Origin of the sequence: Fusicatenibacter saccharivorans (assembly GCF_015557635.1) — a bacterium.
Classification (GTDB): domain Bacteria; phylum Bacillota; class Clostridia; order Lachnospirales; family Lachnospiraceae; genus Fusicatenibacter; species Fusicatenibacter saccharivorans.
This window is the reverse complement of record NZ_JADNOP010000020.1, coordinates 1-57,671: the sequence shown is the minus strand read 5'-3', so window position 1 is coordinate 57,671 and position 57,671 is coordinate 1. Positions and strand designations below refer to the sequence as shown.

Below are 57,671 nucleotides of genomic sequence, written 5' to 3'. Positions count from 1 at the left end.
CCTGCTCCACAAAAAACCTCTCTTCCGATTTTCCCCACAAAAACCGATCCGAATCCAGTCTTTTTCTTAATGCCACCTCCGGCACAAACCCACTGATCCCATTCGCCAGCTTCACCCTGCAATACCCATTCTCCGTCTCCTCCATTTTCTCCACAAAACACCCCCGTCCCAGCGTCTCCAACATCCGCGCCTGCACCCGCGCTCCTCTCATCACATCCGCAAACCCGCGTGTCACCACATACGTATTCCCTGCCTTTTCCCTCTCCTCCATCCACTCCCTGCTTTTCTCCTCAATCAAATTCCTCTCCATCCACCCTCGATACCCATAATGCGTCCAAACCTCAATCCACTCCCCCTCATCTTCCCACATCACGCTCCATCCAAAAAACACCTCATCCACCACATCAACCCCATTCTCCTCATACAAAAACGCCCGCTTCACTTTAATGATCCCATACTTCATTTCACATACCACCTTCCATTTTCTATATACTATGCACCCATCACAACACTCTCACGCCGATCCGCCCCCGGCGGATCCAGACCTACTTCGTTTCAGCTCCACACAACCAGACCTCACTGGAATTTGCGCCTGCGGTGTGGCGGGCATAGAAAAAGAGGGCAGAAACTGTGAGCCCGGAACAGGTGCAGGAAAATGGGATGGTTCCCGTTTCCCCGTGCCTATTCTGAGCCACAGTTCCGCCCTCTTTTTCTCGCCCGCCGCACCGCAGATGCGAAGCCGCTCGAGGCCGTCCGTCTTATCTCACCGCCCCGATCAGCGAATTAATATCGTCAACCTTATGCCTTCTCATATACTCTTCGATACCGCGAACCGTTTCAACAGTCGCATACGGATTAAAGAAATTCGCCGTCCCAATCGAAACCGCCGTAGCCCCCGCCAGAATAAACTCCAGCGCATCCTCCGCCGACGCAATACCGCCCATACCAATAATCGGCACTTTCACTGCCTGCGCCACCTGATACACCATCCGCACCGCAATCGGCTTCACCGCCGGCCCCGACATACCGCCAGTCTTATTCGCAATCGCAAACTTCTGCCGTTCAATATCAATCTTCATCCCAGTAAGCGTATTGATCAGCGACAGCACATCCGCCCCGCCGGCTTCCGCAGCCCGCGCCATCTCCGTAATATCCGTCACATTCGGGCTCAATTTCATAATAATCGGCTGCTTCGCATATTTTTTAACTTCTCTGGTGATCGCCTCCACCGCCTTCGGATCCTGTCCAAACGCAATACCGCCCTCCTTCACATTCGGGCACGAAATATTAATCTCCAGCAGATCCACCGGCTCCGAAGTCAATCGCTCCACAACCTCACAGTAATCCTCCGTCGTCCGTCCACACACATTCACCACAATCTTCGTGTCAAACTGTTTCAAAAACGGAATATCCCTCTCACAGAACACATCAATACCAGGATTCTGCAGTCCGATCGCATTCAGCATTCCGCCGTAAACCTCCGCAATACGCGGCGTCGGATTCCCCGGCCACGGCACATTCGCAACACCCTTTGTCACAACCGCGCCAAGCTCCTTCAAATCCACAAACTCACTGTACTCCGCGCCGGAGCCAAACGTACCAGATGCCGTCATAACCGGATTCTTCAGTTCCACACCCGCCAGATTCACACTTGTCTTCATCGCTTTTTCTCCTCCTCGCGTCACTTACAGCTCAATTTCCGTACTTAAAAAGACCGGTCCGTCCTTGCAGATCCGCTTGTTGTGCACATGTGAATGACCATCCACCTCAGTCGACTGGCAGACACACGCAAGACATGCGCCAACGCCGCACGCCATCTTCTCTTCCATCGAAATCCAGCATGGAATTCCCTTTTCCAGACCGTACGCCTTAATCGCACGCAGCATCGGAGCCGGACCGCAGGCAAAAATTACATCTGCTTCCAGATGATCCTCGCGCACCGCATCCATCACATTGCCCTTCACACCGGCACTTCCGTCCTCCGTTGCAATATGAAGATCGCCTGCCGCAGCAAACTCCTCATTTAAGAACAACTCATCGCGGTAACCACAGCAGATGATCGTGTCCGTTCCAAGATCCTTCGCCGTCTGCAGCATCGGCGGAACACCGATACCGCCGCCCATCAGCATCACACGTTTTCCCTTACCTTCCTCGATCGGGAATCCATTTCCAAGCGGCCCTAAAATATCAACCTCATCCCCCGCTTTCAGATGTGAAAACTCCTCCGTTCCTGCACCTGCCACACGGTAGACAATCCGAAGTCTTCCTCCCTCCCGGTCGATCTCACAAAGAGAAATCGGACGCGGCAGAAGACGGCTGCCGTCTTTCGAAAACAGAGAAATAAACTGGCCGGCCTTCGCCTCTTTCGCAATCACTTTCGTGGAAATCCACATGCTGTAAATTCCTTTTGCAATGCACTCCTGACTTTCCACAGTACAGCATTCCTTGATTTTCATAAGCTGAACACTCCTTTTATTTTCTTGAATCGGCGAAAAGCCCAAAATATCCTCCGGCGGACATAACATCTACCCGGCAGACCTTCTGAGCTTTTCACCCTGTATTCTTATTTTGCAGCAGCAAGCGCCCCGCTGATATCCTCAACCATATCCTTTACAGCTGCTCTCGAAGCATCCGCAAAGTTCTCAGTGCCAAACTCGGCATATTTTTCCTGTTTGTAAGCAGCGATAATACCTCTCGAAGAGTTTACGATTGCACCCAGTCCGTCCTCATTGAAGAAGTGAACGAGGTCTTTTCCTTTTCCGCCCTGTGCACCGTAGCCCGGTACCAGGATATAGGATTTCGGCATTACCTTACGCAGCACCTTGCCCATCTCCGGGTACGTAGCGCCGACAACAGCTCCCACATAGCTGTAATCATCGCCCATGTGCTCCTCGCCCCACGCGGCAACCTGCTCGCCGACCCACTCATACAGCGGACGTCCGTCGATGATGCGGTCCTGGAACTCGCCGCTGGACGGGTTCGAGGTTTTTACCAGAACAAAGATACCTTTTTTCTCCTCTTTGCAGACCTTGATGAACGGTTTTACGCCGTCAGATCCAAGATACGGATTGACAGTTGCAAAATCCTCATGGAATCCGGCATAGGATTTGCTTCCCACCTGCACGTGGCCGAGGTGGCCGACTGCATACGCCTCAGAAGTAGAACCGATATCGCCTCGTTTGATATCGCCGATGACAATGAGACCTTTTTCCTGGCAGTAGGAAACGGTCTTCTCATACGCTGCCATTCCCGGAACGCCGAACTGCTCATACATGGCAACCTGCGGTTTTACAGCCGGAATCAGATCGTATGTTGCGTCGACAATCGCTTTATTGAACTGCCAAACGGCCTCTGCAGCTCCTTCGAGTGTCTCTCCGTACTCGGCAAATGCCTTTTTCTGTACGTGCTCCGGCACATAGTTCAGCATCGGGTCCAGACCTACGACGATCGGTGCATTTGTTTTTTTAATGTTTGCAATCAGTTTGTTAATCATCTGCTTACTCTCCCTCTTCTTTCTTTTCTTATAGAAATTACTCAGCTTCGTATACAATCTTGCCGCCGCATACGGTAGCCATAACTTTTCCTTTGACTTTCTTGCCGCCGAACGGAGTGTTTTTGCCCTTGGAAACAAACTCCTTCGGATCGATCACATACTCTGCTTCCGGATCGATGACAACCACATCGGCGTCCATGCCAGGTGCAAGAGAACCTTTCTTGTCCAGGTGCAGGATTTTTGCCGGATTGTAGCTCATCTTCTCCGCCATCTGCATCGGGGTGATGATCTCGGTATCCACAAGTTCGGTGATGGTAAGAGCCACGCTCGTCTCCAGTCCGACGATGCCGAACGGAGCTTTCTTGAAGGACTCCTGTTTCTCGGTCAGCGCATGCGGTGCATGATCGGTGCTGATGACATCGAAGACATCGTCTTTCAGACCCTGGCGCAGTGCCTCGAGATCCTCTTTCGTACGGAGCGGCGGATTCATCTTGTAGTTGGTGTCGCCCTTTACAATGTCGTCGCTGCAGAGGGTAAAGTGATGCGGGCAGACCTCGGCGGAAATCGAAACGCCGGCCTTTCTCGCCTCACGCACCATATCCACGCTCTCTTTGGTCGAGCAGTGGCACAGATGCAGGTGTGCACCTGTCTCTACGGCAAGTACGATATCTCTTGCAACAATCGTGTTCTCTACGGAGTTTGTGATGCCCGGCAGATGCCACTCTCTCGAGTTTGCATCCTCATTCATGCAGCCGCCGTTTACGAGGTTCTTGTCCTCGCAGTGAGCCAGCACCGGAATGTTTTTCTCTGCGGCAATCTCCATGGCCTCTTTGTAGAGCAGCGCGTTCATAACGGATTTTCCGTCCTCGCTGATCGCCGGGATGCCGGCTTTTACCATGCCCTCGATATCGGCGAGCTCTTCACCCTTCTGTCCTACTGTGATGGCGCCTGCCTGCAGTACATTAATCGGAGAAAAACGGTCTGCTTTGATCGTTACATAGTTGACGCGGTCCGGGCTGTCGATGACCGGTTTTGTATTCGGCATCGCTACCAGCGTTGTCACGCCTCCTTTTGCTGCTGCTTTCGAACCGCTTTCAATATCTTCTTTATATGTCTGCCCCGGGTCGCGGAGATGTACATGCATATCGATGATGCCAGGCATTACATAGCAGCCTTTTGCATCTATTACCTGCGCATCTTTTACGCGGATTCCTTTTTCAACCCGTGTAATAACGCCGTTTTCGATCAGAACATCACTGATTTCGTCTTTTTGGGTGGCCGGATCGATGACCTGTCCATTTTTGATTAAGATACTCATCTTACGTTCTCTGATCCTTTCTTTTCTTCTGGCCGTCGTCCGACCATTTATTCCTTTTTATAATACACGAAATCTTTCCTGAAATAAAGAGTTTTTTCTTGACTTTTTTGATTTGCAAGATTATAATAGTCTCAATCGAGAAGATGTTGAGATGTAATACGTGGTCACTAGCTATTAGAGATTATATTAGCATTCACCTTCAATATAATCTGTAATAGCTAGTGAATTTTTTTACCAAAAGTTCACTCGCTTATGGGGGAACATATGCATTCCCACATCATGCTTATTTTTTAATTTTATGGAGGTAACTCACAATGAACAAGGGAACAGTGAAATGGTTTAACGCAGAGAAGGGCTATGGCTTCATCACAGGCGAAGACGGAAACGATGTATTCGTACATTTCTCCGCTATCCAGGGTGAAGGATTCAAAACTCTTGACGAAGGTCAGGCGGTTACTTACGATCTTACCGAGGGTGCTCGCGGAATGCAGGCTTCCAACGTTGTTAAATGCTAATTAACCATAAGCGAAAGGCCGGGGGATGTATGTCCTCCGGTTTTTTAATTTACGCGGGCAACGAGCCAAAGTCCATGCCTGCACGAGACCTTGGCGACTGCCGCGATAACTTGAGAAACTCGCGGAGCGTGTTTCTCATAGTTTTTTCTAAATCTCTATAACAAAAGCGCTTATCACCCCGGGATTTTCCCGTCTGTGGTAAGCGCTTTTACTTTCTTTAACAATTCTGCTTATTCCGCTGTACTTTCGCTGATGGAATCTGCTGTGCTGTCACTTGCCGTATCTGCTGTGCTGTCCGAAGATGTATCGGAAGCATCAGAGCTGTCGCTGGTGTCATCTGCACTGCTGTCGCTGGATGTGTTGGTCTCGCTCAGATAATTCTGAATATCCGTCACGTTCATCGTTGTGGTTTCTTTCGTGCGGTTCGCCTTTTTCTCTGCTACCGAGTTCTGGTAAACAGCAACGGAGAACCAGCCGATCAGGGTAGCCAGAACAACGACGAAAGCGGTAACTTCCAGTCTCGTGATCCATCTTTCACGTCTCATGATTTTCTCACGGTTCGCTTTTTCCTTTTTATAGCGGTCAACTTTTTCCTGACTCATGGTTCTACTTCTCCTTTGATTTCTAAAAAGTGCTCGGCGGCACTTTCAAACATGTTGAAAATTATACTACATTTTCAACAAAAAGGGAAGAGAAAAGTTATAATGCAATGATAATTCCGCCGTCATTTGCATACATACTGCTGACGCCCTGGGTATCGAGTACGAAGACATCCTGTACCGCAAGGCGCTCCAGAAGGGCTTCTTTTACCATCTCGGCGCGCTCCGGGCAGTTGCAGTGGGAAACGGCGAGGGTCTTTGTCTCTACATGCTGTGCGTCATTCACAACGGCATCAACCATCTTCATCAGCGCTTTGTTGATGCCGCGCGCCTGGTCGAGCTGAACGATATCGCCCTCCGGTGTGGCTCCCATAACCGGTTTGATCTTAAGCGCGGATGCAACAAGTGCTTTTGTTTTGGAAAGGCGGCCGTTTTTCCGCAACGTTTCGAGATTTTCCAGCACAAAATAGGTATGCTGTGTGCTGATGTAGAGTTCTACTGTCTCAACTACACGTTCAAAGCTCATACCGGCTTCTTCACACTCCACGATTTTTTTCACAATCAGTGTCTCACCGATGGATGCACTTCTGGAATTAAACACATGAATTTTCAGGTCCTCATCTTCTTCCTGTGCCAGGTTGGCTCCAAGCACTGCACTGTTATAGGATCCGCTGAGCTGTGCGGAAAGCGTTACCGCATAGCAGTGCTTTGCCCCGTTCAGAAATGCCGTGCGGAAATACTCCGGAGACGGGCATGCGGATTTTGGGCATTCCGGGCACTCCGCCACTTTTCTTAGGAATGACTTCTGATCAAATGTTTCGTCATCCAGAATGGATTCACCACCGACTTCCAGGGTCAGCGGTGCAATTTCAATATTTCCTCTTTTTTTCATATCTGCTGTCAGTTCACAGCAGCTGTCTGCAACAATGTGAAAACTCATATATTTTGTCCCTCCAAACTTGATTCCGCTTTTTCTCACTGCGGACGTTTCGTATTTCCAATCACCGCTCTTTTTCAAACCTTCCTGAACTAGGGACGAATTCGACACAGTGAATTTTTTGATATTTTGTCATGTAGTTTTGATAACTACATTTTATCATAACATACTTAGTGCTCCATTGCAAAAAGTTTTTTCCCAATAAAAGTTTTTCCGTTAAAAGTTTTTTCCTTTTCTTGTCGCACTCCCCTTTTTGCGGTATACTACGGTCATACGGCTTTTTTGTTTATGGATATTTTTCCATTGCTTATTTTCAGGAGGTGGTACGTATGGAATGGACTTTTTCGGATTCGGTCCGGCTTTCCCTGCTTTCGTTTTCGGAAGCTTCCAAAGCCTGCGCGGCGCTGCCCGGATTTTCTCTTTTCCGGCGCAGTCTGCAGCCGGAGCGCATCGAATACTGCCGCGCAGAGCTGCTGCCTGACTGCCTGGTCGGATCGCTTGCCGTCCCGGACAAGACGCATCCGCTTCACCTTGCATTCTCGCTTGCGTTTTATCTCGACCGGGGGCAGCTTATTCTGGCAGCCGACGAACAGACACTTCCGGCTTTGCAGAGCCTCCTCTTCCCGGAAGAACCGCTCGATACTTCCGATGTCTTCCACCTGTTTTTCTCGTTTCTGGAATCGCTGATCCAGGAGGATATGCTCTATCTGCAGAATTTTGAGAAGCGCCTCGCGACAATCGAGGAGTCTCTTCTCGACACTCTGCCAAAAGAGCTGCAGCGGACCCTGATCACAATCCGTCGGGAGCTGCTCGTGTTCCATGCCTATTACCAGCAGCTTCTCGACATGTGCGAAATACTCTCCGAGGACGAAAATCACTTTCTTCCCCCGGAATGCGCCCGTCAGTTTTCGCGCCTTGGAAACCGCGTGGACCGTTTGTACGACCACACCCAGATGCTGCGGGAGTACGCCCTGCAGATCCGCGAGATGCAGCAGGCGCAGATCGACCTGCGTCAGAACGATACGATGCGGATTCTGACGGTCGTCTCGACGATCTTTTTCCCGCTTTCCCTGATCGCCGGCTGGTACGGCATGAATTTTACGCATATGCCTGAGCTTTCTGCCCCGTATGCGTACTTCATCCTGATCGGCGTCTGTATTCTCATTGTTGCTGTTGAAATTTGGTATTTTAAAAAGAAAGGCTGGTTTTAACTACGGATGATTATCCTGCAGATTACACAGTTAAAGAATTTTATGAACACCCTGCTCCGTCTCGAGACATTTGACCGCTTTCCAGTCTCCGAGGCGTCGATCACAACGTTTACGACGTTCTCCATCGACGGCAGTCTTCACACGGACTTTTTCGATCCCGATGACGCGCAGCTCTTAAAAGAAAAAGGGCGGACGCGGCTTCTCTGGAAAGATGTGAAATCGTTCTGCTATTCCGTCATCAAAGGAAAACGGACACCCCTGCAGTTCAAATTTGTGTTTCAGCTTCCGCAGGCGGCGTGCGAAAAAATGATCGCGGACCATGCGCTGCCGCTGGAAATAGAGAACGTGTTTGGATGCTTTCTGAATTTTCAGTATAAGGACGGAAAACTCTTACTTACCACCGGAACTTCCCTCAAAATCTTTACGATGGACAAGTCGCTCGACCGCGTCTTCGATGAGGAAGTCCGCCAGTTTCTGCTGAAAAATGAAATTGCATTTGAAGAACAGATATAAAGACAAAATACTTATTTAGAAAGGTTCTCTTTTTATGAATCAGATTATTATGTGGATCATGGCAGTCGGCGCGGTACTCGGCGGCGTCGACCGGATCGCTGGCAATCGCTTCGGACTTGGAAAACGGTTTGAGGAGGGCTTTACGCTGCTTGGACCGACGGCACTTTCCATGTCGGGCATCATCTGCCTCACCCCGCTGCTCTCCCGCTTTCTCCGTTTCGCCCTCGTTCCCATCTGGAACTTTTTTGGGCTGGATGCGGGACTTCTCGCCGGCATTCTCGCCATTGACATGGGCGGCTACCAGCTCGCCGGGGAGCTTTCGGCATCGCAGGAGATGGTGCGCTACGCAGGACTTGTGATTGCGGCGACGCTTGGCTGTACCATCACCTTTACGATTCCGGTCGGCATGGGAATGCTGAAAAGCGGCGACCGCCTCTTTTTCTCCCGCGGCATGCTGATCGGCACGGGCACGCTTCCCGTCACGATGATCGTCGGCGGACTGCTCTCAGGGCTCTCTTTTCTGCAGATCGTACTTCAGTCGCTCCCGGTGCTCCTCTTCTGCTTTCTGCTGATGTTCGGCATCTGGCGTTTTCCGGAGCAGACCGTGCGCGCGTTCACGGTATTTGCAGATGTGATCCGGCTTCTGACGACGATCGGCCTCATCGCGGGCGCGTTCTGCTATATGACCGGCTTTTCGCTGCTCCCGGACCTTGCGCCGCTGGAGGACGCGATGGCGGTCGTCTCGTCCATCGGCATTGTACTGCTCGGCAGCCTTCCGACGGCGGAGCTTTTACAGCGGGTGCTCAAAAAGCCGCTCTCTTTTATTGGAAGAAAAACCGGCATGAACGACAGCAGTGCCGCCGGCCTTCTGATGGGCATTGTCAGCCCTGTTCCGGCGATTACAATGATGGAAAAAATGGACGAGCGCGGAAAGATTGTAAACACAGCTTTCCTCGTCTCCGCCGCATCGACCATCGCCGCACATATGGGATTTACGTTCGGCACCGATCCTGATTTTGTCGTGCCGCTTCTCGTTGCAAAGCTCGCCGGAGGCATCGCCGCCGTCTGTGCCGCACTGTTTTTCACGAAGAAATCTGCTTATAGCAAGACCAGAAAATAACGCAAAAAAGGCAGTGCTGCAGGGCGCGAATTACAAGGAACGGATTTGAAGGCGTACCGGGGTACGACGAAAATCCGTGACGCAGTAATTCACGTTCTGCAGTGCTGGATTTTTTGCATTATTTTCTGGAATTGCTATAATTGTTTGAGACCATACATAGCAACGCAATAAGACCTGCGCCGTTTGAAAGCGCAGGTCTTATTGAATTTCTTACTTATTTTCTATTTCTTATTTCACCATATCCTCTTTGATAATTCCATGCTCTTTTAAGAGATCTCCAACTACATTTCCATCTACCAGTTTCAGCAGAGGTTTTTTCAGCAGGTTGAGCGGTCCAGGAAGCTCGATTTCCAGCGGGGATTTTCCATCCATCAGTTTCACGGAGCTGTCCAGCAGGTCGCGGATATCGTAAACGCTGCCCCATACTTCCGGCACGCCGCGGTCTACGCCGAGGAGTCCGTAAACAGCTTCCATTGCGGTACGAACGGAATACTCTGTCGTGAAGATGGTATCTCTTGGTGTCTCAGCGAACTGTCCAAGGAATGCGAAGTTGACGCAGCCATCCGGGATGACATCCGGGCGGTCGCCCTTTCTTCTTGGCATAAAGAATGCGGTGATGTACGGCATCATGGTCGGTACGCAGACAGCGCTGTTCTCTGCCAGCTCCGGAATCTGGTCAACCGGCACGCCGAGGTGGTACAGCCACTCTTCGGTGATCTCTTTACCAGTGCACTCTTTCATCGGTTTCTTCACATAGTCGCCAGGTACGTCGGTGAACAGGCTGTAAACCCATACGCATACCTTATCTTTATCCTGCTCTTTGAACTGTCCCTGACGGTTGATGGTCCAGCTTAAAAGCCACTTGGAATCCTGGCAGCTTACGATACCGCCGGTAACAACCTTTCCGGTTCTCGGATCACGTTTGCAGATATTGGTGATATACGGAATGATCTTATTGTCGAGAGTGGTAATTGTTGCGGATTCCCAGTTTGTCTTTGCAATATCGGAGCAGAATTTCTCCGGATGTCCAAAGGACGGATCCTGTTTTGCAATGTTTTTCCACAGGCTCCAGCAGCCGCTCGTGCGGACCTCTGCATCACCGTTCGGTGCATGGTTCTGATCGCCGTAGATCGTGCCTTCGGTACAGCTTCCGTTGGTAACGAAGACGAGGTCATTCTCGGTGAGAACGATGCCTTTCTCGACGCCGTTTACTTTGCACTCGATGGCTTTTGCTACTTTCTTTCCATCGTTGATTTCAAAGATAACGTTGGTTACTTCGGTATTGAACTGGAAGTCTACGCCGGCATCCTCGAGGTATTTCTTCATCGGAAGAATCAGGGATTCATACTGGTTGTACTTCGTGAATTTCAGTGCGGAGAAGTCCGGCAGTCCGCCGATGTGGTGAATGAACCGCTGGAAGTACAGCTTCATCTCCAGTGCACTGTGCCAGTTTTCGAATGCGAACATCGTTCTCCAGTACAGCCAGAAGGTGGAATTGAAGACTTCATCATCGAAAACATCCTCGATCGTCTTGTCGTACAGATCCTCGTCTCTTGTCATGAAGAGTTTCATGATCTCCATGCAGCCTTTCTGGCTCAGGTTGAACTTGCCGTCGGTATGGGCATCCTCGCCGCGGTTCTTCGTTGCACGGCACAGGGAGTAGTTCGGGTCTTTTTTGTTCAGCCAGTAATACTCGTCGAGAACGGATACGCCAGGTGTCTCAATTGACGGGATGCTGTGGAACAGATCCCACAGGCACTCGAAGTGGTTTTCCATCTCACGGCCGCCTCTCATGATGTAGCCGCGGGTCGGATCGTAGATACCGTCGCAGGCACCGCCGGCGATGTCCATGGCTTCCAGAATGTGGATGTGATCGCCTTTCATCTGGCCGTCTCTTACGAGGAAGCACGCTGCTGCGAGGGCTGCGAGGCCGCTTCCTACGAGGTATGCGCTCTTCTCATCGACGCCTTCCGGTTTTTCCGGTCTTGCGAAGGCTTCGTAGTTTCCGTTGGTGTAATAAATGCCTTTGCTGTTTTTCTTATCTTTTCCGCGCTCGGTGTTGCGGTAATCATTCTTTGGTTCTGATGTTACAGTGGTTGTCTCCGCTGCTTTTTTTGCTCCACTCTTGTTTTTTGCCCGCAGCACTGCTGCTCCAGCTCCGATGACTGCTGCTGATGCGATTCCGAATTTTAATCCTTTTTTTGACATAGACGTTCATCCTTTCTTTTCTAAATACGACTGCCGGAATGTTTTTTCGAATTTCCGGTTCGTATAGGTTATGCTGCTTTCTTTGTTTTACAAGTTTCTATTTGTGTTGCCATTGTCTGTTGACAATTTGAATCTTACTTCATTTTTCCCCGCTTTTCCATTTACAAAACAGGGCGGATGATTAAATTTTTATCATCCGCCCTGTTTTGTAAAGTGTAACTATATTTTATTTCTTTTTTCAAAATTTCGGATGGAATTGACGACATTTCCTTCCATCGTGCGGTGCATTTTTTCCGCAATCATATGGTAATCCCCTTTCATTCCGTCTTTGATCCAGTCGAGCATGACACCGGTAAAGCTATACTTATAGAAATCTGCGATAAAACTCTGATCCGCCTCGGAGATGCCGGTTCCCTTTGCTTTTTCCTGTACGACACCGTACAGCAGATCGTGCGTCAGATGAAAGAGATATGTTTCGATCTGCTCCCGGCTTACAGAGTGATAGACATTCATAATAAATGGTTTATTCTCGAGCACTGCCTCAAAAATCTGCTGCAGGCCTTCCTGCCATGTCTCATACGTTTTCTTCCCCTGCAGCGCCTGCGTCGCATCCTCCAGGCACGACCATTCGACAAGATCGTAGATATCCTTAAAATGATAATAAAACGCCATCCGGCTGATGCCGCAGTCTGTCGTCAGATCGTTGATCGTAATTTTGTCCAGCGGCTTTTTCAAAAGCAGCTTTTTTAATGACGCTTCCAGCGCCGCCTTTGTCGCATTTGTCATGTATTTCCTCCATTTTTCTTTTATGTACCCTCGGAATCTTTCTGTTCGAAACGCTTCTATACTTTTTCATTGTAGCATATCCATTCTCCAGAAACAACTGCGCAGCCCTTCTGATCAGACTTTACAAAAAGTTTAGAAAGTACCGTAATACCAGTAAATTCAATACTTTCCGTCGTTCTGTTAGCACTCTTTTTTCTCGAGTGCTAATTTCCCCTTGACTTTTCCCTGTGCCAGTATTACTATAACTATCAGAGCAGTAAAAAAGCTGCAGACATCTAAAAAAGCATGATATTCCCGCTTTGCTGGATCAAAATATTTTTATAAGAAAAGGAGTGTGTTTCTCATGAGTGCGAAACATGGAAATCTTTCAATCAACAGCGACAATATTTTCCCGATTATCAAAAAATGGATGTATTCCGACCACGATATCTTTGTCCGTGAGCTCGTTTCCAACGGCTGCGATGCCATCACCAAACTAAAAAAACTGGACGGCATGGGTGAATATACTCTGCCGGATGACTACAAAGCAGCCATTCAGGTGATTGTAAACCCGGATGAGAAAACCTTAAAATTCATCGATAACGGTATCGGTATGACCGCAGACGAAGTCGAAGAATATATTACCCAGATCGCCTTCTCCGGCGCTACCGAATTCCTGGAGAAATACAAAGACAAAACGAATTCAGATCAGATGATCGGCCACTTCGGTCTTGGTTTCTACTCTGCTTTCATGGTAGCAGATGAAGTTCACATCGATTCTCTTTCCTATAAAGAAGGATCCACCCCGGTACACTGGACCTGTGACGGAAGCACCGAGTACGATATGTCCGAGGGCAGCAAGACAACTGTTGGTACCGAAATCACTCTGTTCCTGAACGAGGACTGCCTGGAATTCGCAAACGAATACCGTGTCCGCGAAGTTCTGGAAAAATACTGCTCCTTCATGCCGGTTGAAATTTTCCTGTCCAAAGCAAATGCGCCGCAGGAATACGAGACCATCGATGAAAGCGAATTAAAAGACGACGACGTTGTCGTAGAGCACATCCACGAGGACGCAAAATACGAAGAGAAAGAAAAAGAAGACGGAACGAAAGAGCAGGTTGAAGTTTCCCCGGCCAAAGAGAAAGTAAAAATCAACAAACGCCCGGTTTCCATCAGCGATATCCACCCGCTGTGGACCAAACATCCAAACGAGTGCAGCGATGAGGATTATAAAGAATTCTACCGCAAAGTCTTCAACGACTACCGCGAGCCGCTGTTCTGGATCCACCTGAACATGGACTATCCGTTCAACCTCAAAGGTATCCTCTACTTCCCGCGTATCAACACCGAGTACGATTCCATCGAGGGAACCATCAAGCTGTACAACAACCAGGTATTTATTGCCGACAACATCAAAGAAGTCATTCCGGAATACCTGATGCTCTTAAAAGGCGTCATCGACTGCCCGGATCTGCCGCTGAACGTATCCCGAAGCGCACTGCAGAACGACGGATTTGTCAAAAAGATCTCCGAGTACATCTCCAAGAAATTCGCTGACAAGCTCTCCGGCATGTGCAAAACCGACCGTGAGAATTACGAGAAATACTGGGATGATATCAACCCATTCATCAAATACGGATGCATCAAGGACGAGAAATTCTCCAAGAAGATGATGGACTATATTCTGTTCAAGAACATCGACGGAAAATATCTGACTCTTGAGGACTGCATCAACGAGAATAAGAAAGAAGAAGCTCCTGCAGAGAACACCGAGGAGAAGGCTGAAACTACGGAGAATACCGAAAATACGGAAAACGCTGACGAGAAGAAAGAGCCGGAAAAAACGACTGTTTACTACGTCACCGACGAAGTTCAGCAGAGCCAGTACATCAACATGTTCCGCAGCCAGGGCATGGATGCTGTCATCCTGAAACACAACATCGACTCCGCTTTCATCACCCATGCAGAGCGTTACAACGAGCATGTAACCTTCCAGCGCATCGATGCAGATCTGACCAACGATATGAAAGACGAGTCCGGTGAGGATCTGACCGACGCTACAAATACTCTGACCGATCTCTTCCGCAAAGTCCTCGACAAGAAAGATCTGACCGTCAAAGTTGAGAACCTGAAAGACGAAAATGTATCCTCCATGGTAACGCTTTCCGAGGAGAGCCGCCGGATGCAGGATATGATGAAGATGTATGGCATGACCGGCATGGATCCGTCCATGTTCGGCGGACAGGAAACCCTGATCCTGAATGCAAAACATCCGCTCGTTCAGTACATTCTGAAGAATGGCGAGAACAACAACACATCCCTGTTCTGCGAGCAGCTGTATGATCTGGCAATGATCAGCCACAAACCGCTCTCTCCGGACGAGATGACAAAATTCGTAAGCAGAAGCAATCAGATTATGATGCTCCTTGCAAAATGATAAAGCACAGGCACAGCAAAACGCACCTCTTATAAAACACGCCGGATTTCTGGAATTTACCAGATGTCCGGCGTGTTTTTTCCTGCTTTTTTACTTTACGATTTCTGATCCAGATGGTAGAATAATTCTATTCGCCCTATTGAAAAATAAGGAAAATCACACGAAAGGTCTGGTATTTATTTCTATGAAAAAAGGAAAGCCATCCGCCCTGCTCCCGATCGCCGTTTTTCTGGTGTTTTATCTGGGGCTCGGCATTTATTCCGAGTATATTTTAAAAATTCCGATGGGCTTCTACAACATCCCCATCGTCGTCGCGTTTCTGGCAGCGATCCTCGTCGCCTGTCTGCAGAACCGCAGTGTCCCGTTTGAAGAAAAGCTCGCCCTCATGGGACAGGGCATCGGGGACAAAAACATCATCACAATGCTGCTGATCTTCCTCGCCGCAGGCACGTTTGTCGGCGTTGTCGGAAGGAGCAGTGCAGAGAGCGTTGCCTATTTCATGCTCTCCTGGATTCCGGCAAAGTATGCCGTCGCTGTGCTCTTTGTCGTTGCCTGCTTCGTCTCCACGGCCATGGGAACCTCCGTCGGAACGATCACGCTTCTCGTGCCGATCGCCTCTGCTGTTGCCGAGACCTCCGGCTTTTCGCTGGCGCTCTGCGTCGCCTCCGTCATGGGCGGATCCATGTTCGGCGACAACCTCTCTTTCATCTCCGACACGACAATCGCCGCCTGCAACGGACAGGGCTGCGAGATGAAAGACAAGTTCCGCGAAAACTTCTGGATCGCTCTCCCGGCTGCTCTTGCCGCGCTGGCGCTGATCCTTGTAATCTCCTTCCGACAGGCGCCGGGCACACCGATCGTCCACGAATACCATCTGCTGCAGACGGTTCCGTACCTGCTCGTGCTGATCGGCGGCATCGCGGGCATTCAGGTGTTTGTCGTACTCCTTATCGGTATTGCTTCCGGTGCCGTTATCATGCTCGGTACGGGACAGACGACGCTCTGGGATATGCTCTCCAGCATGGGAAGCGGCACTTCGGGTATGTTTGAGACATGTATGGTTGCGATTCTTGTCGCTGCGATGTGCGCGCTGATTCGGGAAAACGGCGGCTTTACTGTCCTGCTTCGTGCCATTCACAAAATCTTCCGCGGAAAAAAGGGCGGCCAGCTCGGTGTCGGCATTCTCGTCGCGCTGCTCGACATTGCGACCGCAAACAACACCGTCGCGATCGTCATGGCAAACCCGATCGCAAAGCAGATGTCCGAGGACTACGGCATCACCCCACGGAAAACGGCATCGCTCCTCGATACCTTCTCCTGCATCTCACAGGACATCCTGCCGTACGGCGCGCAGATGCTCGTGGCGATTTCCGCGGTGCATGAACTGGGATATGAGCTCTCCGCCTTTGAAATCATGGCAAACCTCTTCTATCCGGGCATGCTGCTTGTCAGTTCGCTGATCTTTATCTTCGTTCTGCCGGATCGGAAAAATGTCGAAAGCAATGCTTAAAAAGTTCCGTATCGGATCAACTCAAAAAATTATGTTAAAATGCCCACCGATTTCACTTTTTCGTTTGATCGGCGGGCATTTTTTTGCTTTTTTTTGCAAAAATTGCCAAAATTGCAGTAACATTTACGGTTGAAATTCTTTTATGCGGGTAGTATAATCGGGGTCGTGACATTGAGAAGTAATGATGTTATGTGGGTTATGGGGAGAAAGGACAACAGACAAAGTGAAATTATTAAGACAGTTCCTTGTAATTATGGCGGTTTCGTTCGTCGGAGAAATCCTGCACGCCGTGCTGCCGCTTCCGATTCCGGCAAGTATCTACGGCCTTGTGCTGATGCTGGCGCTTCTGATGACGGGGGCATTAAAACTTGATGCCGTCGAGGACGCAGGCAAGTTTATGATTGAGATCATGCCGGTCATGTTCATTCCGGCGGGCGTCGGCCTGATGGAATCCTGGGGTGAATTAAAAGCCGTTCTCGTTCCGGTTCTCGTGATTACGCTCGTCAGCACCATCGTCGTTATGGTTGTGTCCGGACGCGTGACACAGGCGGTCATCCGGCTGGAAAGGAAACACAAAGGAGGGGACGCAAAATGACAAATATGCTCTGTGAATCTGCATTTTTCGGCGTTGTCATCAGCCTTCTGGCGTATGAGCTCGGCATGCTGTTAAAGAAAAAATTTGGGCTTCCGCTTTTCAATCCGCTGCTAATTTCCATTGCAGTCGTCATTGTATTCCTTGCTGTTTTCGATATCGATTATCAGAATTATAATGACGGTGCAAAATACTTGAGCTATCTGCTGACTCCTGCAACGGTCTGCCTTGCGATTCCGCTGTATGAGCAGATGGAGGCATTGAAAAAGAATATCAAAGCCATCCTCGCCGGTATTCTCTCCGGCGTGCTGACGAGCCTTACCGTGGTTCTCGCGCTGGCGCTGATCTTCAATCTGAATCATAAAATGTATGTAACACTGCTGCCGAAATCCATCACAACGGCCATCGGCATGGGTGTTTCGGAAGAGCTCGGCGGTGCGGTGACGATCACGGTTGCCGTTATCATCATCACGGGTGTGCTGGGAAATATGCTGGCGGAGACGCTCTGCAAGCTGTTTCACATTGAGGAACCGATTGCAAAGGGCATCAGTATCGGATCGGCCTCCCATGCGATCGGTACGGCGAAGGCCATGGAGATGGGCGATGTCGAGGGCGCGATGAGCAGCCTTTCGATTGCAGTTGCAGGTATTCTGACTGTGGTCGGAGCGTCGATTTATGCGATGTTTATCTAAAAACGAACACTGATAAAAAACAGAAAAAATCCGGGAATGGAAAGCAATGTAAAACTTTCCGTTCCCGGATTTTCTATCCCTGAAATTCTATAATTAAAAATTAAAATTCCGACTGCAGAAACTCTTCAATAAAAAGAAGCGCAGTAGCACTCCGGCCCTTCCGGGTCAATGCAGATATGCTCGAGCGTTCCGCTGTGCATCGAAAGCCCCATCGTCAGATCCTGCACAATCTGCTGCTTCGCCGTCTGGCGGTGCTCATAGATGTACTGATACACACTTTTCTTATTAATCTTTTTTAACGTAATTGTGGTAATACTCTTTTCGTTCACGCAAAAACGTCCTCTCTTTTACCGCTCCATCACATTGATCGACTCGATGCCGACGCTTCCGCCGCGCACGACCTCGATCTTGCCGAATTCCTCTTTCATCAGCTTCACAACCGCATCGTTTTTCGTCGCTGTCTGGACAAACTCGAGCAGCAGGCTGTCTTTTCCGTAGTCGATGACCTTCGCCTTGAACGTCTCAGCGATCTGGAACAGCTCGACTTTGTCAGCTGCGCTGCAGTTGAATACCTTGATATACAGAATCTCTTTCATGCGCACAAACACGTCGGTAAAGTCAATGACTTTGATGACCTCGACCATGCGGTTCAGCTGTTTTTTGATCTGCTCAAACGTCTCATCGTCACTGACCGTGGCGATCGTCATACGCGATACGGTCGGGTCCTCGGTCGTTCCGACGGTCAGGCTGTCCAAGTTATAGCTTTTTGCGGAAAAAAGCCCGGAAATCTTGGAAAGGACACCAACCTGGTTTTCTACGTACAGTGAAATCCATCTTTTTTTCATTCCCTTATTCATCGCGCTCTCCTCCTAACAGTCCATAATCATATCTTCGAGCGTTCCGCCCGGCTTGATCATCGGGTAAACCATCTCCTCCGGATCGATGATAAATTCGATGATCGTCGGAGTCTTGGTGTTTTTCTTCGCCTCTTCAAACGCGGCCGCGATATCCTCTTTCTTCATGACACGGATGCCTTTTGCGCCGTAACTCTCAGCCAATTTGATAAAATTCGGCGTGTATTCCGGGTACTCTTCTCCGTCTGTTCTGCGGGAAAGTGCACCGGCGCGCAGATTTGTCATGCTGTACCGTTTGCCGTAAAACAGCTTCTGCCACTGGCGTACCATGCCGAGGTATTCATTATTGAAGATACACAGGATGACCGGCAGCTCCTCGAGAACGGCAGTCGCCAGCTCCTGAATATTCATCTGCATACCGCCGTCACCGGAAATCGCGATGACCGGTTTGTCCGGGTTGCCGATTTTTGCTCCGATCGCGCCCGGAAGGCCGTATCCCATCGTTCCAAGGCCGCCGGACATGATGATCTGGCGGTTTTCGGTAATGTCGACGTACTGACTTGTCAGCATCTGGTGCTGTCCGACGTCGGTGACGATGATCGCATCGTCAAACTTCTCGTTGATCGCGTTGAAAATATCGAGCGGTCCCATCACGCCGTTCTGGCGCATCGTCAGCGGATGCTCGTTCTTCCAGGCATCGATCTGGGCAAGCCATTTCGATGTGGAGCATGGCTCTACGTACTCTGCCATCTTCGTGATCGCCTCTTTTGCATCGGCTACGATCGGGATATCGACATGGATGTTTCGAGAGATCGAAGCGGTGTCTATGTCGATGTGGACGATCTGCGCGTGCGGGGCAAATTCATGCAGCTTTCCGGTGATACGGTCATTGAAACGTGTTCCGATCGAGAACAGCAGATCGCACTCGCTGACTGCCATATTCGCCGCATACGCGCCGTGCATGCCAAGGTTTCCGATGAACAGCGGATGTTTCGTGGAGATCGCGCCGCGTCCCATAACGGTTGTGACAACCGGCACCTGTGTTTTCTCGACCACTTCGCGGAACACTTCCTGCGCATGTGCGATGTTGACGCCGCCGCCGGCAAGGAACAGCGGGCGTTTTGCTTTCGAAAGCATCTTTAACGCACGTTTTAACTGACCAATGTGAACGCTGGTGTTCGGTTTGTAGCCGCGGATGTTGACGTTTTTCGGATACTCTGCGCTGCCGAACTCTGCCATGACATCTTTTGGAAGGTCAATGAGAACCGGTCCCGGTTTTCCGGTGCGGGCAATGTAGAAGGCTTCTTTGATGATGCGTCCGAGATCTTCACGGTTTCTTACCGTCACGCCGTATTTCGTGATGCTGCGGGTGATGCCGACAATATCAACCTCCTGGAATGCATCGTTTCCGATGAGGTGGCGGGCTACCTGTCCGGTGAAGCAGACAAGCGGAACGCTGTCGTAGTTTGCCGTTGCAAGACCGGTGACCAGGTTGGTTGCACCAGGGCCGCTGGTAACGAGGCATACGCCGACTTTTCCTGTCGTTCTCGCATAGGCATCCGCCTCATGCACCAGCGCCTGCTCGTGGCGCGGCAGAACGATTTTGATTTCATCCTGTTTGTAAAGCTCATCGCTGATATCAATGGTGCAGGCTCCCGGATAACCGAAGAGATACTCGACACCCTCCTCCTTCAGAGCCTTTACCAGAAGTTTGTTTCCTGTAATCTGTTTCATATGAAAACCTCCTGTTCTAAATTTGCTGCATAAAAAATCCCCGAACATAAAACACCTTTTCTGTGCCTTACGTTCAGGGAGAATGTTTCCATCCACGGTACCACCTGAATTCCAGAAGAATACACTTCTGCTCATTCCGTACAGGATTTAACTTTTTTCATCCGATACGGCATCCCGGTAACGTGGGAACTACGTTGGAGCCTACTTGGAAAACATTGCTGTCCGCTTTTTCTGTTCAGTCCACTGCTCGAGGGCTACTTCCGCAGGCACGCTCACGGAGATTCTCACCAGCCATCTCCTCTCTTTGCTTTGCGCCGCCAGGTACTCCTCCCTGTCACTGCATTTTAGGTTTTGTTTTTTCTTAAATTACTGTCTATTATAGTCAGAAATGCCGCTCGTTGTCAATCGTTTCGCGCCCTTTTCTTGACTTTTCGCCCTGCGCGTGCTTTACTTAATCAGGTTTGTCTAATTAAAATAAGGAGTTTATACCCATGATGATTACATACACACAGGAAGAACTCTCTTCCATTGTCCACGCATTTGCTTTCCCGGGAACGATTACAGACTGGACGCCGCACGGGAACGGCCATATCAACGATACGTTTCTGGTGCGCTCCACCGAAAACGGCGTCCTCCGCAAATCGATTCTGCAGCGCATGAACCGCACCGTTTTCCACAATCCAACGGAGCTGATGCAGAATATTGCACAGGTAACATCATTTCTGCGGAAAAAAATCACAGCCGCAGGAGGAGATCCATTCCGCGAGACGCTGAACCTGATTCCGACGACAGACGATGCCTGGTTTTTCGTCGATGAGCGCGGAGAATTCTGGCGCGCATTTCTCTTTATTTCCGATGCGTCCTGCTATGATGCCGTGACAGATCCAAAGCTGTTTTACGAGACCGGTAATGCTTTCGGCCGCTTCCAGCAGATGCTCTCCGATTTTCCGTCCGCCTCTCTTTTCGAGACGATCCCGGATTTCCACAACACACCGCTCCGCTACCAGGCGCTTTTACAGGCGGCACAGGCGGATCCGAAAGGACGGCTGAAAAACGTTTCGGATGAGATGGCGTTTTTCCTCGACCACGCAGACGATTACGGCGTAGCCGAGCGCATGAAGGCCTCGGGCGAGCTGCCGCTCCGCGTAACGCACAACGATACGAAGCTGAACAACATTATGATTGATGACAAAACCGGCGAGGGCATCTGCGTCATCGACCTAGACACCATTATGCCGGGACTGTCGATCTTTGACTTCGGCGATTCCATCCGCTTCGGCGCGAATACGGCCGCTGAGGACGAACAGGATGTCTCGAAGGTGTCTCTTTCCCTTCCTCTCTTTGAGAGCTATACAAAGGGCTTTCTCGCAGGCTGCGCAGGCTCTTTGACCCGCGCGGAAGTCGAAATGCTGCCGATGGGTGCAAAATTAATGACCCTCGAATGCGGCATCCGTTTTCTCGCCGATTACCTGATGGGCGATACCTACTTCAAAACCGCTTACCCGGAGCACAACCTCGTACGGGCGCGGACACAGATCGCGCTTGTAGCGGATATGGAGGAGAAATGGGGCGAGATGGAGAACATCGTCGCACGGGCTTCGTTTTCCCACTAAGCACCCGCATAAATTCACAGCATCAAAAAGACACAGCTGGAAGTATCTTTCTGCCTCCTGCTGTGTCTTTTTTGTTAATATGTTTTATATTATGCTCTCGGAACGCTGACAATCCGCAGACCGTATTTCTTCAGCATCTCACCGCCCTGTACTTTCTCGCCGGTCAGGATATCTTCTTTTCCGTCGAAGACTGCCGGAAGCGGAATCTCCTCATCTTTGAAGTTGATGATAAAGTACAGATCCTCTCCGTCTGCCTGGCGTTTTGTGATCTCGAGTGCTGTTGCTTCTCCAATCACCGGCTGGATGGCTGCGCTGTCTGCTGCCATAGCAAGAACTTTTGCAAGGCCGCTCTCAGAAAGGTCGGTTCCGACATAATATACGGTTCCTTTTCCGAACTGATTTTTTGCAACAGCAGTCATGCCTGCATAGAAATCGCTCTCATACTGTGCGATTTCTTCAGCTCCTTCGAGGTGCATCAGGTCACATACAAGACGGCACTCTTCCTCGGTTCCGTCTGCGAAACGGATCTTGTTTCTCTGCTCCGGTGCAAGAGCGTCGATCTCTTCTACCCATACGCCTGCCATTTTTCTGAGCGGTCCCGGGTATCCGCCGAGATGAACGTTGTCCGACTGTCCGACGATACCGCTCATGTAGGTGGTGATGAGGGTTCCGCCTGCCTGTACATAAGCCTCCAGGCTCTCTGCCACACCGTCTTTTACCATGTAGAGAACCGGTGCTGCAACGAGGTCATATTTGGAGAAGTCCGCGTCGATCGGGATCATATCGACAGCGATGTTCTTGTTATAGAAGTAATTGTACATCTGCTCGATCTGGTCTACGTAACGTAAATCGCGGTTCGGTCCGCTGGTGTACTCCAGTGCCCAGTAGTTTTCCCAGTCGAAGATGATGCCGACTTTTGCGTGGTTCTCGGAGCCCATCACACGGCTTCCGATTTTCTCCAGTTCTTTTCCGAGCTGGGTTACCTCACGGAAGACACGGGTATCTGCGGTTCCTGCGTGTGCGATAACAGCACCATGGAATTTCTCGCATCCGCCGACGCTTCTTCTCAGCTGGAAGAACTGAATCGTGTCTGCGCCGTGTGCAACGGTCTGATAGCTCTGTGCGCGCATCTGGCCCGGTTTCTTTAAGGAGTTGTACGGCTGCCAGTTCTGCTGGCTCGGAGTCTGCTCCATCAGCATGAACGGTGCGTCTTTGAGGCCGCGCATCAGGTCGTGGGTCATAGCTACGTGGCTCCATGGTGTATTGTAGCTCGGGTAGTTGTCCCAGGATACGATATCCATTTCTTTTGCCCACTTGAAGTAGTCGAGGCCTTTGTACGTTCCCATCAGGTTTGTGGTGATCGGGGTTTCTTTGTCGTATTTGCGGATCGCGTCACGCTCCATTTTGTAGTTGTTCAGCATGCCGTCGGAGTTGAAACGCATGTAGTCGAGGGACATTCCTGCAAATGCAGTGCCGCTTCCCCATGGCATTCCGTCTCCCAGATCGTTCGGCGGTACAATCTCGTCCCAGTCGTAGATGGTATGGCCCCAGAACTCCATGTTCCATGCCTTGTTGACTTCATCGAGTGTTTTGTATTTGTCTTTCAGCCATACGCGGAACGCTTTTGCACAGTTCTCGCAGTAGCACTCGCCGCCGTACTCATTGCTGATGTGCCAGCAGACGATGTTTTTGTTGTCGCCGTAACGCTCTGCCAGTTTTTCTGCCAGGCGTTTTGCATATTTCTGGAAAACCGGGCTGTTCGGGCAGGCATTGTGGCGATGACCGAATTTGTGATGGCGTCCTTCGAAATCGGTTCTTGCCACTTCCGGATAACGGTGTACCATCCATGCCGGGAGTGCGCCGGTGGATGTTGCCATGACGATCTGAACGTCCTCTTTTGTCAGGGTGTCTACGATCTCATCGAGCTCTGTAAAGTCGTACTCATTCTCGGACGGCTGGATTTTTGCCCAGGAAAATACGTTGATCGTGGTGCTGTTGATGCCGGCCTGATGGAAAAGTTTCATATCCTCATCCCAGATCTCTTTTGGCCACTGGTTTGGGTTGTAGTCTCCTCCGTATAACATTTTTTTGAATTTTGGCTGCATTTTTTTGATTCCTCCTGTGTTTGGATATCTCGTTTTGATGGCTCTATTATATACTGGTCTTTGTGAGAAAAGTATGATATGCTTGTCTAAAAAGTATCAATTTTCGAAACTCATTCCGGAATCTTATTTTAGACTTTTCTTTCAGAAAGGAACTGACTGTTATGCCTATTTTCTTTAAACCATCCGCCTCCGATTTTTCCCTCTCCGCTGACAGCATCGGCAACCGCTGGCTGCAGGAGCCCGTTGTGCGCCCGAACGGATTCCCCTTATATCACTGGATCCAGACGGAACGCGGCGAAGGGCTGCTGACCCTCGAAGGCCAGAAACTTTTGCTGAAACCAGGTGACGGTGTTCTGATTGCTCCGCATGTGCCGCATGAATACCGCGAAAACGACGGCAGCGGGATGTGGTTTACATCCTTTCTGACCTTTGACGGAAAGATCTCCGATGATCTCTATAAAATCTGTGCCGTCTCGCCGTATCTTTTCGTTCCGGCCTCAGAGGGCGCGTGGTTTCAGGAATGGATTGACCGCATAATCGACTCACATTTTCTGAAAAATGACATCGACGATGCTACGCTCTCCGTCGGATGCTTTGAGTTCCTGACACGCCTTTCCCAGCTCCGCACCGGCCTTTCCCGGACGGAGCACCCTCTGTATCTCCAGTATGTCCGCCCGGCAATGCAGGAAATCGAAAGTCATCTTTCCGACCCGCTCAATGTGGATGATCTCGCGGAACAGCTCCATATCACGCCGCAGTATCTGACACGCCTGTTCCAGCGTTTTGTCGGCAGCTCTGTCCGCTCGTACATCAGCGTTCTGCGCATCAGCCGCGCCAAGGAGCTTCTCATCAGCCGTCCCTACACTACGCTCGACGGCATCGCCGCCCTCTGCGGCTACCGCGATGTCAGCTACTTTATCTCGGTTTTCCGCCAGCAGACCGGGACAACGCCGAAGCAGTTCCGGAAGCTGTACGGCATATAATCTGAAACACCCCTCTTTCCGGCGCAAAAAAAGATCCTCCGTCTCATTTCACAGACGAAGGATCTTTTTTCGTTCTCTCTTATTTCATGCTTTTCAGAATGCTTCTCGCAACCGACAGTCCGTTTGCGCTTGCCTGCTGGAGGCCGCGGGTTACGGATGCGCCGTCGCCGATGGCGCGGAGGCCTTTGACGCTGGTGCAGAAGTCTTTGTCTACGACAACTTTGTTGGAATAGAATTTGACTTCTACGCCGTACAGCAGTGTCTCATCGCTGGCGATACCCGGTGTTACTTTGTCGAGGGCTTCGATCATCTCGGCAATGTCGACCATGATACGGTGCGGGAATACCAGGGAAAGGTCGCCCGGAACGGCATCTTTTAAGGTCGGGATCAGGTTATTGCGGCAGAGGCGCTCTTCTGTCGTTCTTCTTCCGCGTTTGAAATCGCCGTACGTCTGAACGAGGATCTTGCCGTCGCAGAGCATGTTGGAAAGCTGTGCGATCTGTTTGCCGTACTCGATCGGGGTTTTAAATGGTTTCGTAAAGTTCTTGGATACCAGGAGGGCAAAGTTCGTGTTGTTTGTCTTGAACTCCTGGGATTTGTAGGCGTGACCGTTTACAACTGCCAGACCGTTTTCATAATACTCAGTTGCCACCTCACCGGACGGGTTCGTACAGAAAGTACGCACTTTGTCGTCAAAAGTCGGGGTATAGTAAACGAGTTTTGCCTCGTACAGGTTCTTGTTCAGAAACTCCATGACCTCGTCGCGGACTTCCACGCGGACACCGATATCGACGGTTCCGACCTCGGTCTCGATGCCGTGGCCGTTGCAGATATGTGAGAACCAGTCGGCTCCCTCGCGGCCTACTGCGGAGACAATCTCATCTGCCTCGTAAACCGTTCCGTCCTCAAGTGTTACAGCTGTCGCACGGCCGTCCTCGATTGTAATATCATTGACCATCGTGTTGAATTTCATTTCCACGCCGATCTCTTTTAAGTGATCCTCGAGGCGGCTGTAAATCTTGTAGCCCTCCTCAGTTCCGAGATGGCGGATTGGACATTCGATCAGCTTCAGGTTGGCGTTGATCGCTCTGCGGCGGATCTCACGGATCTCTTTTTCTTTATCGACACCGTAAACATTCTTGTCTGCGCCGAAATCCAGATAGATCTGGTCGGACTCATGGATCAGCTCAACCGTCTTTTCATATCCTAAAATCTCCGGCAGATTTCCACCGACATCCGGGGAAAGAGAAAGCTTTCCGTCGGAGAATGCGCCTGCTCCGGCAAATCCCGTTGTGATTGAGCACGGTTTGCAGTTCACGCATTTTTTCGTTTTTCTCTTTGGACACTGACGGCTCTCGATCGAACGTCCTTTTTCGATCATCAGCACCTTCAGATCCGGTTTTTCTTTCAGCAGTTCATAGGCACAGAAAATACCTGACGGGCCTGCGCCGATAATAATGACATCATATTTCATTCTTTTTTAATTTCCTCTTGTTTTTTATCCCATCACGATCAGATACTGACCGTCCGGCAGGGCAAAGACTTCGCTCTGCTCTTCTAATTCTGCATCCGACATTTCTTCCACGTCCATGCCCTCTTCTTCCATGTAGGCGCGCACGTCGTCCAGATTGTCGGCAACGACTGCAAAGCAGTCCTCCAGAAAGGCCTCTGCCTCATCGTAATTTTCAGCCACCGGCTCGTCGAATAACTGGCCCTGATTCATTAAAAATGTGTTGATGCATTCTTCAGTATATTCTCCCATTCTGGTTTTCTCCTCTGTTCGTTTTATTTTTCCTGATTCTTTCTGTGAAAAAGCGTTAAGATTTCCTCCGGCCGGTCGAGCAGCTCCATCGCATGGTTGTCGATCAGCTCCTGGCGCGGGCGGAATCCCCACGTCACACCAACGGTAAACATGCCTGCAGCGTTTCCGGTCTGCATATCCGTATTGGTATCGCCAAAGTACAGGCACTCTTCCGGTCTGGCGCCGAGTGCGTCTGCAATCGCGAGCGCACCGATCGGAGACGGCTTTCTCGGGATTTCTGCGGTCTGCCCCTGAATCCGGTTGAAAAAGCCCGGTCCGTACACGCTCTCCACGACGTGGATGGCCGCCTCGTGCGGCTTGTTGGAACATACGGCAATCGGAACTTCTTCCCGCAGCGCGGTCAGGGTTTCCCGCATATTAGGATACGGTTTTACGTGATACAGCGGGTCCTCGTTGAACCACGCGCGGCCAAGGCGGATGCCCTCCTGCAGATAGTTGAGTTCTGCATCTCCGGCGTCTTTTAAAGCGCGCTCCACTGCCAGATCGAAACCGTCTCCGGCGTAAAAGTTGAAGGCTTCTACCGGGCGCGGCACAAGTCCAAAATGTTCCAGAACGCGGTTGACTGCGTGCGCAATCGACTCTACAGTGTCTGCGATGGTGCCGTCCAGGTCAAAGATACAAGCTTTTATCATATTCTGACTTCCCTTCTTTGTCTCTTTTGTTCTTCGATTTTCTTTCTTCTCTCTCTTCTTGTCCGCAATCATTATATCCTGTATTTTTTCCCTGCGCAACCATATTTTCTTTTCCGGCACTTTATGCTAAAATGAAACTGTTTTTCAGATTCTTGGAAAGGAAAAAAAGAGAATATGAATCAGACTGTGAAAATATTTTTTACCGATATGGATGATACCCTGCTGAATTCCGAAAAGCAGGTGACAAAAGAAAACATGGATGCCATTTCAGAGGCACTTGCTGCCGGCCACAAAATTGTGTTCAACACCGGCCGACCGCTCTCCGGCTTTCTGCCGATCTTAAAAGAGCTCGGACTCGACCGCAAAGGCTGCTATGCCATCGCATTCAACGGCGGACTGATTTACGACTGCGCGGCAAAGAAAACGCTGTACCGCCGCACGATTCCACTCAAATATGCACGCGTGATCTTTGAAAAAACGCAGGAGGCAGGCCTCTACTGCCACACCTACTCTGACACCTCCCTTCTCTGCCGCCATGCAGGCGAGGAAACGCGCGTTTACACACAGGCAATCCACATTCCCGTCGTGGAAGATCCGCTTCTGCCGGAGCACCTCGCCGAGGAACCATGCAAGATGATCGTGATTGATCTCCACGACCGTGCAAAAATGGACGCTTACCGCGCTGCCATGGAGCCGTGGGCAAAAGGAAAAATTTCGATGTTCTACTCCAGCCCGCATTACCTCGAGCATGTCCCGGAACACGTTTCCAAGGGCCATGCCGTGAAAAAACTCTGCGAGCTTCTTCAGATTCCGCTTGCCAACACCGTGGCTGCCGGAGATCAGGAAAATGATATTTCGATGATCGAGGCCGCTGCCGTCGGTGCCGCCATGAAAAATGCGACCGATGCCGTAAAGGCGAGTGCCGATTATATCACGGAAAACGACTGCAATCACAGCGGCGTGGCGGAGATTCTTCGTAAGTTTATCCTTGCCTGATTCTGTTTCTGTGTCAGGAAACCTTCTTTTTCTTGTTTTCTTTGGCACTTTTTCCGAATTCTGTAAGATTTTACTTTCTTTTTTGTTGAAACTGTATTACAATAGTTTCAAAGGACGGCATTTGAAAGGAGACTTGAATCGAGATGTCACGAAAATCAAAACGTATTCTGCTTACTCTGGCTTCTGCCGCTGTCGGCGCAGCCTGCGGTGCGGCAGTCTATTTTATCCGGAAAGGAAAAGCAGATCTTGAAACAGATTTTGACGATTTTAAAGACGAATTTGAAGAGGAAGAGCCTGCTCCTGCTGAACGTACTTATACGACCCTTCCGAAAACGAAAGGTGCGGAGGATGCTGCACCGGATCCGGAATCTGCAGCTTGCAATAAAGGTTCCGAAACAGCTGATACAGAAGCTGAAAGCGCAACCGCAGAGTCCGAAGAAGAAGACGCTGAAAAAGAAAGCTGTGCGGATCGTGAAGTTTCTCCACAGGAAGAAAGCGAAGTAACCGCAGAATAAAACCCAAAAACAGAATATAGAAACATAAGGAAGTAATTCCTGGGGAGGGAAACCTCCCCTTTTTTATGGAAAGGAGATTGTTATGGAACTTGCAAAACGCGATGACGTTCCTGTAGAACTTACCTGGGACCTGTCTTTAATTTATACAACCGAGGAGGCCATGCTGGCTGATGCGCAGAAAATGAAAGAATTAAGTCTTTCTATGGAAGCATCCTACAAAGGAAACCTCACCGATGCAGCCACGATCAACCACTGCCTCGACGATTACCAGGAGGTCTACCGTCTGATCACACTGACCGCCAACTACTGCGATCTCGCCGTTTCTGTCGACTATTACAACAGTGCAAACCAGACGCGCAACGACCGCATCAACAGCCTGATCTCTGAGATTTTCAGCCGTCTCACCTTTATCGAGAGCGAGCTTTCCGAACAGTCCGAGGATGTTTTGAACGAGGCCATGCAGCAGTCAGATACGAACCGCTGCTATCTCGCCGAGATTCTCCGCAACAAGGCACACCGCCTGAGCCCGGAAACCGAGCGTGCCATTTCCGCTCTTTCCCAGACCTTCTCGGCTCCGTACCAGATCTACAACATGGCAAAGCTTGCCGATATGAAATTTGATTCTTTCACCGTAAACGGAAAAGAATATCCGCTCGGCTACTCCCTGTTTGAGGATAATTACGAGTACGAAAAAGACACCGATATCCGCCGCAGTGCATTCTCCGCCTTTTCTACAAAAATCAGACAGTACGAAAATGTAACGGCAGCTGCTTACAATGCCCAGCTGCAGACAGAAAAGACCATGGCCACGCTGCGCGGCTTCAATTCCGTCATCGATTCTCTGCTGTTCCCGCAGCAGGTCAGCCGTGAGCTGTACAACCGCCAGATCGATCTCATCACCACCCGCCTGGCTCCGCATATGCGCAAATATGCCCGCCTGCTGAAAAAGGTTCACAACCTTGACCGCATGACCTTCGCCGATCTGAAAATCGCCGTCGACCCGGAGTACGATCCGTCTGTCACGATCGAGGAATCAAAACAGTACATCGAAAAAGGCCTTGCCATTCTCGGTGATGATTACGTTTCCATGATTCAGGAGGCCTACAAAAAACGCTGGGTTGACTTTGCACAGAACCAGGGAAAATCCACCGGCGGCTTCTGTGCCAGCCCGTACGGAAAAGGTTCCTTTATTCTCTTAAGCTGGAATAACCGCATGGCAGATGTTTTCACGCTGGCGCATGAACTCGGCCACGCCGGCCATTTCCGTCTCTGCAACGGCGCACAGGCGATTCTCGATACCGAGGTTTCCTCTTATTTTGTCGAGGCGCCGTCTACCATGAACGAGCTTCTTATGGCTCATTATCTGCTGAAAACGACCCCGGACAAACGGTTCCGCCGCTGGGTTTTAAGCTGTATGATCAGCAACACATATTATCATAACTTCGTCACCCATCTGATGGAGGCTGCTTACCAGCGCGAGGTTTACAAGCTCATCGATGCCGGCGACAGCGTACAGGCTGAGACGTTAAGCAACATTATGAAAGAGACCCTGCAGAAGTTCTGGGGCGATGATGTGGAAATTTCCGATGACGCAGCGCTCACCTGGATGCGCCAGCCGCATTACTATATGGGACTTTACTCCTACACCTACAGCGCCGGACTGACCGTTGCCACACAGGTCTGCAGGCGCATCGAAACCGAAGGCCAGACCGCTGTCGATGACTGGAAAAAGGTACTGACCGCCGGAAGCACGAAGACACCGGAAGAGCTGGCAAAAATGGCCGGCGTTGATATCTCGACGGATGCACCGCTTCTCGATACGATCGAGACGATTGGATCGATCATCGATGAGATCTGCGAGCTGACCGAAGAGCTGGGCTGCTGATCCTGTCCGCATTGTAACTCTCTATCGAACAGTAAAAACGGATTGTTCCGTCAGCTTTTGTTACTGGCGAAGCAATCCGTTTTTTTCATATCTTTTTTCACGCATTCCAGCACTTTTTCAGAATCGCAGCTGCCTCTGCAATCTCCTCCTCAGAAAGCCCGGCGTACCCAAGCAGCACTGTGCCGCCCTGTGCGGGATCTGCGGCAGCGCCGATGCAGTACCGTTCCAGCCCGTACACGCGCACGCCATCCTCTTTTGCCCGCTGCACCGCCTCCGCTTCGGAAAGTCCTCTCGGCAGGTGGACCAGCACATGGACTCCCGCATTCTCGCCGGACACCGTGTACTCCCGCCCAAACTCCTTCAGAAGCCGGATCAGCAGGTCGTGTTTCCCTTTATACTGTGCACGCATCCGGTTCAGATGGCGCTCGAACGCGCCGCTCCGCATAAACTCTTCCAGAATCTTCTGGTCCGTCTTCGAAACTGTCGCGGAAAAGCATCTTCCGTTCTCCTCGTAGGCAGGCAGCAGCGTCTCCGGCAGCACCATGTAGCTGATGCGGATGGACGGCGCAATCGCCCGCGAAAACGTTCCAAGATAGATCACTTTTCCCTCTGTGTCATTGCCCTGCAGTGCCGGGATCGGGCGGCCCTTGTAGCGGAATTCACTGTCGTAATCATCCTCAATCAGATACCGCCCATTTTCCCTCGATGCCCACGCAAGGAGCTGCATCCGCCGCTTCATCGGCATGACCATGCCCATCGGGAACTGGTGCGACGGCATGATGTACGCCAGATCCGCCCCGCTTTTTTCCAGCTCCGCCGGCCGCATGCCCGCTTCGTCCATCGAAATCGTACACATCGCATAGCCGAGCTTCGCAAAACAGCGGTAGGCACTGATGTAGGTCGGATTTTCCATCGCCACTTTATGGCCACGCCCTAAGATCACCGAAAGCAGCATCAGCAGATAATCATTTCCCGCTCCGACGATGATCTGCTCCGTGCGGCAGTTCACGCCGCGTGCGTGGTGCAGATAGTCGCGGATTGCCTCCCGAAGACCGTGCTCGCCCTTCGCATCCCCGAGCTGGAACAGGCTGTCATCTGCGTCCAGCAGGACTTCTTTCGAGATCTTCTTCCAGCTGTTCTGCGGAAATCCGCCCGGCGCCGTACCGGTCACGGCAAAATCGTAGCGGAACGGCATCTGTTCCGCGGCATCATCCTCTTTTGTCTCCTCTTTCTTTTCATCGAGGCGGTACAGCCCCTCAATCTCACAGACAAAGTAGCCTTTGCACGGCACACTCTCCAGATACCCTTCGGATACCAGCTGCTCATACGCCAGATCCACGGTACTCCGGCTCACCGACAGATAGCCCGAAAGCGCCCGCGCCGACGGCAGCCGCTCCCCTGCACGGATCCGTCCGCCGCGGATTTCCTCGCGGATAAAACCGTAGATCTGCTCATAGAGCGGTGTCTTCCGATGCGGATCCAGCGAAATCGTCAATTCATTCATCTTCCCATCTCCCCTGACAAAAAGAACAGCCGCTTGGGATGTCGGTTTCATCCAGGCGGCTGCTCTGTTCCATTTCAAAATTCTTATTTATTTCGCTGCCGGCAGCTTGAAAGAGCTCTTCAGGGATACGATACGGTTGAACACCAGCGCATCCTCTTTGGAATCTTTTGCGTCTACACAGAAGAATCCGTTTCTGACAAACTGGAAGCTGTCATATGCTTTCGCATCTTTTAAAGACGGCTCCAGATAGCACTCTTTTAATACGGTCAGGGAATTCGGATTCAGGTTCATGGAACCATCCTCGTTGTAAACGCCCTTCTCCTCGTCGATCAGGTTTTCGTACAGACGGCACTCTGCTTTGACGGCGGTCTTTGCTGCTACCCAGTGGATTGTTCCTTTTACTTTTCTTCCGTCCGGGGAATTTCCTCCCTTGGACTCCGGATCGTACGTTCCATGGATTACGGTAATATTTCCGTTCTCGTCTTTCTCGCATCCGGTGCAGGTGACGAAGTATGCGTTCATCAGGCGGACTTCATTGCCCGGGAACATACGGAAGTATTTGCGGACCGGCTCCTCCATGAAGTCTTCGCGCTCGATGTACAGTTCTCTTCCGAACGGTACCTGACGGCTGCCAAGCTCCGGATTCTCGAGGTTATTCTGTACTTCCAGCATCTCAATCTGGTCTTCCGGATAGTTGTCGATGACAAGTTTCACCGGATTTAAGACTGCCATGGTACGGGCTTTTTTCAGCTTCAGATCCTCGCGGATGCAGTACTCCAGCATCGCATAGTCAACGGAGCTGTTTGCTTTTGATACACCGCACAGATCTACGAATTTCTTGATGGACTCCGGTGTAAAGCCTCTGCGGCGGAGTGCTGCGATGGATACGAGACGCGGGTCATCCCAGCCGTCTACCACGCCGTCCTCTACCAGCTTTTTGATGTAACGTTTTCCGGTAACCACGTTGGTCAGATACAGCTTTGCAAACTCAATCTGGCGTGGCGGCATCGGATATTCCAGCTCGCGTACAACCCAGTCGTACAGCGGACGGTGGTCCTCAAACTCCAGCGTACAGATAGAATGGGTAATGCCTTCGATGGCGTCCTCGATCGGATGCGCGAAGTCGTACATCGGGTAGATGCACCAGGTATCGCCGGTTCTGTGGTGATGCATATGGGCTACACGGTAGATAACCGGGTCTCTCATGTTGATGTTCGGTGATGCCATATCGATTTTCGCACGGAGTACTTTGCTTCCGTCCTCGAATTCGCCGTTTTTCATGCGCTCGAACAGGTCCAGGTTTTCCTCCACGGAACGATTGCGGTACGGGCTCTCTTTTCCAGGCTCGGTTAAGGTTCCGCGGTACTCACGGATCTCCTCTGCGGACAGATCGCAGACGAATGCTTTTCCTTTTTTGATCAGTTTTACGGCTGCCTCATACATCTGTGGGAAATAATCGGATGCGTAGTACAGATGATCTTTCCAGTCTGCACCAAGCCACTGGATATCGGCTTTGATGGAATCAACAAACTCGGTTTTCTCTTTCGTCGGGTTTGTATCATCGAAACGCATGTGGAACTCTCCGTTGTACTCCTGTGATAAACCGTAGTTTAACAGGATGGATTTTGCATGTCCGATATGAAGATAGCCGTTTGGCTCCGGCGGGAATCGTGTGCATACATGGTCGTAAACGCCCTCTGCCAGATCTTTGTCAATCGCAAGCTCGATAAAATTTTTGGAAACAACTTCTTTTTCTTCCATAATAAGGTCAGGCCTCCCTCGAATCTTTTCGTTTGGAGCACTGTCCCGAAAAGGGCGCAAAATGCTCTGTGTATTCTATCACTATAACACAAAAGCATTCTCCTGCAAAGCATTTTTTTCGGTACACAAAGCCGCCGGAGCGGACCGGTGCCTATTCTTCTGCCTCGTGTGCGGTCACCTGGCGGTGCTCCACGGAGGTCGAGAACACGATCTGCGTCCGCGTCCGTCCAAAATGCTGCAGCTCGCCGATAAACTGGTCGAGCTCAATGGTGCTAACAAAAAGGCCCTCAATGAGCATGGAGTAATCACCGGTAACGCAATTACATTCCACGACATTGTGGACCTTTTCAATATAGGGATAAAATTCTTTTTTCTGAACCGGCTCAACCTCGAGGTTGATGAACGCTTTGATCGGATATCCCAAAAGCGCCGGATTTAATTTGACCTGATATCCTGTAATGTAGCCTTCCTTCTCCAGCCGCTCAATTCTGGCGGAAACTGCCGGGGAGGATAAAAATACGTGTTCCGCGATTTCTTTCAGCGGCATCCTGGCATTTTCCCGAAGGAGATTCAAGATTTTTGCATCGATGTGATCGAGCTCATGGCGCATCGCATCGTTCTTGCTTTTTTCATGTTTCATACGCTGCTCTCCTGTTTTTTCACTTTTATACTGTTCAGCATATCACGTTCGCCGTTTTTTGTCTACGAAAACGTGTCCTCGCGGAAACTGCTTTCGAAAAATAAGTAAAAGTGCCTCTTTCCCTTGGTATTTAAAATCAAATACAAAAATAAATAAGATTCCACAGTTCTTCGGCGGCGGTATTTACAAATTTCTGCCCTGGTGTTATTCTTCCGGTATCGAAAGGCAAAGCAAGAATTGTTTCAGACAATATACACAACTCAATGCGTGCAGAAAGAAGGAGATTATTATGAAGACAAGAATTGAAGCAGATTCCATTGGTTCCCTTGAAGTCCCATCCGACGCCTACTACGGGGTACAGTCCCTGCGGGCAAAACGGAATTTTCCCATCACGGGAACGTCGATCCACCCGGTCATGATCCAGAATCTGGCGAAAATTAAAAAGGCAGCTGCCATCTCCAACCGCGAAGCACAGAGACTGCCGGAGGAAAAAGCGGCTGCCATTATCTATGCCTGTGATGAAATCATTGCCGGCAAATTAAAAGACCAGTTCATCGTTGACGGCATCCAGGGCGGTGCCGGAACGAGTGCCAATATGAACGCAAACGAAGTCATCGCAAACCGCGCCATCGAAATCCTGGGCGGCACCAAGGGTGATTATACCATTGTCCACCCGAATGACCACGTCAACATGGCACAGTCCACAAACGACGTTATCCCAAGTGCAGGAAAACTGACCGTACTCGATCTGCTCCCGGATCTTCTGCATGCGCTCGAGTCACTCCACGCAGCACTGCTCGATAAGTCCCAGGAATTTGACCACATTTTAAAGATGGGAAGAACCCAGCTTGAGGATGCCGTTCCGATGCGTCTCGGCCAGAGCTTCCACGCTTACGCAACGATGATCGAGCGTGATATCCGCCGGATCGAATGCGCCAGAAAAGAGCTGTTCACCCTGAACCTCGGCGGAACAGCCATCGGTACGACGATCAATGCTTCCGATTACTATCTCCACCACATCGTACCGACCCTCGCTGCTGTGACAGGCTATCCGCTGATGCAGGCGGACGATCTGTTTGACGCGACGGAGAACCTCGACGGATTTGTGACGATCTCCAACACGTTAAAGACCTGCGCCGTCAACCTCTCCAAGATGTGCAACGACCTGCGCCTGCTGTCCAGCGGACCGCGGACCGGATTCGGCGAGATCAACCTGCCGCCGATGCAGAACGGATCCTCGATTATGCCGGGCAAGATCAACCCGGTTATCCCGGAGGTTGTGACACAGGTTGCCTTCCATGTCATCGGAAACGACACCACAATCACGATGGCGGCTGAGGCTGGCCAGATGGAGTTGAACGCGTTTGAGCCGGTTGTCTTCTACTCCCTGTTCTCTTCCATCACCTCGATGACAGGCGCTGTGAATACGCTTGTGAAGAACTGTATTCTCGGCATTACCGCAAATGAGAAACGATGCGAGGATCTCGTTTCGAAGAGTGTCGGCATCACAACGGCGCTCTGCCCGTATATCGGATACCAGAAAGCGGCCTCGATTGCAAAGAAATCGCTGAAGACGGGCGAGAGTGTTACTTCTCTGGTTCTGAAAGACGAACTGCTGACACAGAAACAGCTCGACGACATTCTCGATCCGTACGCTCTGACCGGACCGGAACTGCCGGCAGAAGACGATCTGGCTGGCTGAATGTAACTGCTGCTTTCCTTCATAATTTCTTAACGATACGCAAAAAGGCTTCCCGGATTTCCTTGCTGTCCGGGAAGCCTTTTTCTGTCGTTTTCTTTTGTATCAAACTCTGTTTAGATTCTCGCTACGCCGCTCTTTCTTGCTGCCTCTGCAACGGCTGCTGCCACCGCATCTTTGACACGCGGATCAAAGGCTGCCGGGAGGATGTAGTCTGCGTTCAGCTCTTCATCGCTTACCAGGCCTGCGATTGCGTAAGCTGCTGCGACCTTCATTTCATCGTTGATATCAGATGCTCTCACATCGAGCGCTCCGCGGAAGATGCCCGGGAAGCAGAGTACGTTGTTGACCTGGTTCGGGTAATCGCTTCTTCCTGTGCTGACAACGGCTGCTCCTGCTGCTTTCGCCTCGTCCGGGAAAATCTCCGGCGTCGGATTTGCGCAGGCAAAGATGATCGGCTCTTTTGCCATCGTACGTACCATATCGGGAGTGAGCGTACCCGGCGCAGAAACGCCAATAAAAATATCGGCTCCTTTGATTACCTCTGCAAGCGTGCCCTTCTCATGGTTGTAGTTTGTGATCTTCGCCATCTCCTCTTTGATCGGGTTGAGGCCGTCGCGTCCCTCGTAAATCGCACCTTTGCGGTCTGTCATGATGACGTTTTTGAGACCCATCGAAATCAGCAGGCGGATAATGGCGATTCCGGCTGCACCGGCTCCTGAGGTAACAATTTTGACTTCATCCAGTTTCTTTCCAACCAGTTTCAGCGCATTGATGACACCGGCCAGTGTGATCACGGCTGTTCCATGCTGATCATCGTGGAAAATCGGAATATCACAGCATTCCTTTAATTTCTTCTCGATCTCAAAACATCTCGGTGCGGAGATGTCCTCCAGGTTGACACCGCCGAAGCTTCCTGCGAGAAGACGCACGGTATTGACAATATCATCCACATCCTTGCTGCGCACGCAGAGCGGGATTGCATCGACACCACCGAATTCTTTAAACAGCACGCATTTTCCTTCCATGACCGGCATGCCGGCCTCCGGGCCGATATCTCCAAGTCCGAGAACTGCGGTTCCATCTGTAACAACAGCTACCGTGTTCCATCTTCTGGTCAGCTCGTAGCTCTTGTTGACATCTTTCTGAATTTCCAGGCACGGCGCCGCCACACCCGGTGTATAGGCAAGACTCAAGGCATCTTTTGTATCTACGGCCGCCCGGGAAGTGACCTCAAGCTTTCCGCGTAATTCATAGTGCATCTTTAATGATTCTTTTGCGTAATCCATCGCTTTTTTCCTCCATTTCATGTGTGACTGCGTCTCATTAATAATAGGAAGAGAGATTCACGCGTCACACGGGATGTCTGTTCGCTGCACCCCTATTATAACAAGCGTTCTCTAAATTTCAACCGGTGTTTTGATTAATGAAAAAATTTCCACTTTTCCACCAAAAACAGCTGCTTCATTTGCGAAATTTTATCAAAAATACTCTTTTTCTTTCTCTCAGCCGCAGTCCGATCCTGCCCGGAGGGCTTTTTTTGCTTTACAGTAAAATTCAACAAAGTTTTTTATAAAGCAAAAAATCTGCCCGCCTCCCATCCTTTTCAGACTGGAAAACAGACAGATTTTTTTCTTTACTCCGCCACAATATTCTGCAGCCAGACTCCTTTCTTGACAAGGACAAATCCAATCACGCACTTGATCAGGTCAACCGACATAACCATAAAGTAGATTGCGTAGATCGAAAGTCCGGTAAAACGGCTCAGGCAGAAAGCCACCGGCACACTGACAACCCAGATGAAGACGCTGTCGAACAGGAACGTGATGATCGTTTTTCCACCGGAGCGCAGGGTAAAGTAGCTTGCATGCAGGAATGCATTGACCGGCATGAACATGGCCACTTCCACGATGAAGATTGCCGCCATGTGGCGTACTTCGTCCGTCGTGTTGTAGAGGCGTGGGAAGATTGGAGCCACGAGCGCCATCAGCGCGCCGATCACAATGCAGAGTAATACGGAAAACGTGATCAGCTTCGTATCGGTATCCTTTGCCTCTTCCATCCTTCCGGCTCCGAGGAGCTGTCCGACGATGATGGCAACGGAATCGCCGAGTGCGATGAAAACGACGTTGAACAGGTTCGAGATCGTGTTGGAGATATTCATCGCGGCTACGACATTCAGTCCACGCACGGAGTAACACTGCATCAGGATCGCAACGCCGCCTGCCCAGAACGTTTCGTTCAGCATCAGCGGTGTTCCTTTGATAAGGATCTGTTTCGTCAAAGCCGCCGGAACACGGATCGTGCGGTACAGATGCTTCGTAAAACGATATTTTTCTTTGTTTCCGTGCGTGCGGATCAGCACGATCGCCATCTCCACGTAACGGGACAGCACCGTTGCAACTGCCGCGCCGACAACTCCGAGCTGCGGTGCGCCGAATTTTCCGTAGATTAAAATATAATTAAAAATCAGATTGACAAATACGGCTGTGATACCGGCCTTCATCGGAAGCATCGTCTCGCCGCATTCGCGCAGCGTGCTGGCATAAAGCTGCACAAACAGGAACGGCGGAAGTCCTACCAGCATGACCTTCATATAAGAAATGCCATAGGCTAATGTCGCATTCATGTCCTGGCTTCCCTGATCTCCTGTCAGGTAGAGACGAATCAGAGGCTCGTGCGCACCAAGGAAAATAGTGATTGCCGCTGCCGTCAGGATCACGCCGATCCAGAGCTTGAAGCGGAAGGTGTTTCGCACACCCTCGTCGTTGCCCTGTCCGAAATACTGCGCAGTGAAAATTCCTGCACCGGATACCCCTCCGAAAATGCAAAGGTTATAGATAAAAAGAAGCTGGTTGACAATTGCAACGCCGGACATCTGCTCGGTACCGACCTGTCCTACCATGATGTTGTCGAGAAGACTGACAAAGTTGGTGATACCGTTCTGAATCATAATCGGCATCGCAACGCCAAGTACCATCAGGTAAAACCGTTTGTTCCCAATAAATTTTCTGTGTTTCTGCATGGTTTCCCCCTTTTCTTGCTGTATAAAATAAATGACATAAATCGGAGCCTTTCTGGATTTCTCCAGGCAGGCCCCGAACAGTAATGCTTATTATACACGATTCATGTTTAGAAAGAAAGATCCTTTTTATCTTTTTTCTGGCTTTTTTTGACATCTTAATTTCAGAGCATCAAACAGCCTCAACGATAAGATAAGCATAACTCCCCATATTACCCATGCCGCAAAGCACCCAATTCCCTGATGGCGGATATCTACCATTATTCCAACAATAAAAGGAAGTGACATAAACATAATTACTGCCATTATAAAATCAAAAATAATGTATAACACTATGTTTACCTTCCCTATTAAGAATCTGCTGTTTGATATTCATCCTGTATTTTCTGATTTGCCGCCTGACCAATATTAAGCTTTTCAAACATTTCTTCTGTATCCAGACTTCTGCTGTAGTACGCAGTCATCATATCCGCTGTGATCGATTTTCCAAATCTTCTGGGGCGGCTGTTGCAGATAAACTTCGATGTTGTGTCAATCACACTGTTGGTGTATTCCAGCAATCCTGTTTTATCGATATATATTCTTGAGTTTAATACGTCCTGAAAAGCATTCACCTTTGAATTTAAAAAATCGTCCCACAGCATGCCGCAAATTTTTCCACCAGCGCCACTGCCACCTTCATCACCCCGGCCAGTACCATCACAAAGATTGGGTTCTTTTTGCCTTTCTGCAGCAGAATGAGGCTGATGATAAAGATCACGACAAGACTCCAGTTCGTCTGCGCCAGCCGGATCACGGTATCTCCTTCACTACTCCAAAACGCCGTGACCAGAATTGAAATCCCTGCGGAACCGATCATCGCCACAACCGCCGGGCGGAGGGAGTGGAGGATTCCCTGGAGCATTGCCATTTCGCGGTATTTTAAATATAGCTTCGCAAGCAGTGTGACGAGAATACACGACGGCAGAATACATCCAAACGTTGCCACGAGCGCTCCTGGGATGCCTGCGATTTTAATTCCGACGAAGGTTGCCGAATTGACTGCGATCGGCCCCGGTGTCATCTGAGAGATGGTGATAAGATCCGTAAACTCCGACATCGAAAGCCAGCCGTGTCCCTGCACCACCTGTCCCTGAATCAGCGGCATGGCCGCATAGCCTCCGCCGAAGCTGAGCAGGCCGATCTGGAAAAAGCTTAAAAATAGCTGAAAATAAATCATTTCGCACCCCTCCGTTTCGCCAGAATCGTCCGCACCGCACCGATGGCACCGCAGACCAGTACAATATAAATCACGTTGACCTTGAAAAAACAGGCTGCTGCAAACGCACAGACAAGAATCACCAGCGACAGCGGATCTTTTTCTTTCACAACCCCGGCTCCCATCTCATACGTCACGGATGCAATCACGGCTCCGACGCCTGCCTGCATTCCTTCGAGCATCTGGCTCACGAAAAAATTATCCCGGAACGCCTGATAGCAGACCGAAATCACAGAGATAATCAGAAACGGCGGAATAATCGTTCCAATAATCGAAACCAGCACACCAATCATCCCCGCCAGCTTATACCCGACAACAATCGCCCCATTCACCGCAATCGGCCCCGGCGATGACTGCGCAATCGCCACCAGATCGAGCATCTCATTCTCCTCAATCCAGTGGTACTCATCCACAAATTTCTTCTTCATCAGCGTCACAATCACATAACCGCCGCCGAACGTAAACGCACTCAGATACAGCGTGGAAAGGAACAGTTTTTGTAGTACCTTACGTTTTGACTCCATTGTTTTCTTCACCTCATTTTTTCTGTTGTACCTATTCTACCATCTTTGGCACCAAAAAGCGACCCAATTGTTTTCACAAATGAGTCGCTCTTCTCGTTTTCCTATCTTATTTCTCTGCACACAGCTCCACAAACGCCTGCACTGCCTCGTTTGCATTGCCGTACACGCCTGCTCCGAAGTCATTGCAGACCTGCTCCAATGCCGCGCGGATGGAATCCGGCACGCTGCCGTCGTTGATAAAACTTGCCTCAATATTTTTTGCATCCCGAAGCCCCGCATACCGCTCGTCGGTTCCGTTTTCTGCCACCGACGGCAGGCCTTTAATACTGGCCATCTCGTCGATCTCTTTTTCCTGCATCATAAAGCGCAGAAACTCAACCGCGATCTCTTTCTCTTCGCTGTCTTTGTTGACCGAAAATCCATACCACGGCTGTTGGTACGCGTAAGCGCCCTTGTCCCCGAGCGGTGCGTATAAGAATTCGTATTCAAACGGATTTGCGCTGAATGTCTCCGATTTGGATTCTCTCTTTTTCATGCCGCTGACACACTCGGCATTGCAGACATAGAACGGCATATCCAGATCGGTTCCGGCAATGTTCGAATAATAGAAATAACAGTCCTGTCCTTTGGAATCCTTATATTCGAGCTTTCTTTCCCCCAAGCGAATGACGCATCTTCTTTTTCCCTCACAATCATAACTGTACCTTTTGTAATAGTGTCTTTTTCTTCCTACCCATCTCCTGCTGTTTTTTATATAACGAAAAGATCCCGGTTTCCCGGGATCTTTCTTAGTAAGCTGATGACGGGAATCGAACCCGTGACCTCCGCCTTACCAAGGCGACGCTCTACCGACTGAGCCACATCAGCACTCGCAAGTTGTTTTGTTTTTTTGTTAGCTCCTTGCTACATTTGGTATTCTATCAAAACTATAGTGAATTGTCAACAGTTTTTTCTACAAATTTGAAAATTTTTATTTGTTCACAGATTTTCCTGCGCTTTTGACAATTCGCCGTAATTTTTTCGGTCGTTTTCCCATCTCACGAACAGACCTCCCGCACTTTGCTGCGGATTCTCTGCAGTGCATTGTCGATTGCCTTCGGCTGCTTTCCAAGTTTTTCTGCAATCTGCGTATAATCGTACCCTTTCAGATACAATTCCAGCACCTGGTACTCAAATTTGCTGAGCCGTTCTTTGATCCGCTCATGCATGCCGATTACGTTTTCCCGGCTGATCATGATCTCCTCCGGTGTCTCCTCGTCCACCAGGCGCAGCTCCTGCTCGGAAACCGGTTCGCTTAACGAGACGAAGCTGTTCAGCGGCTGATGCTTCTGGCGCTGGGACGATGCCACTGCAGAATACATCTGACGGTCGATGCACAGGCCGGCGAAGGTGGCAAACGATGCCTCCTTCCCCGGTTTGTAGTCACGCACTGCCTTAAAAAGTCCGAGCATGCCCTCCTGGATCAGATCCTCGTGATCTCCGCCCACCAGGTACAGCGCCCTCGCCCTGGTCCGCACCAGCGATTTGTATTTGTCGATCAGATAATCGGTAATCTCGCGTTCTCCTGCCCGCAGACGCGCAATCAGCTCCTCATCCGTACAGGTATCGTAATCTTTCACCATCATATCTCTTGTATCCTTCATCTTTCTTCCGCCGGAGCGTAATGTGATTTTCCGCAATTTCTAGCAGCTTCTCTGTCTTACAATCTCATAAGCGAGCACGCCGGCTGCCACGGAAGCGTTCAGAGAGTCGATATCGCCTTTCATCGGAATTGTGGCTGTGAAGTCGCAGTTTTCTCTCACCAGACGGCTGACACCCTCTCCCTCATTTCCGATTACAAGGCCGATCGGTCCTTTGAGGTCGAGATCATACATTCTCTGTCCGTTCATGTCCGCGCAGACAAACCAGATGCCCTTTTCCTTCAGCATTTCCATGGTCTGCACCAGATTCGTCACCTTTGCCACCGGTGTGTAATTTAATGCACCTGCCGACGTTTTGGCAACGGTTGCTGTCAGGCCGACTGCGCGGTGCTTCGGCACGATGACACCATGTGCGCCTGCCAGGTTTGCGGTACGGATGATCGCACCGAGGTTATGCGGATCCTCAATGCCGTCCAGCAGAAGGATAAATGGCGGCTCTCCTTTCTCCTCTGCGCGCGCGAGGATGTCCTCAACGGTTGCATAACTGTAGGAAGCCACCTGTGCAATGACACCCTGATGCTTTCCGGTGGTGGACAGCTCGTCAAGACGTTCTTTTTCTACATAATTGATGATGGTATCGTGTTTTTTCGCCTCACGGATGATCGTGCGGATCGGGCCGTCCTGGCTGCTTGCAAGGACGAACAGCTTGTCCACGGTCTTGCCGGAGCGGAACGCCTCGATGACAGCGTTTCTTCCCTCTACCATGCCGCCTGTAAACTCCTCATCCGCCTGCTGTACTTCCTGTTTTCTGTCTCTGTCACGGTAATCTCGTTTCCCCTTAAAGTCACGTTTTTTTCCGTCTCTTCTCTCAAAATTTCTCTTGTCGTTTCTGTTGTTTTCTCTCATATCATTCCTGTTCCGCGGTCCCAAAAGCAGTGGGAACTTTTGCTTTTTCAAAAGCCCCACTGCCCTGCCGCTTCTTTTTTATTTTCTGAATCTTATCTGCTCTCACACTTCGCCAAGTCCTGCCCGGATCAGGTCGATCATCCGCTTGTAATCCCCTTTCAGGTACAGATACCCCATCACAGCCTCAAACCCGGTTGCCCGGCGGTAGTCGATCGTGGACGCATTTTTTGCCTTGGTATAAGATTTCGCATTTCTGCCTCTTTTATAAATCTGTTTTTCCTCTTCGGTAAACAGCGGCTCCAGAATTTCAATCATCGCCGACTGTTTCTCCGCCTTTACAAGCCCTGCCGCATGGCGGTGCAGCTTGTTGACCTGCATATTTGCTTTCCGCACCAGAATCGTGCGGATGACGATCTCATACGCAGCATCCCCGATGTAGGCCAGCGTAAGCGGCGAATACATGCGGATGTCATGCTGTTCCAGTCCGAATACCTCCGAAAGATAATCCTTCTCCCCGAAAACCGCCTCTGGAAAAAGCTCCTCGTTTTCTGTCTCTTTGCCCACTTCCGTCACTTCTGTTCTGTCCTTTCTTTTTTCCTCATCTGACGCAGCTCGCCCTCCAGCTCGAGCACACGGTTCGTAAGCTCCGTATTCTCCTGCTGCAGTACTTTGATATCCTCGAAAATCGGGTCCGGCAGATGAATGTGATCCATGCTTTTTCTCGGAATCCGCACATCATTCTGCTTCACAATGTGCCCCGGCACGCCGACGACGGTACAGTTCGGCGGAACCTCCTCGATCACAACCGATCCGGCTCCGATTTTGGAGTTTTCCCCGATCGTAAACGATCCGATGATCTTCGCACCGGCGCTGACCATAACATTGTCCTTCAGCGTCGGATGACGTTTCCCGGTCTCCTTACCATTACCGCCAAGCGTCACGCCCTGATACAGCGTCACGTTGTCTCCGATAATGGCTGTTTCTCCGATAATCACACCAGAACCATGATCAATAAACAATCCCTTTCCGATCGTCGCACCCGGATGGATTTCGATACCGGTTTTTCTCGCTGCCCGCTGTGAAATCCACCTGGCCAGAAAGTAATGGCCTTTCAGATATAGCTTGTGCGCCCGTCTGTACTTCAGCATAACACGAAATGAAGGATACAGCAAGACTTCCATGGGAGAATGTATCGCCGGATCCCGCTCCTGAATCACCTGAAATTCCTCTTTAAAATACGCGAAAAAACTCATCTTTCCTCTCCTTGCCTCCTGCTGGGACTTTTCCGGATTTTTATTTCTTACCATCATTCTGCATAACAGTAATATTCAAAAACGGAGCTGTTTCATCTCCGATAAAGACGAAATAGCTCCGTGGTTCCACTTTACTTTAAGGGCACACCTGCCCTCTTCTTTTCTTCTGCATAACGTGCAGGACCCGTGCCGGACTACCCACTTTTTCCGCTTCACCCGGCCAGCTTCCGGACGCACTTCAAAAACCCTCGTTTCAGGCAGCTTCCAGCCCCATTTGTCTGCCATTCTCTGTGAAACAATTCTGATTTTCTACTTTTTCCGTTCCAAGCCTTTTTCTGTTTCCGTTTGTTCTAGTTTATGCAAATTTTTCTCGTTTGTCAAGCAAATTTCCGCCGGATCCACTTGCTGATTTCGACCGCCGGAATGACAAGCAGTCCAAGGCCGATCGCCACATCATATTCCAACGCGCTGATCCGCTCAAAACCGAACGCACTCGACAGTACCGGGATGTAAATGACGGCGGATGTGAGGACAAATGAGAGTGCCATCGCGCCCCACAGATACTTGTTCTGATGCTTCATATGGAAAATAGAACCTTTCCGTGATCTCATATTGAAGGAATGGAAAATTTCCACCATGGAGAGTGTCAGAAACGCCATCGACATGCCGTCCGGGCTGTTGACGATTTCCCAGCGGCCGGCTTCCAGATAATGGCCGATGAAGTAGGACGCCAGCGTCAGCACCGTAATCACGATGCCCTGAAACGCAACATCAAAGCCGAGGCCGTCCGCAAAAATACCGTCATCCGCATTTCTCGGCGGGCGTTTCATGATGTCTGCCTCACCGTCCTCCATACCGAGCGCCAGCGCCGGGAAGCAGTCCGTAATCAGGTTGATCCAGAGCAGATGCACCGGATTTAAAATCGTAAAGCCCATCAGCGTCGCGCAGAAAATCGACAGCACCTCGGCAAGGTTCGATGCCAGAAGGAACTGAATTGCCTTACGGATATTATCGTAGATTCGTCTTCCTTCCTCAACCGCCGCGATGATCGTCGCAAAGTTGTCGTCCGCGAGCACCATATCTGCCACGTTTTTCGTCACATCCGTTCCCGTGATGCCCATTCCGATGCCGATATCCGCACGCTTGATCGACGGCGCATCGTTGACTCCGTCTCCTGTCATCGCGGTGATTCTGCCTTTCCGCTTCCACGCATCGACGATCCGCACTTTATGCTCCGGCTGGACGCGTGCGTAAACAGCATATTCCTCGATTCTCCGGTCAAGCTCCTCATCGCTTAACTGGTCAATCTCGGCTCCCGTTACCGCTTTCCAGCCCGCCTCCAGAATACCCAGCTCTTTTGCAATAGCAACCGCTGTGTCTTTGTGGTCACCCGTAATCATCACCGGACGGATGCCTGCCCCGCGGCATTCCCGGATCGCATCGACTACTTCCGGCCGCACCGGATCAATCATACCGCAAAGTCCTAAAAAGCAGAGATCCTGCTCCAGAAAGTCCGGCTCCTGGGAGGACGGCATCTGGTTCCACGCTCTTCCTGCTGCCGCCAGCACGCGGAGTGCCTGGTCTGCCATCGCCTTGTTCTGCGACAGGATTTCCTGCCGGAATGCTTCTGTCATCGGCTGTTTTCTGCCGTCACGCCAAACGGAGGTGCACCGCTTCAGAATCTCATCCGGTGCGCCTTTTGTGCAGGAAAAATACGTTCCGTCGTTTGCGCGGTGGATCGTTGTCATGCGTTTCCGCATCGAATCAAACGGCGCTTCCCCGACACGCGGATACTGGACGGACAGACTCTTCTTCGGGCATCCCTCTTTCTGCGCATCGTTGACCAACGCACATTCCGTCGGTTCTCCGACTGCCTCGCCGTTTTCGTCCGGCTCCGCATCGGAGCAGAGTGCCATGACGGATACGAGACGTTTTATATCGCTTCCCTCATGTTTTACCACGGTCATCTTATTCTGGGTCAGCGTTCCTGTCTTATCCGAGCAGATCACCTGCGTACAGCCGAGCGTCTCGACAGCCGTCAGTTTCCGGATCACCGCATTCCGCTTTGACATTTTGGTCACACCGATGGAAAGCACGATTGTGACAACTGCTGCAAGTCCTTCCGGAATTGCCGCTACGGCAAGGCTGACAGCTACCATAAAGGTATTTAAGATGTTCTGCGGCGTCACGCCCTCTTTTAAAATACCGACAATGAAAATCACGGCACAGATGGCGAGCACCATCACGCTTAAGATTTTGCTGAGCTGGTTCAGCCGCTTCTGCAGCGGTGTGCTCTCATCCGCCGACTGCGTCAGAACATGGGCGATCTTTCCCATCTCGGTTTTCATACCCGTTCCGGTGATAACAGCGCGGCCGCGGCCATAGACAACGGTGCTTCCCATATAGACCATGTTTTTCCGGTCCCCGAGCGGAACCTCGCTGGCTGCGCCGGCGTTCAGAACATCCGCTGTTTTATTGACCGGGACAGATTCTCCGGTCAGCGCTGCTTCCTCGATTTTCATGCTGGCGCTCTCTAAAATACGGCCATCCGCCGGAACAGCATCGCCCGCTTCGAGAATTACAATATCACCGGGTACGAGCTCCTCGCTCTTTTTCACTTCCATTTTCCCGCCGCGCATCACCTTCGACGTGGCTGCCGCGATCTCCTGCAGAGCTTCAATCGCTTTCTCTGCCTTGCTCTCCTGCAGAACACCGAGCACCGCATTAATGATGACAACGGTGAGAATAATGACCACATCAGCGTACGATTCGCCTTCATACGCCGATGTGATGCCGGAAATCAGCGCTGCGGCGAGCAGGATCAGGATCATCGGGTCTTTCAGTTCTTCGAAAAACCGCTGAAGATTACTCTTCTTTTTTCCCGCCGCCAGCCGGTTAGGTCCGTGTTCGGAAAGCCGCCGCGCAGCTTCCGCCTCGGAAAGTCCCTGCTCCGTTGTCTGTAACTCATCAAGAATCTTCGAACTTTTTTCCAGATACTCTTTCATTTCCATCCGTCCTTTCTTCTGAAAACGCTTTTTGCGTTCCTGTGATAAGTTCCCACTGGTACACCGGTCTCTTTCTATATAGAAAAAGACCTATCCGCACCATATTTGTTGATACAGATAAGTCTTGTCATTTCATACAAAGCCAGAAGAAATGCTTTTTCTTCGGTTGTTGGCCTTATAGCGTCACGTATGCCGCCGACTACTCCCTTATTCTTCTTCCAGTCTACCACATCTTCCGGCCTTGTGCAATCGCATTTCTCTTTTATTCTTCTGCGTTCTTTGCGCATCCCGGGCAGCCGCTGCATCCGCCTGCGATCCGGTCGTCCGGCATCAGGTCGAGTGCCTTGGAAATGCAGCAGATCGCCTGTGCGGAAATTCCCTCTTTCTTTCCGGTAAAGCCAAGTCCTTCCTCGGTCGTTGCCTTGATATTGACCTGATCCTCTTCGAGATGAAGCGCCTCCGCCACATTTTTCACCATCGTGTCGATGTATGGCAGGAGCTTCGGCTTCTGTGCAATAACGGTTGCATCGATATTTTCAATCAGATACATCCGCTCCTCGAGCATCTCACCCACTTTTTTCAGCAGTTCGATGCTGTCTGCGCCCTCATACGCCGGATCATTGTCCGGAAAATGGCGTCCGATGTCCCGCAGTGCTGCAGCGCCGAGAAGCGCATCCATAATGGCATGAACCAGCACATCCGCATCGGAATGTCCCAGAAGGCCATATTCATACGGGATTTCCACACCGCCCAGAATCAGTTTCCGGTTTTCCACCAGTTTATGCACATCGTAACCCATTCCTACTCGCATTGTTCGTTCCTCCGCTTCGTTACTTTCTAGTTAAATCCATACAGTTTCTGCGCTACCTTGTAGGCATAGACTGCAATTTTCTGTCCCGGTTTTGATTTGCTGCTCATAACAGTTCCGAAAATGCCGTGGCGGATGCGGAAGTAATCGGCTGCATCCTCCTGTTTCAGGTATCTCCAAAGATCGTTCTTTTTCTCGAGATTTTCTTCCGTTCCAGAGCGCATCATCATCACGGAAGAAACCGTCATAATAATGGTCAGATAGCTGATCATATATTTCCGCAGGTGCTTCGACAGCCCTTTCTGTTCACCAAGGTAATCGATCATCAGCTTGTTGACACGGATCTGCTGGTCAATTCTGCCGATCATGACTTTCTCGTTAACCGACTGGTCGGCTCTCCCGATAAAGTAGCGGTAGAAATTGACATCGAGATAATACATCGTTTTGACGTACGGAAGCGGAATAAACGCAACCAGATTATCCACATAGAAGGTGTGCTCCGGCAGCTTCATGCCGCACTCTCTTAAAAGAGAAGTCCGGTAAATCAGCGAATGCATCAGCAGATAATGTGTTTTGCCGAGAGCTTTCGCCTCATCCCATCCGAAAAAGCGGCCTTCCGGCAGCGATTTCGCATAGCGCATCACACGTTTTCTCTTGGCGCCCTCTTTTTCATACACATAGTTACTGATCAGAAGGTCGAGTGTTTTCGGTCCGCGTACGACTTCTGCCAGAACATTTAAAATCTTCTGGTATGCCTCTGGGTTTACCCAGTCATCACTGTCCACAACCTTAAAGTACAGACCCGTCGCATTTTCCACACCCGTGTTGACTGCTCCGCCGTGGCCCTTGTTTTCCTGATGAATCGCTTTTACAATCGTCGGATATTTTTCCTGATAGCGGTCTGCAATCTCTGTGGTTCCGTCCTTGGAACCATCGTCCACGATCAGAATTTCTACTTCTTCTCCGCCGACCAGCAGCGAATCGATACATTTCTCCATATATGCTTCTGAATTATAGCATGGTACTGCAATTGATAAAATCTTCATCTTTTTTCTCCCTGCTCTTTTTTGCTCTTCTGCCGTTTCAGGCACGTTCCAGATCTGTATATTTTGCGTATTCCGCAAACGCAGACGGAATGGCATATCTTTCAGCCGCGGTTTTCGCATCCGCAAAAATCAATCCGGCTTTTTCTTCCCCTTCCTGCTCCACATCGTTTCCTGCAATTTTAATAGCGTATCCTGTGATATGCCACTCGACATGGGAAAAAATGTGCTTGTACGGCGGCAATGCCTGAATATGAAGCGGCGTCACGCCGAATTTTTCTGCCTCTTCAAGTGCTTCCTGTTCGGAGAGCACGCCATCGAAGTTCGGGAACTCGTAAAGTCCCGCCAGAAGTCCTTTTTTCGGCCGTTTCCGCACTGCTGTGTGCGTACCGTCCAGAAATAACAGAACGGTTCTGTCTTCGATTCTGCGCGGCTTTGCGCTCTTTTTAAACGGATATTCCGTCCAGGTCTGATGCTGTCCCGCCAGACACTGGTCAAAAAGCGGACAGACTTCACATTTTGGTGCGCCGTTCGGCAGACAGACCATTGCGCCGAGATCCATCATCGCCTGGTTGAAGGCTCCCGGATCTTCTGCCGGCATGATTTCGGTCAATTCCGCTTCCACGCGGTTTTTCACGGACTGCTTTAAAATGTCCTCACCGTCCTCCCGGAGGCGTGCCATCACACGAAGCACATTTCCGTCCACCGCCGGCACCGGAATGCAAAACGCGATCGATGCAACGGCTCCCGCTGTGTAATTTCCAATTCCCGGAAGTCCTTTTAAGGCTTCGTAATCTGCCGGAAATACACCGTCATACACTTCCATAATTTTCTGTGCGGCCTTCTGCATATTCCGCACACGGTTATAGTAACCAAGGCCTTCCCAGAGCTTCAAAAGCTTTTCCTCGGGACAGACCGCAAGTGCTGCGACATTGGGCAGTTCACGCATAAACCGCTCATAAAACGGCTTGACCGCCTCCACCCTCGTCTGCTGGAGCATAATCTCGGAAACCCAGATTTCATACGGGTTCTTTTTTTCTCTCCACGGCAGCACTCTTTTATTTTCGCCATACCATTTCAATAATGGCTTTGTGATTGTGTCCTGCATAGTAATCTCCTGTTAATATATCATTCTTATTTTGCCACATTTTCCTCCAAAATGCAAAATAAACATTGCGCTCTCACGTGTTTTTGATTAAAATTAATAAATACTTTAAAAGAATAACCAAAACCCTTAAGATATGGAGGAAAAACTCTTGATCGACAGTATTATTTTTGATGTGGACGGCACCCTGTGGGACTCCACAGACGTTGTTGCCGACGCATGGAATCAGATTATGGAAAAAGAAACTGATATGACACCAAACCTCACCGGAACCGTGTTAAAAGGCCTGTTCGGCCGCCTGCTCCCGGATATCGCCGCCGTCATTTTCCACGAATATCCAAAGGAGCGCCAGTTAGAACTGATCGAGGCATGCTGTGCCAAAGAGCATGAGGCACTTCTTGCGACACCGGCTCCTGTTTATCCGGGACTTGTCGATGCACTTTCTATTCTTTCCAGACATTACCCGCTTTATATCGTAAGCAACTGCCAGGCGGGCTATATCGAAGTTTTTCTGGAAGCCACAGGCCTCGGTCACTATTTCAAAGGCCATCTCTGTCCTGGCGATACCGGAAAGGCAAAGGCAGACAACATCCGTACAATCATCGAACAGAACCATCTGCAGCACGCGGTCTATGTCGGCGATACCGACGGCGACTACAAGGCGACACGCGAGGCCGGAATCCCGTTTGTCCATGCCGCATACGGTTTTGGTCAGACCGAAAACCCGGACTACACCATCACTTCCCCGATGGATCTTGTCACACTGTTCGTACCGGAAAATTAATTTTTAACAGTTTCTTTCTCATAAAAAATACGCATTCCTGTTTTGATAACGGAATGCGTATTTTTTATGTTCTATTTCTTCTTTTCTCAGCTCTCGCCCTTACCTGGGTAATCATCGTCACCCGTATGGTCTCCCTGATCCGGTGCGCTCGGCTCCTGGGTCGGTTCCGGTGTGGACGGGGTCTCCGTCGGTGCTACGGTCGGCTCCGGCGTAGACGGGATCTCGGTCGGTGCTGTGGTCGGTTCCGGCGTAGACGGGGTCGATGGAGTTGATGGGGTTGATGGAGTTGATGGGGTTGACGGAGTTGACGGCGTGTAATCATCGTACGTGTAGGATGGCGTTCTCGTCGGCGTTACTGTCGTGGTATTCGTCGTATCATCGACATTTTCGTCATCTGCTTCCGGTGCCTGTGTCACAGTAAGCGTGTCTTCACTTACCTCATAAGCTTCGGAATAATAAATGATAACCGGTGTTCCGTCATCGACATTGTCATATAATGCCTGTGCCACTGCAGTCGGAAGTGCAACAGATCCTGTCGTCGATCCTGCAGTCAGATACAGGTTTCCGCCGAAACTACTTCTCCAGGAAGCATCGTAGAAACCAATCTCTCCGTTGAACGGAATCCAGGAATCCACATCTCTTTCCCAGGAATAGCTGCCGTCTGCCTGAAGCTCTCCGTGCAGTTTTTTCTGGCTTTCTTTTGCTGCGGTTGTGTAGATACCCGGCTTCGTGTAGCTGCTCTGCTCCATCAGACCGGTTACACAGTCACCGTCGACAACCAGATTTCCATCTTTGTAGAGCCAGATATGCTGACGGCTGGCATCAACCTCAACATACGTCTTGCCGAATCCGTTGTTCTCTGTGGAAGCAGCAAACTCTCTCTGCGCATACTGCGGCTCTCTTGCGTCTGCTGCGTGAGCATCTACTTCTTCTGCGATCTTTGCTATCTCCTGCTCCTGATCCACTTTCCATCCGTAGCCTTCCTGGCTGATGGTCACGCCGCCTTCGATACCGGTTGCCGGGAAGGTGTGATCCTTGCCATCGGTATCAATCGCTGCCGCAAGATTTGCCACATATTCTTTTACTTTTTCATTCCACTGGTTTTCATCTTTGGAATAATTTCCATCCGCATCGACCGCCAGCCAGTCTTTCATGGTATTTCCGTCAAGAACCTGTGTTGTTCCATCCGGCATACTGTATGTGATACTTGCGCGTACCAGTTCATTTAACTGATCCTTCTGTGCATTCAGTGTTTCGTCATCTGCTGTTACCAAGGTTCCGTCGTAAACGCCTGCTTTTTCAAGATCCACTTCGGTATCCGCATTGATCAGCGCGTTTTCGATGCACTGTTTTGCAAGGGTAAGATCCATTCCCTCACCCATAACAGCATCCACAATCTCAAACTCATTGTTCTGGAAGGTGATGTAGGCGCTGGCCGGTGCATTCTCACCGTCTGCGGACTGGAATTCGTCAAATCCATCAATCACCGCATCCAGTTTTTCCTGACTGTACTGCATGGTGACCTGGGAATCTTTCTCTTTTCCGCCATTTCCCAGGAACCAGAGGAAACTGTTCTGTTTCTTTAACACGCTCTCCACGCTGCCGTCTCCGGCGTAGGTGTAGTCGATGTCTTTTCCGCTGACACTCTTCGTATCATTGTCTTTGAATTTTACATTTAAGGTATAGTTTGCAGCCTGCTCTTTGATTTTCGTTTCTGCCTCTTTGGCCGTCATATCCGAGCAGTCTACTCCGTTGATGGTTGTTCCGTTGAAAAAATAATTCTGGTAATGGAACATTTTGCTTCCATAGAAAAAGCCTCCCACAGCAATAACAGCAACGGCTGCAACGGCGATAACCGCACCGCCTTTTCCCTTTTTCTTCTGCGGTTTTGCGCCATGCGGAATGTACTCTTCGTCGTCATCCTCATAATCGTCGTAGTCATCATCCTCATCGTCTATTTCCGGCATTGGGATATGGCCTACCGTGTCGCTGACGAGGCGCTCCATTGCGGCTTCCACCTGATCACCAAGCACTTCTTTCTCCGAACCCTTGGTCTCTGTCTTCTCTTCTCCCAGCAGATCATCCTCATCTGCGAATGGATCGTTGATGATCAGATCATCATCCACCATCACTTCTTCCGGTTCCGATTCTGTTTTTGTCTCCGCCGGCGTCTCTTCGATTTCTTCTTCCTCTTCTGTAAATTCCGGAATCTCGATGTCCTGCGTCACAGGCTCCACTTTGGTCTGCTTCATTTTCTGCTTCGCTTCTTCGTCTTTTGCACGCTCAGTTGCCTCAAGGACACTTCGCAGATTACTTAAATTTGCAGTCTCATCCGGGATGTGATCTTCGCTTTTTGTTTCTTTGCTTTCAAATTCAATGGAGTCTTCGATGTCTGCCAGTTCTTCCTGGAATGTTTCACCGCTCTCCTTTTCCGCCAGGTCACGGTCAATCTCTTTTTGCAGGGCAGCCCAAAGTTTACCGTCCTTTAAATCATCATCTTCAAACTTCATATTTTTTGCTCCTCATAGTTCTGTGTCTGCACTTTACTTACTTCTCTTCTTTTTTCCTTGTTTCAACTCACAGTCGGTATTTTCACGGAGTCTGACATGTCGAAAATAGTTCGACTGTGACTTACCTCATGTCAGTGGAGGATACCGATTTCTCTCCGCCCGCCACTACCGTTATGTTTCTTTTAACAATTCATCCCACCGCTTTAGAAGCGGGGGACTTCTTGTCTACTGATGTTAAAAATGCCCCTATAGATTTCTTCTTTTGTCCAAGGGCACATACACTGTTAAGTATATCATAAAATTCGACAAAAAAAAGCAAAAAATTTGGTTTTGGCAAATTTCTCACTTTTTTCGTAAATCACCTATGGAATTCGTAAAAAAATACCTTCTGCAGCGCTTCTCCGAGGAAAATTCCAAGGGCAATTGCGCCTGCCGCGGTCGCTGTCTCTAAAAGATACGTTCCAACCATGTTTTCCGGCCCCATAACGATCGAGTAGACGATGCGGTACATACCGGCTCCCGGCACCATCGGAAGAATGCCCGGGATCACGAAAAGGATCACCGGCGCTTTGAAATGACGCGCCATTGCCTGGGAAACCAGGGCGACGGCAACGGCGGCAAGAAAGTTCTTCATCAGAATGCCGTCGTTGAATACTTCCACGATCAGATAGACCGCCCAGCCGATCATACCGACACCGGCCGTGTAGCATTCCAGCTTTTTTGGTGCGTTCAACAGTCTTGAAAATCCCCAGATTGCAACCCAGGCTCCAAGGGATTTCAGGATGATTTCACCTGCTATTCTCATATTTTTGCTTTAACCTCATCTTTTTTCTGTATCGGTTTTCTCTACCGCACCAGTGGACGGAGCAGCAGCATGCCAAGTCCCACGCCGATTGCGATGGCCGCAGCGGTTACAAACGCCTCAAGCATCCGTGCCGCACCGGAAATGTAGTCGCCGTGCAGGGTATCATACACCGCATTCGTGATCGCCACACCCGGTACGAGGGGCATGATCGATGCAATGATAATGACGTTCAGATCCATGGTCCCCGGCAGGTAATGAACACAGAGAATAGATGTGACCGCCAGCAAAAATGACCCGATACAGTTCACAAGAAACGACTGCATCCCGGCTTTTTTTCCTCCGTAAACACCGATTCCTGATATAAAACCTGCAAGTGCAGATGCCAGCACTTCGTAGAACCCGGCTCCGAACATGATTGCAAAGCCTGCGGTCGTCGCCATCATCGCGAGCAGATTTTTTTTAATTTCCGACTTGGCACGATAGATATCCCGCACCCGGTGGAACAGCGCATCCAGGTCGATATTTCCTTCGCAGAAATCGCGGGAAAGCTGATTGACCGCATGGATCCGGTTCAGATCCGTTGCACGGCTCTCTACGCTGCGCATAACAGTCATGGAATCCATCGCCGGGTCGTCGAGCGTTACCACAAAGCCGGTCGTCAGCGCCAGTACATCCGCAGTTTTCAGGCCGGACATGCGCAGCATCCGCAGCATGGTATCCTCCACCCGCCACGTCTCCGCCCCGCTTTCCAGCAGGATTTCTCCCGCCATGACCGCGGTGTCCAGCAGCAGTTTATAGTCCATAGTTTTTGTCCTCTCAAATGTAACTCATATTTCACACATGCCAAACGATTGTACCATGAAGCAGTGTTCACTTTCAAGTTAATTCTATGCAAATTCGGCGATATCCGGGCGTTGGGATGTTCCGATGTTCACCCGCGCCATTCACAAATCTTTTCAAAGTTTCTTCAAACTCCATTCACACTTTCCTCACATATGACAACTATACTAAACGTATCAAAACAAAGGGACAACAAATCATCTTCCTCTATCTTTCAACCGTTGTCCCAACCTAATATTCTTTCCAATTTATATAGATTTTTCTTTTTCATAATGCCGGTGTTTCTGCCAGAAGAAATACCGGCCCTCCTTTTTTTATCCCCCAAAAAGAAGTGCCGACATCCCGTCTATGTACTATTCTTCAAATTTTACAACCAATGTCTTGTCCCCGACCGTCTCGGACAGCATTCCGGTAATCAGTGTTTTCGCCTGTTCCTGTGCCATCGTTTCCAGGTCATCCATTTCTTTCGTCTGCTGCTCTACATCCTCCTTCGCACTCGCGATTGCATCCATCGCATCTTCCTTCCGCTCCCAGTTCAGAAGCGCTGCCTTCTCATCGTAATACTGGATGGAATCATTGTCGATGGAAATATCAAAAATCTCCACTGCCGGAAGTGTAACTGTTACTTCTGAATCCGTCACCTCCGTATTCGCCTTCGAGAGATCCACGCCCGCACGTACCTCTGCACGGTATGTCATATTAAACGCCTTCTGCGTCAGAAACGGAATCGACCCGTCCGAGTAATGAATCAGCCCGTTATAAATCATCTTCGCCGACGTCAGCTCCCCCGCCGCCTCCAGCTTGCTGTCAATAAACGTCCCCGTAATCTCCGGCTCCCGGTCCCGCCGCAACGACTGCGTCAGATAAACAACCATTCCAGCAAGGATTACTACGATCAGAAGATAAATGACAGCTTTTACCGTGCCGCGGCTTCCATTCTTTTCTCTGCTCACGTTACACCCACTCCCTTCTCATGTTTCATTTTTCATTATTTTTGAATATGTTCTGTGGCTCTATTGTACCTTATTTACACCATAAAAAACAGTCCTGCTTTACAAAAATATCTTAAAATTCTGTAAATCCTGTTCTGTTAGACTTTTCTTTTAAACAATACGAAAAAAGAGTGAAGATTTTGTATCTTCACTCTTTCCTAATACAGGGGATGAGAGAATCGAACTCCCACCAAAGGTTTTGGAGACCCCTATCATACCATTTGACCAATCCCCTACGCTAGATATACCTTCAAAACCGCATACACTTAACATCTATACATCATACCATACTTTCTTTCCGAACACAACCATTTTCTGCAAAACTTTTGTTTTGCATTTCAGGTCAAGCCCTCGACCGATTAGTAACAGTCAGCTCCATGCCTTACGGCACTTCCACCTCTGCCCTATCTACCTCGTCGTCTTCAAGGGGTCTTACTTCTTTCGAATGGGATATCTCATCTTGAGGGGGGCTTCACGCTTAGATGCCTTCAGCGTTTATCCCTTCCCGACTTGGCTACCC

The 57,671-nt window shown here is 50.1% G+C and carries 52 protein-coding genes, 2 tRNA genes, 1 rRNA gene and 2 other annotated features (1 of these 57 running past the window's edge); of the genes, 15 read left to right on the top strand and 40 right to left on the bottom strand.

Annotated elements, in window-relative coordinates; genetic code table 11:
- The 5 genes from I2G42_RS14515 to I2G42_RS14495 form a co-directional block, all read right to left on the bottom strand.
- On the bottom strand, positions 1 to 463 hold the 5' portion of the coding sequence (locus I2G42_RS14515; protein ID WP_055221268.1) for a C40 family peptidase. 434 nt of this gene lie to the left of the window's left edge; 463 of the gene's 897 nt are visible here — the first part of the coding sequence; its start codon is at positions 461 to 463; its stop codon lies beyond the left edge, outside the window.
- Between the two features lie 295 nt (positions 464 to 758).
- Positions 759 to 1,661: a dihydroorotate dehydrogenase gene (locus I2G42_RS14510; protein WP_022462000.1), complete on the bottom strand. Its 903-nt coding sequence runs from the start codon at positions 1,659 to 1,661 to the stop codon at positions 759 to 761.
- Between the two features lie 24 nt (positions 1,662 to 1,685).
- Entirely contained in the window at positions 1,686 to 2,456 is a 771-nt protein-coding gene (locus I2G42_RS14505; RefSeq protein WP_022461999.1) for a dihydroorotate dehydrogenase electron transfer subunit, read from the bottom strand.
- 107 nt (positions 2,457 to 2,563) lie between these two features.
- Positions 2,564 to 3,493 (bottom strand): orotidine-5'-phosphate decarboxylase, encoded by a 930-nt coding sequence (pyrF, locus tag I2G42_RS14500; protein ID WP_173828477.1) that lies wholly within the window; start codon positions 3,491 to 3,493, stop codon positions 2,564 to 2,566.
- Between the two features lie 37 nt (positions 3,494 to 3,530).
- Positions 3,531 to 4,811 (bottom strand): dihydroorotase, encoded by a 1,281-nt coding sequence (locus I2G42_RS14495; RefSeq protein ID WP_195531196.1) that lies wholly within the window; start codon positions 4,809 to 4,811, stop codon positions 3,531 to 3,533.
- Between the two features lie 314 nt (positions 4,812 to 5,125).
- Between I2G42_RS14495 and I2G42_RS14490 the strand changes: the two genes are divergently transcribed.
- On the top strand, positions 5,126 to 5,326 hold the full coding sequence (locus I2G42_RS14490) for a cold-shock protein (protein ID WP_022461996.1): 201 nt from the start codon (positions 5,126 to 5,128) through the stop codon (positions 5,324 to 5,326).
- Between the two features lie 230 nt (positions 5,327 to 5,556).
- Here the strand turns inward: I2G42_RS14490 and I2G42_RS14485 are convergent, their stop codons facing one another.
- Positions 5,557 to 5,928 (bottom strand): hypothetical protein, encoded by a 372-nt coding sequence (locus I2G42_RS14485; protein WP_022461995.1) that lies wholly within the window; start codon positions 5,926 to 5,928, stop codon positions 5,557 to 5,559.
- A 97-nt stretch (positions 5,929 to 6,025) separates the two neighbouring features.
- Positions 6,026 to 6,865, bottom strand: coding sequence for a DegV family protein (locus tag I2G42_RS14480; protein ID WP_173828476.1), 840 nt, complete (start codon positions 6,863 to 6,865; stop codon positions 6,026 to 6,028).
- Positions 6,866 to 7,191: 326 nt separating this feature from the next.
- Between I2G42_RS14480 and I2G42_RS14475 the strand changes: the two genes are divergently transcribed.
- Genes I2G42_RS14475 through I2G42_RS14465 form a run of 3 tightly spaced genes read left to right on the top strand, consistent with a single transcriptional unit; the run spans position 7,192 to position 9,706 of the window.
- On the top strand, positions 7,192 to 8,073 hold the full coding sequence (locus I2G42_RS14475; protein ID WP_022461993.1) for a magnesium transporter CorA family protein: 882 nt from the start codon (positions 7,192 to 7,194) through the stop codon (positions 8,071 to 8,073).
- A gap of 6 nt (positions 8,074 to 8,079) precedes the next feature.
- On the top strand, positions 8,080 to 8,586 hold the full coding sequence (locus I2G42_RS14470) for a DUF5721 family protein (RefSeq protein WP_055221274.1): 507 nt from the start codon (positions 8,080 to 8,082) through the stop codon (positions 8,584 to 8,586).
- Positions 8,587 to 8,620: 34 nt separating this feature from the next.
- On the top strand, positions 8,621 to 9,706 hold the full coding sequence (locus tag I2G42_RS14465; RefSeq protein WP_173828475.1) for an ethanolamine utilization protein EutH: 1,086 nt from the start codon (positions 8,621 to 8,623) through the stop codon (positions 9,704 to 9,706).
- 228 nt (positions 9,707 to 9,934) lie between these two features.
- Here I2G42_RS14465 and I2G42_RS14460 read toward each other — a convergent pair whose 3' ends face one another.
- Entirely contained in the window at positions 9,935 to 11,914 is a 1,980-nt protein-coding gene (locus tag I2G42_RS14460; protein ID WP_055227109.1) for an oleate hydratase, read from the bottom strand.
- Positions 11,915 to 12,133: 219 nt separating this feature from the next.
- On the bottom strand, positions 12,134 to 12,700 hold the full coding sequence (locus tag I2G42_RS14455) for a TetR-like C-terminal domain-containing protein (protein ID WP_118742267.1): 567 nt from the start codon (positions 12,698 to 12,700) through the stop codon (positions 12,134 to 12,136).
- Positions 12,701 to 13,043: 343 nt separating this feature from the next.
- Here I2G42_RS14455 and htpG point away from each other — a divergent pair, with 343 nt between their 5' ends.
- From htpG to I2G42_RS14435, 4 genes are all read left to right on the top strand, one after another.
- The gene (gene htpG, locus I2G42_RS14450; protein WP_055221276.1) at positions 13,044 to 15,119 is read left to right on the top strand and encodes a molecular chaperone HtpG; all 2,076 of its coding nucleotides are present in this window, start codon (positions 13,044 to 13,046) and stop codon (positions 15,117 to 15,119) included.
- 184 nt (positions 15,120 to 15,303) lie between these two features.
- Positions 15,304 to 16,629, top strand: a complete 1,326-nt coding sequence (locus I2G42_RS14445; RefSeq protein ID WP_195531195.1) for a Na+/H+ antiporter NhaC family protein — start codon at positions 15,304 to 15,306, stop codon at positions 16,627 to 16,629.
- Between the two features lie 223 nt (positions 16,630 to 16,852).
- Positions 16,853 to 17,224 (top strand): CidA/LrgA family protein, encoded by a 372-nt coding sequence (locus tag I2G42_RS14440; RefSeq protein ID WP_022461986.1) that lies wholly within the window; start codon positions 16,853 to 16,855, stop codon positions 17,222 to 17,224.
- A complete protein-coding gene (locus I2G42_RS14435) occupies positions 17,221 to 17,913 on the top strand; it encodes an LrgB family protein (protein WP_022461985.1) in 693 nt (230 codons plus the stop codon). Before I2G42_RS14440 ends, I2G42_RS14435 begins: the two co-directional genes overlap by 4 nt.
- Positions 17,914 to 18,038: 125 nt before the next feature.
- Here I2G42_RS14435 and I2G42_RS14430 read toward each other — a convergent pair whose 3' ends face one another.
- Genes I2G42_RS14430 through ilvB form a run of 3 tightly spaced genes read right to left on the bottom strand, consistent with a single transcriptional unit; the run spans position 18,039 to position 20,501 of the window.
- On the bottom strand, positions 18,039 to 18,242 hold the full coding sequence (locus I2G42_RS14430; RefSeq protein ID WP_055227113.1) for a hypothetical protein: 204 nt from the start codon (positions 18,240 to 18,242) through the stop codon (positions 18,039 to 18,041).
- Between the two features lie 18 nt (positions 18,243 to 18,260).
- A complete protein-coding gene (ilvN, locus tag I2G42_RS14425) occupies positions 18,261 to 18,770 on the bottom strand; it encodes an acetolactate synthase small subunit (protein ID WP_022463092.1) in 510 nt (169 codons plus the stop codon).
- Between the two features lie 12 nt (positions 18,771 to 18,782).
- On the bottom strand, positions 18,783 to 20,501 hold the full coding sequence (gene ilvB / locus I2G42_RS14420; RefSeq protein WP_055221285.1) for a biosynthetic-type acetolactate synthase large subunit: 1,719 nt from the start codon (positions 20,499 to 20,501) through the stop codon (positions 18,783 to 18,785).
- Positions 20,502 to 20,572: 71 nt separating this feature from the next.
- Positions 20,573 to 20,848 (bottom strand) — a binding site (T-box leader).
- A gap of 144 nt (positions 20,849 to 20,992) precedes the next feature.
- Here ilvB and I2G42_RS14415 point away from each other — a divergent pair.
- On the top strand, positions 20,993 to 22,114 hold the full coding sequence (locus tag I2G42_RS14415) for a phosphotransferase enzyme family protein (RefSeq protein ID WP_022463090.1): 1,122 nt from the start codon (positions 20,993 to 20,995) through the stop codon (positions 22,112 to 22,114).
- Between the two features lie 89 nt (positions 22,115 to 22,203).
- Here I2G42_RS14415 and I2G42_RS14410 read toward each other — a convergent pair whose 3' ends face one another.
- Positions 22,204 to 24,219 carry a beta-galactosidase gene (locus I2G42_RS14410; RefSeq protein ID WP_022463089.1) on the bottom strand — a complete coding sequence of 672 codons (2,016 nt, stop codon included), beginning with the start codon at positions 24,217 to 24,219 and terminating at the stop codon, positions 22,204 to 22,206.
- Positions 24,220 to 24,380: 161 nt separating this feature from the next.
- Between I2G42_RS14410 and I2G42_RS14405 the strand changes: the two genes are divergently transcribed.
- Positions 24,381 to 25,202: an AraC family transcriptional regulator gene (locus tag I2G42_RS14405; RefSeq protein WP_195531194.1), complete on the top strand. Its 822-nt coding sequence runs from the start codon at positions 24,381 to 24,383 to the stop codon at positions 25,200 to 25,202.
- Positions 25,203 to 25,281: 79 nt separating this feature from the next.
- On the opposite strand, the gene I2G42_RS14400 is transcribed toward I2G42_RS14405, so the two are convergent.
- The 3 genes from I2G42_RS14400 to I2G42_RS14390 are packed head-to-tail and all read right to left on the bottom strand — an operon-like array spanning position 25,282 to position 27,656.
- Complete coding sequence (locus I2G42_RS14400) at positions 25,282 to 26,676, bottom strand: NAD(P)/FAD-dependent oxidoreductase (protein ID WP_022463087.1); 1,395 nt, start codon at positions 26,674 to 26,676, stop codon at positions 25,282 to 25,284.
- Between the two features lie 24 nt (positions 26,677 to 26,700).
- Positions 26,701 to 26,964: a hypothetical protein gene (locus tag I2G42_RS14395; protein WP_022463086.1), complete on the bottom strand. Its 264-nt coding sequence runs from the start codon at positions 26,962 to 26,964 to the stop codon at positions 26,701 to 26,703.
- 23 nt (positions 26,965 to 26,987) lie between these two features.
- Positions 26,988 to 27,656: an HAD family hydrolase gene (locus I2G42_RS14390; protein WP_055221324.1), complete on the bottom strand. Its 669-nt coding sequence runs from the start codon at positions 27,654 to 27,656 to the stop codon at positions 26,988 to 26,990.
- Between the two features lie 174 nt (positions 27,657 to 27,830).
- On the opposite strand from I2G42_RS14390, the gene I2G42_RS14385 reads away from it, so the two are divergent.
- The 3 genes from I2G42_RS14385 (at position 27,831) to pepF (ending at position 31,052) form a co-directional block, all read left to right on the top strand.
- The gene (locus I2G42_RS14385) at positions 27,831 to 28,652 is read left to right on the top strand and encodes a Cof-type HAD-IIB family hydrolase (RefSeq protein ID WP_022463084.1); all 822 of its coding nucleotides are present in this window, start codon (positions 27,831 to 27,833) and stop codon (positions 28,650 to 28,652) included.
- A gap of 143 nt (positions 28,653 to 28,795) precedes the next feature.
- Positions 28,796 to 29,167: a hypothetical protein gene (locus I2G42_RS14380; protein ID WP_118659416.1), complete on the top strand. Its 372-nt coding sequence runs from the start codon at positions 28,796 to 28,798 to the stop codon at positions 29,165 to 29,167.
- Positions 29,168 to 29,249: 82 nt separating this feature from the next.
- Complete coding sequence (gene pepF / locus I2G42_RS14375; protein ID WP_022463082.1) at positions 29,250 to 31,052, top strand: oligoendopeptidase F; 1,803 nt, start codon at positions 29,250 to 29,252, stop codon at positions 31,050 to 31,052.
- A gap of 97 nt (positions 31,053 to 31,149) precedes the next feature.
- Here pepF and pdxR read toward each other — a convergent pair whose 3' ends face one another.
- From pdxR to I2G42_RS14360, 3 genes are all read right to left on the bottom strand, one after another.
- Complete coding sequence (pdxR, locus tag I2G42_RS14370; protein ID WP_055267548.1) at positions 31,150 to 32,556, bottom strand: MocR-like pyridoxine biosynthesis transcription factor PdxR; 1,407 nt, start codon at positions 32,554 to 32,556, stop codon at positions 31,150 to 31,152.
- An 87-nt stretch (positions 32,557 to 32,643) separates the two neighbouring features.
- A complete protein-coding gene (locus I2G42_RS14365; RefSeq protein ID WP_022463080.1) occupies positions 32,644 to 34,317 on the bottom strand; it encodes a glutamine--tRNA ligase/YqeY domain fusion protein in 1,674 nt (557 codons plus the stop codon).
- Positions 34,318 to 34,468: 151 nt separating this feature from the next.
- A complete protein-coding gene (locus tag I2G42_RS14360) occupies positions 34,469 to 34,957 on the bottom strand; it encodes an Lrp/AsnC family transcriptional regulator (protein ID WP_022463079.1) in 489 nt (162 codons plus the stop codon).
- Between the two features lie 289 nt (positions 34,958 to 35,246).
- On the opposite strand from I2G42_RS14360, the gene I2G42_RS14355 reads away from it, so the two are divergent.
- On the top strand, positions 35,247 to 36,659 hold the full coding sequence (locus I2G42_RS14355) for an aspartate ammonia-lyase (RefSeq protein WP_022463078.1): 1,413 nt from the start codon (positions 35,247 to 35,249) through the stop codon (positions 36,657 to 36,659).
- 113 nt (positions 36,660 to 36,772) lie between these two features.
- On the opposite strand, the gene I2G42_RS14350 is transcribed toward I2G42_RS14355, so the two are convergent.
- The 15 genes from I2G42_RS14350 to mutY all read right to left on the bottom strand — a co-directional run bounded on the left by I2G42_RS14350 (position 36,773) and on the right by mutY (position 51,223).
- Positions 36,773 to 37,945 (bottom strand): NAD(P)-dependent malic enzyme, encoded by a 1,173-nt coding sequence (locus I2G42_RS14350; RefSeq protein ID WP_022463077.1) that lies wholly within the window; start codon positions 37,943 to 37,945, stop codon positions 36,773 to 36,775.
- A gap of 347 nt (positions 37,946 to 38,292) precedes the next feature.
- On the bottom strand, positions 38,293 to 39,681 hold the full coding sequence (locus I2G42_RS14345; protein ID WP_022463076.1) for an MATE family efflux transporter: 1,389 nt from the start codon (positions 39,679 to 39,681) through the stop codon (positions 38,293 to 38,295).
- Positions 39,682 to 40,028: 347 nt separating this feature from the next.
- Positions 40,029 to 40,322, bottom strand: a complete 294-nt coding sequence (locus I2G42_RS14340; RefSeq protein ID WP_022463075.1) for an AAA family ATPase — start codon at positions 40,320 to 40,322, stop codon at positions 40,029 to 40,031.
- Positions 40,301 to 40,897, bottom strand: a complete 597-nt coding sequence (locus tag I2G42_RS14335; protein WP_022463074.1) for a chromate transporter — start codon at positions 40,895 to 40,897, stop codon at positions 40,301 to 40,303. Before I2G42_RS14335 ends, I2G42_RS14340 begins: the two co-directional genes overlap by 22 nt.
- Positions 40,894 to 41,460: a chromate transporter gene (locus I2G42_RS14330; protein ID WP_117804329.1), complete on the bottom strand. Its 567-nt coding sequence runs from the start codon at positions 41,458 to 41,460 to the stop codon at positions 40,894 to 40,896. Before I2G42_RS14330 ends, I2G42_RS14335 begins: the two co-directional genes overlap by 4 nt.
- Positions 41,461 to 41,566: 106 nt before the next feature.
- Entirely contained in the window at positions 41,567 to 42,121 is a 555-nt protein-coding gene (locus I2G42_RS14325) for a hypothetical protein (protein ID WP_117804330.1), read from the bottom strand.
- Between the two features lie 133 nt (positions 42,122 to 42,254).
- Positions 42,255 to 42,327: transfer RNA gene (locus tag I2G42_RS14320), tRNA-Thr, on the bottom strand.
- A 170-nt stretch (positions 42,328 to 42,497) separates the two neighbouring features.
- The gene (sigH, locus tag I2G42_RS14315) at positions 42,498 to 43,103 is read right to left on the bottom strand and encodes an RNA polymerase sporulation sigma factor SigH (RefSeq protein WP_226906387.1); all 606 of its coding nucleotides are present in this window, start codon (positions 43,101 to 43,103) and stop codon (positions 42,498 to 42,500) included.
- A gap of 39 nt (positions 43,104 to 43,142) precedes the next feature.
- On the bottom strand, positions 43,143 to 43,865 hold the full coding sequence (rlmB, locus tag I2G42_RS14310; RefSeq protein ID WP_055221331.1) for a 23S rRNA (guanosine(2251)-2'-O)-methyltransferase RlmB: 723 nt from the start codon (positions 43,863 to 43,865) through the stop codon (positions 43,143 to 43,145).
- A 243-nt stretch (positions 43,866 to 44,108) separates the two neighbouring features.
- Positions 44,109 to 44,468 carry a Mini-ribonuclease 3 gene (locus I2G42_RS14305; RefSeq protein WP_055221333.1) on the bottom strand — a complete coding sequence of 120 codons (360 nt, stop codon included), beginning with the start codon at positions 44,466 to 44,468 and terminating at the stop codon, positions 44,109 to 44,111.
- Between the two features lie 107 nt (positions 44,469 to 44,575).
- Positions 44,576 to 45,259 (bottom strand): serine O-acetyltransferase EpsC, encoded by a 684-nt coding sequence (gene epsC / locus I2G42_RS14300; RefSeq protein ID WP_055227154.1) that lies wholly within the window; start codon positions 45,257 to 45,259, stop codon positions 44,576 to 44,578.
- Between the two features lie 100 nt (positions 45,260 to 45,359).
- Positions 45,360 to 45,594 (bottom strand) — a binding site (T-box leader).
- 42 nt (positions 45,595 to 45,636) lie between these two features.
- Entirely contained in the window at positions 45,637 to 48,264 is a 2,628-nt protein-coding gene (locus tag I2G42_RS14295) for a cation-translocating P-type ATPase (RefSeq protein WP_055267546.1), read from the bottom strand.
- 262 nt (positions 48,265 to 48,526) lie between these two features.
- Positions 48,527 to 49,075, bottom strand: a complete 549-nt coding sequence (ispF, locus tag I2G42_RS14290) for a 2-C-methyl-D-erythritol 2,4-cyclodiphosphate synthase (RefSeq protein WP_022463066.1) — start codon at positions 49,073 to 49,075, stop codon at positions 48,527 to 48,529.
- Between the two features lie 26 nt (positions 49,076 to 49,101).
- Complete coding sequence (locus tag I2G42_RS14285; RefSeq protein WP_055267469.1) at positions 49,102 to 50,118, bottom strand: glycosyltransferase family 2 protein; 1,017 nt, start codon at positions 50,116 to 50,118, stop codon at positions 49,102 to 49,104.
- 37 nt (positions 50,119 to 50,155) lie between these two features.
- Complete coding sequence (mutY, locus tag I2G42_RS14280; protein WP_055267466.1) at positions 50,156 to 51,223, bottom strand: A/G-specific adenine glycosylase; 1,068 nt, start codon at positions 51,221 to 51,223, stop codon at positions 50,156 to 50,158.
- A 148-nt stretch (positions 51,224 to 51,371) separates the two neighbouring features.
- Here mutY and I2G42_RS14275 point away from each other — a divergent pair, with 148 nt between their 5' ends.
- Complete coding sequence (locus I2G42_RS14275; RefSeq protein ID WP_226906388.1) at positions 51,372 to 52,004, top strand: HAD family hydrolase; 633 nt, start codon at positions 51,372 to 51,374, stop codon at positions 52,002 to 52,004.
- A gap of 86 nt (positions 52,005 to 52,090) precedes the next feature.
- Here I2G42_RS14275 and I2G42_RS14270 read toward each other — a convergent pair whose 3' ends face one another.
- The 6 genes from I2G42_RS14270 to I2G42_RS14245 all read right to left on the bottom strand — a co-directional run.
- Positions 52,091 to 54,514 (bottom strand): L,D-transpeptidase family protein, encoded by a 2,424-nt coding sequence (locus I2G42_RS14270; protein ID WP_118595585.1) that lies wholly within the window; start codon positions 54,512 to 54,514, stop codon positions 52,091 to 52,093.
- Positions 54,515 to 54,872: 358 nt separating this feature from the next.
- A complete protein-coding gene (locus tag I2G42_RS14265) occupies positions 54,873 to 55,319 on the bottom strand; it encodes a threonine/serine exporter family protein (protein WP_022463061.1) in 447 nt (148 codons plus the stop codon).
- Between the two features lie 41 nt (positions 55,320 to 55,360).
- Positions 55,361 to 56,122: a threonine/serine exporter family protein gene (locus tag I2G42_RS14260; protein WP_055221312.1), complete on the bottom strand. Its 762-nt coding sequence runs from the start codon at positions 56,120 to 56,122 to the stop codon at positions 55,361 to 55,363.
- 390 nt (positions 56,123 to 56,512) lie between these two features.
- Positions 56,513 to 57,112: a DUF4230 domain-containing protein gene (locus I2G42_RS14255; RefSeq protein ID WP_055221314.1), complete on the bottom strand. Its 600-nt coding sequence runs from the start codon at positions 57,110 to 57,112 to the stop codon at positions 56,513 to 56,515.
- Between the two features lie 203 nt (positions 57,113 to 57,315).
- Positions 57,316 to 57,386: transfer RNA gene (locus tag I2G42_RS14250), tRNA-Trp, on the bottom strand.
- A gap of 104 nt (positions 57,387 to 57,490) precedes the next feature.
- Positions 57,491 to 57,671 (bottom strand): 23S ribosomal RNA (locus I2G42_RS14245); the annotation flags it as partial.

Bases quoted from the DNA above. Each gene is read 5' to 3' on its own strand.
- I2G42_RS14510 (WP_022462000.1), bottom strand. From the start codon at position 1,661: ATGAAGACAAGTGTGAATCTGGCGGGTGTGGAACTGAAGAATCCGGTT.
- I2G42_RS14505 (WP_022461999.1), bottom strand. From the start codon at position 2,456: ATGAAAATCAAGGAATGCTGTACTGTGGAAAGTCAGGAGTGCATTGCA.
- pyrF (WP_173828477.1), bottom strand. From the start codon at position 3,493: ATGATTAACAAACTGATTGCAAACATTAAAAAAACAAATGCACCGATC.
- I2G42_RS14495 (WP_195531196.1), bottom strand. From the start codon at position 4,811: ATGAGTATCTTAATCAAAAATGGACAGGTCATCGATCCGGCCACCCAA.
- I2G42_RS14490 (WP_022461996.1), top strand. From the start codon at position 5,126: ATGAACAAGGGAACAGTGAAATGGTTTAACGCAGAGAAGGGCTATGGC.
- I2G42_RS14485 (WP_022461995.1), bottom strand. From the start codon at position 5,928: ATGAGTCAGGAAAAAGTTGACCGCTATAAAAAGGAAAAAGCGAACCGT.
- I2G42_RS14480 (WP_173828476.1), bottom strand. From the start codon at position 6,865: ATGAGTTTTCACATTGTTGCAGACAGCTGCTGTGAACTGACAGCAGAT.
- I2G42_RS14475 (WP_022461993.1), top strand. From the start codon at position 7,192: ATGGAATGGACTTTTTCGGATTCGGTCCGGCTTTCCCTGCTTTCGTTT.
- I2G42_RS14470 (WP_055221274.1), top strand. From the start codon at position 8,080: ATGATTATCCTGCAGATTACACAGTTAAAGAATTTTATGAACACCCTG.
- I2G42_RS14465 (WP_173828475.1), top strand. From the start codon at position 8,621: ATGAATCAGATTATTATGTGGATCATGGCAGTCGGCGCGGTACTCGGC.
- I2G42_RS14460 (WP_055227109.1), bottom strand. From the start codon at position 11,914: ATGTCAAAAAAAGGATTAAAATTCGGAATCGCATCAGCAGCAGTCATC.
- I2G42_RS14455 (WP_118742267.1), bottom strand. From the start codon at position 12,700: ATGACAAATGCGACAAAGGCGGCGCTGGAAGCGTCATTAAAAAAGCTG.
- htpG (WP_055221276.1), top strand. From the start codon at position 13,044: ATGAGTGCGAAACATGGAAATCTTTCAATCAACAGCGACAATATTTTC.
- I2G42_RS14445 (WP_195531195.1), top strand. From the start codon at position 15,304: ATGAAAAAAGGAAAGCCATCCGCCCTGCTCCCGATCGCCGTTTTTCTG.
- I2G42_RS14435 (WP_022461985.1), top strand. From the start codon at position 17,221: ATGACAAATATGCTCTGTGAATCTGCATTTTTCGGCGTTGTCATCAGC.
- ilvN (WP_022463092.1), bottom strand. From the start codon at position 18,770: ATGAATAAGGGAATGAAAAAAAGATGGATTTCACTGTACGTAGAAAAC.
- ilvB (WP_055221285.1), bottom strand. From the start codon at position 20,501: ATGAAACAGATTACAGGAAACAAACTTCTGGTAAAGGCTCTGAAGGAG.
- I2G42_RS14415 (WP_022463090.1), top strand. From the start codon at position 20,993: ATGATGATTACATACACACAGGAAGAACTCTCTTCCATTGTCCACGCA.
- I2G42_RS14410 (WP_022463089.1), bottom strand. From the start codon at position 24,219: ATGCAGCCAAAATTCAAAAAAATGTTATACGGAGGAGACTACAACCCA.
- I2G42_RS14405 (WP_195531194.1), top strand. From the start codon at position 24,381: ATGCCTATTTTCTTTAAACCATCCGCCTCCGATTTTTCCCTCTCCGCT.
- I2G42_RS14400 (WP_022463087.1), bottom strand. From the start codon at position 26,676: ATGAAATATGATGTCATTATTATCGGCGCAGGCCCGTCAGGTATTTTC.
- I2G42_RS14395 (WP_022463086.1), bottom strand. From the start codon at position 26,964: ATGGGAGAATATACTGAAGAATGCATCAACACATTTTTAATGAATCAG.
- I2G42_RS14390 (WP_055221324.1), bottom strand. From the start codon at position 27,656: ATGATAAAAGCTTGTATCTTTGACCTGGACGGCACCATCGCAGACACT.
- I2G42_RS14385 (WP_022463084.1), top strand. From the start codon at position 27,831: ATGAATCAGACTGTGAAAATATTTTTTACCGATATGGATGATACCCTG.
- I2G42_RS14380 (WP_118659416.1), top strand. From the start codon at position 28,796: ATGTCACGAAAATCAAAACGTATTCTGCTTACTCTGGCTTCTGCCGCT.
- pepF (WP_022463082.1), top strand. From the start codon at position 29,250: ATGGAACTTGCAAAACGCGATGACGTTCCTGTAGAACTTACCTGGGAC.
- pdxR (WP_055267548.1), bottom strand. From the start codon at position 32,556: ATGAATGAATTGACGATTTCGCTGGATCCGCATCGGAAGACACCGCTC.
- I2G42_RS14365 (WP_022463080.1), bottom strand. From the start codon at position 34,317: ATGGAAGAAAAAGAAGTTGTTTCCAAAAATTTTATCGAGCTTGCGATT.
- I2G42_RS14360 (WP_022463079.1), bottom strand. From the start codon at position 34,957: ATGAAACATGAAAAAAGCAAGAACGATGCGATGCGCCATGAGCTCGAT.
- I2G42_RS14355 (WP_022463078.1), top strand. From the start codon at position 35,247: ATGAAGACAAGAATTGAAGCAGATTCCATTGGTTCCCTTGAAGTCCCA.
- I2G42_RS14350 (WP_022463077.1), bottom strand. From the start codon at position 37,945: ATGGATTACGCAAAAGAATCATTAAAGATGCACTATGAATTACGCGGA.
- I2G42_RS14345 (WP_022463076.1), bottom strand. From the start codon at position 39,681: ATGCAGAAACACAGAAAATTTATTGGGAACAAACGGTTTTACCTGATG.
- I2G42_RS14340 (WP_022463075.1), bottom strand. From the start codon at position 40,322: ATGCTGTGGGACGATTTTTTAAATTCAAAGGTGAATGCTTTTCAGGAC.
- I2G42_RS14335 (WP_022463074.1), bottom strand. From the start codon at position 40,897: ATGATTTATTTTCAGCTATTTTTAAGCTTTTTCCAGATCGGCCTGCTC.
- I2G42_RS14330 (WP_117804329.1), bottom strand. From the start codon at position 41,460: ATGGAGTCAAAACGTAAGGTACTACAAAAACTGTTCCTTTCCACGCTG.
- sigH (WP_226906387.1), bottom strand. From the start codon at position 43,103: ATGAAGGATACAAGAGATATGATGGTGAAAGATTACGATACCTGTACG.
- rlmB (WP_055221331.1), bottom strand. From the start codon at position 43,865: ATGGTAGAGGGAAGAAACGCTGTCATCGAGGCGTTCCGCTCCGGCAAG.
- I2G42_RS14305 (WP_055221333.1), bottom strand. From the start codon at position 44,468: ATGTATTCGCCGCTTACGCTGGCCTACATCGGGGATGCTGCGTATGAG.
- epsC (WP_055227154.1), bottom strand. From the start codon at position 45,259: ATGAGTTTTTTCGCGTATTTTAAAGAGGAATTTCAGGTGATTCAGGAG.
- I2G42_RS14295 (WP_055267546.1), bottom strand. From the start codon at position 48,264: ATGAAAGAGTATCTGGAAAAAAGTTCGAAGATTCTTGATGAGTTACAG.
- ispF (WP_022463066.1), bottom strand. From the start codon at position 49,075: ATGCGAGTAGGAATGGGTTACGATGTGCATAAACTGGTGGAAAACCGG.
- I2G42_RS14285 (WP_055267469.1), bottom strand. From the start codon at position 50,118: ATGAAGATTTTATCAATTGCAGTACCATGCTATAATTCAGAAGCATAT.
- mutY (WP_055267466.1), bottom strand. From the start codon at position 51,223: ATGCAGGACACAATCACAAAGCCATTATTGAAATGGTATGGCGAAAAT.
- I2G42_RS14270 (WP_118595585.1), bottom strand. From the start codon at position 54,514: ATGAAGTTTGAAGATGATGATTTAAAGGACGGTAAACTTTGGGCTGCC.
- I2G42_RS14265 (WP_022463061.1), bottom strand. From the start codon at position 55,319: ATGAGAATAGCAGGTGAAATCATCCTGAAATCCCTTGGAGCCTGGGTT.
- I2G42_RS14260 (WP_055221312.1), bottom strand. From the start codon at position 56,122: ATGGACTATAAACTGCTGCTGGACACCGCGGTCATGGCGGGAGAAATC.